The sequence below is a fragment of the Mesorhizobium sp. P2_F8 genome, assembly GCF_056403655.1.
This window is the reverse complement of record NZ_JBFUFB010000003.1, coordinates 335,260-389,041: the sequence shown is the minus strand read 5'-3', so window position 1 is coordinate 389,041 and position 53,782 is coordinate 335,260. Positions and strand designations below refer to the sequence as shown.

At 63.6% G+C, this 53,782-nt stretch carries 58 protein-coding genes and 1 pseudogene (1 of these 59 cut by a window edge); 28 read left to right on the top strand and 31 right to left on the bottom strand.

Annotated features, from left to right (window positions below; translation table 11 throughout):
• Nucleotides 1-158: 158 nt before the first annotated feature.
• The 4 genes from AC1DZP_RS09200 to AC1DZP_RS09185 form a co-directional block, all read right to left on the bottom strand.
• On the bottom strand, nt 159-395 hold the full coding sequence (locus tag AC1DZP_RS09200; RefSeq protein WP_477301725.1) for a hypothetical protein: 237 nt from the start codon (nt 393-395) through the stop codon (nt 159-161).
• A gap of 485 nt (nt 396-880) precedes the next feature.
• Nucleotides 881-1,138, bottom strand: a complete 258-nt coding sequence (locus AC1DZP_RS09195) for a PilZ domain-containing protein (RefSeq protein ID WP_477301723.1) — start codon at nt 1,136-1,138, stop codon at nt 881-883.
• A 65-nt stretch (nt 1,139-1,203) separates the two neighbouring features.
• Complete coding sequence (locus tag AC1DZP_RS09190) at nt 1,204-1,545, bottom strand: low affinity iron permease family protein (protein ID WP_477226854.1); 342 nt, start codon at nt 1,543-1,545, stop codon at nt 1,204-1,206.
• Nucleotides 1,546-1,812: 267 nt separating this feature from the next.
• The gene (locus AC1DZP_RS09185; RefSeq protein WP_457155502.1) at nt 1,813-2,121 is read right to left on the bottom strand and encodes a DUF1236 domain-containing protein; all 309 of its coding nucleotides are present in this window, start codon (nt 2,119-2,121) and stop codon (nt 1,813-1,815) included.
• A gap of 389 nt (nt 2,122-2,510) precedes the next feature.
• Between AC1DZP_RS09185 and AC1DZP_RS09180 the strand changes: the two genes are divergently transcribed.
• The 5 genes from AC1DZP_RS09180 (at nt 2,511) to AC1DZP_RS09160 (ending at nt 9,072) form a co-directional block, all read left to right on the top strand.
• Complete coding sequence (locus AC1DZP_RS09180) at nt 2,511-2,663, top strand: hypothetical protein (protein ID WP_477301720.1); 153 nt, start codon at nt 2,511-2,513, stop codon at nt 2,661-2,663.
• 320 nt (nt 2,664-2,983) lie between these two features.
• Nucleotides 2,984-3,307: a hypothetical protein gene (locus AC1DZP_RS09175; RefSeq protein ID WP_477301718.1), complete on the top strand. Its 324-nt coding sequence runs from the start codon at nt 2,984-2,986 to the stop codon at nt 3,305-3,307.
• An 81-nt stretch (nt 3,308-3,388) separates the two neighbouring features.
• The gene (locus AC1DZP_RS09170) at nt 3,389-4,393 is read left to right on the top strand and encodes an aldo/keto reductase (protein WP_477301716.1); all 1,005 of its coding nucleotides are present in this window, start codon (nt 3,389-3,391) and stop codon (nt 4,391-4,393) included.
• A 372-nt stretch (nt 4,394-4,765) separates the two neighbouring features.
• On the top strand, nt 4,766-5,872 hold the full coding sequence (locus tag AC1DZP_RS09165) for an efflux RND transporter periplasmic adaptor subunit (protein ID WP_477302207.1): 1,107 nt from the start codon (nt 4,766-4,768) through the stop codon (nt 5,870-5,872).
• On the top strand, nt 5,869-9,072 hold the full coding sequence (locus tag AC1DZP_RS09160) for an efflux RND transporter permease subunit (RefSeq protein WP_477301714.1): 3,204 nt from the start codon (nt 5,869-5,871) through the stop codon (nt 9,070-9,072). Before AC1DZP_RS09165 ends, AC1DZP_RS09160 begins: the two co-directional genes overlap by 4 nt.
• Before the next feature lie 79 nt (nt 9,073-9,151).
• On the opposite strand, the gene AC1DZP_RS09155 is transcribed toward AC1DZP_RS09160, so the two are convergent.
• Nucleotides 9,152-9,484 carry a hypothetical protein gene (locus AC1DZP_RS09155; protein ID WP_457153404.1) on the bottom strand — a complete coding sequence of 111 codons (333 nt, stop codon included), beginning with the start codon at nt 9,482-9,484 and terminating at the stop codon, nt 9,152-9,154.
• A 243-nt stretch (nt 9,485-9,727) separates the two neighbouring features.
• Nucleotides 9,728-11,398, bottom strand: coding sequence for a winged helix-turn-helix domain-containing tetratricopeptide repeat protein (locus tag AC1DZP_RS09150; protein ID WP_477301712.1), 1,671 nt, complete (start codon nt 11,396-11,398; stop codon nt 9,728-9,730).
• Between the two features lie 89 nt (nt 11,399-11,487).
• On the opposite strand from AC1DZP_RS09150, the gene AC1DZP_RS09145 reads away from it, so the two are divergent.
• Complete coding sequence (locus tag AC1DZP_RS09145; RefSeq protein WP_477301710.1) at nt 11,488-11,865, top strand: hypothetical protein; 378 nt, start codon at nt 11,488-11,490, stop codon at nt 11,863-11,865.
• 151 nt (nt 11,866-12,016) lie between these two features.
• Here the strand turns inward: AC1DZP_RS09145 and AC1DZP_RS09140 are convergent, their stop codons facing one another.
• Nucleotides 12,017-14,005 carry an AI-2E family transporter gene (locus AC1DZP_RS09140; protein WP_477301708.1) on the bottom strand — a complete coding sequence of 663 codons (1,989 nt, stop codon included), beginning with the start codon at nt 14,003-14,005 and terminating at the stop codon, nt 12,017-12,019.
• A 339-nt stretch (nt 14,006-14,344) separates the two neighbouring features.
• Here AC1DZP_RS09140 and AC1DZP_RS09135 point away from each other — a divergent pair, with 339 nt between their 5' ends.
• The 3 genes from AC1DZP_RS09135 (at nt 14,345) to AC1DZP_RS09125 (ending at nt 15,408) form a co-directional block, all read left to right on the top strand.
• Nucleotides 14,345-14,698 (top strand): hypothetical protein, encoded by a 354-nt coding sequence (locus tag AC1DZP_RS09135; protein WP_095091345.1) that lies wholly within the window; start codon nt 14,345-14,347, stop codon nt 14,696-14,698.
• Between the two features lie 98 nt (nt 14,699-14,796).
• Nucleotides 14,797-15,042: a DUF982 domain-containing protein gene (locus AC1DZP_RS09130; RefSeq protein WP_095091344.1), complete on the top strand. Its 246-nt coding sequence runs from the start codon at nt 14,797-14,799 to the stop codon at nt 15,040-15,042.
• A 132-nt stretch (nt 15,043-15,174) separates the two neighbouring features.
• Nucleotides 15,175-15,408, top strand: a complete 234-nt coding sequence (locus tag AC1DZP_RS09125; protein WP_095091343.1) for a DUF378 domain-containing protein — start codon at nt 15,175-15,177, stop codon at nt 15,406-15,408.
• A 91-nt stretch (nt 15,409-15,499) separates the two neighbouring features.
• Here the strand turns inward: AC1DZP_RS09125 and AC1DZP_RS09120 are convergent, their stop codons facing one another.
• From AC1DZP_RS09120 to AC1DZP_RS09110, 3 genes are all read right to left on the bottom strand, one after another.
• Nucleotides 15,500-16,573 (bottom strand): D-alanine--D-alanine ligase family protein, encoded by a 1,074-nt coding sequence (locus AC1DZP_RS09120; protein WP_477226843.1) that lies wholly within the window; start codon nt 16,571-16,573, stop codon nt 15,500-15,502.
• Between the two features lie 24 nt (nt 16,574-16,597).
• Entirely contained in the window at nt 16,598-17,215 is a 618-nt protein-coding gene (locus tag AC1DZP_RS09115; RefSeq protein ID WP_477301706.1) for a C39 family peptidase, read from the bottom strand.
• Between the two features lie 198 nt (nt 17,216-17,413).
• Nucleotides 17,414-17,833: a VOC family protein gene (locus AC1DZP_RS09110; protein ID WP_477226842.1), complete on the bottom strand. Its 420-nt coding sequence runs from the start codon at nt 17,831-17,833 to the stop codon at nt 17,414-17,416.
• A gap of 379 nt (nt 17,834-18,212) precedes the next feature.
• On the opposite strand from AC1DZP_RS09110, the gene AC1DZP_RS09105 reads away from it, so the two are divergent.
• Nucleotides 18,213-18,467: a hypothetical protein gene (locus AC1DZP_RS09105; protein WP_245331368.1), complete on the top strand. Its 255-nt coding sequence runs from the start codon at nt 18,213-18,215 to the stop codon at nt 18,465-18,467.
• An 18-nt stretch (nt 18,468-18,485) separates the two neighbouring features.
• On the opposite strand, the gene AC1DZP_RS09100 is transcribed toward AC1DZP_RS09105, so the two are convergent.
• The 4 genes from AC1DZP_RS09100 to AC1DZP_RS09085 all read right to left on the bottom strand — a co-directional run bounded on the left by AC1DZP_RS09100 (nt 18,486) and on the right by AC1DZP_RS09085 (nt 21,473).
• Complete coding sequence (locus AC1DZP_RS09100; RefSeq protein WP_477302205.1) at nt 18,486-19,685, bottom strand: aminotransferase-like domain-containing protein; 1,200 nt, start codon at nt 19,683-19,685, stop codon at nt 18,486-18,488.
• A 142-nt stretch (nt 19,686-19,827) separates the two neighbouring features.
• A complete protein-coding gene (locus AC1DZP_RS09095; protein ID WP_477302203.1) occupies nt 19,828-20,280 on the bottom strand; it encodes an N-acetyltransferase family protein in 453 nt (150 codons plus the stop codon).
• Nucleotides 20,281-20,507: 227 nt separating this feature from the next.
• The gene (locus AC1DZP_RS09090; protein ID WP_477301704.1) at nt 20,508-20,795 is read right to left on the bottom strand and encodes a GIY-YIG nuclease family protein; all 288 of its coding nucleotides are present in this window, start codon (nt 20,793-20,795) and stop codon (nt 20,508-20,510) included.
• Between the two features lie 189 nt (nt 20,796-20,984).
• Nucleotides 20,985-21,473, bottom strand: coding sequence for a hypothetical protein (locus tag AC1DZP_RS09085; protein ID WP_477301702.1), 489 nt, complete (start codon nt 21,471-21,473; stop codon nt 20,985-20,987).
• Nucleotides 21,474-21,583: 110 nt separating this feature from the next.
• On the opposite strand from AC1DZP_RS09085, the gene AC1DZP_RS09080 reads away from it, so the two are divergent.
• Nucleotides 21,584-22,180 carry a DUF922 domain-containing Zn-dependent protease gene (locus AC1DZP_RS09080; protein WP_245331366.1) on the top strand — a complete coding sequence of 199 codons (597 nt, stop codon included), beginning with the start codon at nt 21,584-21,586 and terminating at the stop codon, nt 22,178-22,180.
• 2 nt (nt 22,181-22,182) lie between these two features.
• Here AC1DZP_RS09080 and AC1DZP_RS09075 read toward each other — a convergent pair whose 3' ends face one another.
• Nucleotides 22,183-22,722, bottom strand: a complete 540-nt coding sequence (locus AC1DZP_RS09075; RefSeq protein ID WP_477301701.1) for an RBBP9/YdeN family alpha/beta hydrolase — start codon at nt 22,720-22,722, stop codon at nt 22,183-22,185.
• Between the two features lie 108 nt (nt 22,723-22,830).
• On the opposite strand from AC1DZP_RS09075, the gene AC1DZP_RS09070 reads away from it, so the two are divergent.
• Nucleotides 22,831-23,310, top strand: a complete 480-nt coding sequence (locus AC1DZP_RS09070) for an Lrp/AsnC family transcriptional regulator (protein WP_095091783.1) — start codon at nt 22,831-22,833, stop codon at nt 23,308-23,310.
• A 38-nt stretch (nt 23,311-23,348) separates the two neighbouring features.
• Here AC1DZP_RS09070 and AC1DZP_RS09065 read toward each other — a convergent pair whose 3' ends face one another.
• Complete coding sequence (locus tag AC1DZP_RS09065) at nt 23,349-24,884, bottom strand: acid phosphatase (RefSeq protein ID WP_477301698.1); 1,536 nt, start codon at nt 24,882-24,884, stop codon at nt 23,349-23,351.
• 253 nt (nt 24,885-25,137) lie between these two features.
• On the opposite strand from AC1DZP_RS09065, the gene AC1DZP_RS09060 reads away from it, so the two are divergent.
• Both AC1DZP_RS09060 and AC1DZP_RS09055 read left to right on the top strand, forming a co-directional pair.
• Entirely contained in the window at nt 25,138-26,370 is a 1,233-nt protein-coding gene (locus AC1DZP_RS09060) for a cytochrome-c peroxidase (RefSeq protein ID WP_477302201.1), read from the top strand.
• Nucleotides 26,371-26,556: 186 nt separating this feature from the next.
• Complete coding sequence (locus tag AC1DZP_RS09055; protein WP_477301696.1) at nt 26,557-28,998, top strand: putative bifunctional diguanylate cyclase/phosphodiesterase; 2,442 nt, start codon at nt 26,557-26,559, stop codon at nt 28,996-28,998.
• Between the two features lie 86 nt (nt 28,999-29,084).
• Here AC1DZP_RS09055 and AC1DZP_RS09050 read toward each other — a convergent pair whose 3' ends face one another.
• From AC1DZP_RS09050 to AC1DZP_RS09035, 4 genes are all read right to left on the bottom strand, one after another.
• A complete protein-coding gene (locus tag AC1DZP_RS09050) occupies nt 29,085-30,143 on the bottom strand; it encodes a Gfo/Idh/MocA family protein (protein WP_457150688.1) in 1,059 nt (352 codons plus the stop codon).
• 34 nt (nt 30,144-30,177) lie between these two features.
• A complete protein-coding gene (locus AC1DZP_RS09045) occupies nt 30,178-30,627 on the bottom strand; it encodes a hypothetical protein (protein WP_477301694.1) in 450 nt (149 codons plus the stop codon).
• A 22-nt stretch (nt 30,628-30,649) separates the two neighbouring features.
• Entirely contained in the window at nt 30,650-31,354 is a 705-nt protein-coding gene (locus AC1DZP_RS09040; RefSeq protein ID WP_457150686.1) for an SDR family oxidoreductase, read from the bottom strand.
• A 130-nt stretch (nt 31,355-31,484) separates the two neighbouring features.
• A complete protein-coding gene (locus tag AC1DZP_RS09035) occupies nt 31,485-31,946 on the bottom strand; it encodes an Lrp/AsnC ligand binding domain-containing protein (protein ID WP_457150685.1) in 462 nt (153 codons plus the stop codon).
• 132 nt (nt 31,947-32,078) lie between these two features.
• Between AC1DZP_RS09035 and AC1DZP_RS09030 the strand changes: the two genes are divergently transcribed.
• On the top strand, nt 32,079-33,074 hold the full coding sequence (locus AC1DZP_RS09030; RefSeq protein WP_457150684.1) for an ornithine cyclodeaminase family protein: 996 nt from the start codon (nt 32,079-32,081) through the stop codon (nt 33,072-33,074).
• A gap of 73 nt (nt 33,075-33,147) precedes the next feature.
• On the opposite strand, the gene AC1DZP_RS09025 is transcribed toward AC1DZP_RS09030, so the two are convergent.
• Nucleotides 33,148-33,702 (bottom strand): cytochrome b, encoded by a 555-nt coding sequence (locus AC1DZP_RS09025; protein WP_457150683.1) that lies wholly within the window; start codon nt 33,700-33,702, stop codon nt 33,148-33,150.
• A 198-nt stretch (nt 33,703-33,900) separates the two neighbouring features.
• Between AC1DZP_RS09025 and AC1DZP_RS09020 the strand changes: the two genes are divergently transcribed.
• Nucleotides 33,901-34,584, top strand: a complete 684-nt coding sequence (locus AC1DZP_RS09020; protein WP_457150682.1) for a YoaK family protein — start codon at nt 33,901-33,903, stop codon at nt 34,582-34,584.
• Here AC1DZP_RS09020 and AC1DZP_RS09015 read toward each other — a convergent pair.
• Complete coding sequence (locus AC1DZP_RS09015; RefSeq protein ID WP_477301690.1) at nt 34,581-35,075, bottom strand: MarR family winged helix-turn-helix transcriptional regulator; 495 nt, start codon at nt 35,073-35,075, stop codon at nt 34,581-34,583. The two genes, AC1DZP_RS09020 and AC1DZP_RS09015, sit on opposite strands and share 4 nt — an antisense overlap.
• Nucleotides 35,076-35,176: 101 nt before the next feature.
• Between AC1DZP_RS09015 and AC1DZP_RS09010 the strand changes: the two genes are divergently transcribed.
• On the top strand, nt 35,177-35,992 hold the full coding sequence (locus AC1DZP_RS09010) for a p-hydroxycinnamoyl CoA hydratase/lyase (protein ID WP_457150680.1): 816 nt from the start codon (nt 35,177-35,179) through the stop codon (nt 35,990-35,992).
• A gap of 37 nt (nt 35,993-36,029) precedes the next feature.
• A complete protein-coding gene (locus tag AC1DZP_RS09005; RefSeq protein WP_477301688.1) occupies nt 36,030-37,544 on the top strand; it encodes an AMP-binding protein in 1,515 nt (504 codons plus the stop codon).
• 11 nt (nt 37,545-37,555) lie between these two features.
• Here the strand turns inward: AC1DZP_RS09005 and AC1DZP_RS09000 are convergent, their stop codons facing one another.
• Complete coding sequence (locus tag AC1DZP_RS09000) at nt 37,556-38,278, bottom strand: 3-keto-5-aminohexanoate cleavage protein (protein WP_457150678.1); 723 nt, start codon at nt 38,276-38,278, stop codon at nt 37,556-37,558.
• Between the two features lie 187 nt (nt 38,279-38,465).
• Here AC1DZP_RS09000 and AC1DZP_RS08995 point away from each other — a divergent pair, with 187 nt between their 5' ends.
• On the top strand, nt 38,466-38,660 hold the full coding sequence (locus AC1DZP_RS08995) for a hypothetical protein (protein ID WP_167392369.1): 195 nt from the start codon (nt 38,466-38,468) through the stop codon (nt 38,658-38,660).
• An 85-nt stretch (nt 38,661-38,745) separates the two neighbouring features.
• Here the strand turns inward: AC1DZP_RS08995 and AC1DZP_RS08990 are convergent, their stop codons facing one another.
• Nucleotides 38,746-40,842 (bottom strand): EAL domain-containing protein, encoded by a 2,097-nt coding sequence (locus AC1DZP_RS08990; protein ID WP_477301686.1) that lies wholly within the window; start codon nt 40,840-40,842, stop codon nt 38,746-38,748.
• 251 nt (nt 40,843-41,093) lie between these two features.
• On the opposite strand from AC1DZP_RS08990, the pseudogene AC1DZP_RS08985 reads away from it, so the two are divergent.
• Both AC1DZP_RS08985 and AC1DZP_RS08980 read left to right on the top strand, forming a co-directional pair.
• A pseudogene (locus AC1DZP_RS08985) lies at nt 41,094-41,542 on the top strand (ester cyclase).
• Nucleotides 41,543-41,821: 279 nt separating this feature from the next.
• Entirely contained in the window at nt 41,822-42,892 is a 1,071-nt protein-coding gene (locus AC1DZP_RS08980) for a phosphatase PAP2 family protein (RefSeq protein WP_477301684.1), read from the top strand.
• Between the two features lie 86 nt (nt 42,893-42,978).
• On the opposite strand, the gene AC1DZP_RS08975 is transcribed toward AC1DZP_RS08980, so the two are convergent.
• Nucleotides 42,979-43,509 carry a hypothetical protein gene (locus AC1DZP_RS08975; protein WP_477301682.1) on the bottom strand — a complete coding sequence of 177 codons (531 nt, stop codon included), beginning with the start codon at nt 43,507-43,509 and terminating at the stop codon, nt 42,979-42,981.
• A 121-nt stretch (nt 43,510-43,630) separates the two neighbouring features.
• Entirely contained in the window at nt 43,631-43,957 is a 327-nt protein-coding gene (locus AC1DZP_RS08970) for a DUF1330 domain-containing protein (protein ID WP_095091320.1), read from the bottom strand.
• 174 nt (nt 43,958-44,131) lie between these two features.
• Between AC1DZP_RS08970 and AC1DZP_RS08965 the strand changes: the two genes are divergently transcribed.
• From AC1DZP_RS08965 to AC1DZP_RS08945, 5 genes are all read left to right on the top strand, one after another.
• Nucleotides 44,132-44,824 (top strand): winged helix-turn-helix transcriptional regulator, encoded by a 693-nt coding sequence (locus AC1DZP_RS08965; protein WP_477301680.1) that lies wholly within the window; start codon nt 44,132-44,134, stop codon nt 44,822-44,824.
• Between the two features lie 83 nt (nt 44,825-44,907).
• The gene (ada, locus tag AC1DZP_RS08960) at nt 44,908-46,041 is read left to right on the top strand and encodes a bifunctional DNA-binding transcriptional regulator/O6-methylguanine-DNA methyltransferase Ada (RefSeq protein ID WP_477302199.1); all 1,134 of its coding nucleotides are present in this window, start codon (nt 44,908-44,910) and stop codon (nt 46,039-46,041) included.
• Between the two features lie 21 nt (nt 46,042-46,062).
• Nucleotides 46,063-46,290 carry a hypothetical protein gene (locus AC1DZP_RS08955; RefSeq protein WP_477301678.1) on the top strand — a complete coding sequence of 76 codons (228 nt, stop codon included), beginning with the start codon at nt 46,063-46,065 and terminating at the stop codon, nt 46,288-46,290.
• 305 nt (nt 46,291-46,595) lie between these two features.
• Complete coding sequence (locus AC1DZP_RS08950; RefSeq protein ID WP_477301676.1) at nt 46,596-47,162, top strand: methylated-DNA--[protein]-cysteine S-methyltransferase; 567 nt, start codon at nt 46,596-46,598, stop codon at nt 47,160-47,162.
• Nucleotides 47,159-47,902 (top strand): 2OG-Fe(II) oxygenase, encoded by a 744-nt coding sequence (locus AC1DZP_RS08945; protein WP_477301674.1) that lies wholly within the window; start codon nt 47,159-47,161, stop codon nt 47,900-47,902. The genes AC1DZP_RS08950 and AC1DZP_RS08945 overlap by 4 nt, the downstream gene beginning before the upstream one ends.
• A gap of 8 nt (nt 47,903-47,910) precedes the next feature.
• Here the strand turns inward: AC1DZP_RS08945 and AC1DZP_RS08940 are convergent, their stop codons facing one another.
• From AC1DZP_RS08940 to AC1DZP_RS08925, 4 genes are all read right to left on the bottom strand, one after another.
• Nucleotides 47,911-48,846 (bottom strand): sigma-70 family RNA polymerase sigma factor, encoded by a 936-nt coding sequence (locus tag AC1DZP_RS08940; protein WP_477301672.1) that lies wholly within the window; start codon nt 48,844-48,846, stop codon nt 47,911-47,913.
• Between the two features lie 88 nt (nt 48,847-48,934).
• Nucleotides 48,935-49,885 carry an alpha/beta hydrolase gene (locus tag AC1DZP_RS08935; protein ID WP_477301670.1) on the bottom strand — a complete coding sequence of 317 codons (951 nt, stop codon included), beginning with the start codon at nt 49,883-49,885 and terminating at the stop codon, nt 48,935-48,937.
• A 105-nt stretch (nt 49,886-49,990) separates the two neighbouring features.
• A complete protein-coding gene (locus AC1DZP_RS08930) occupies nt 49,991-50,872 on the bottom strand; it encodes an SDR family oxidoreductase (protein ID WP_457152602.1) in 882 nt (293 codons plus the stop codon).
• Nucleotides 50,873-51,001: 129 nt separating this feature from the next.
• Nucleotides 51,002-51,589 (bottom strand): dihydrofolate reductase family protein, encoded by a 588-nt coding sequence (locus AC1DZP_RS08925; protein ID WP_457152601.1) that lies wholly within the window; start codon nt 51,587-51,589, stop codon nt 51,002-51,004.
• A gap of 111 nt (nt 51,590-51,700) precedes the next feature.
• Between AC1DZP_RS08925 and AC1DZP_RS08920 the strand changes: the two genes are divergently transcribed.
• Nucleotides 51,701-52,123: a winged helix-turn-helix transcriptional regulator gene (locus AC1DZP_RS08920; protein WP_457152600.1), complete on the top strand. Its 423-nt coding sequence runs from the start codon at nt 51,701-51,703 to the stop codon at nt 52,121-52,123.
• Between the two features lie 77 nt (nt 52,124-52,200).
• Here AC1DZP_RS08920 and AC1DZP_RS08915 read toward each other — a convergent pair whose 3' ends face one another.
• Nucleotides 52,201-52,914: a DUF899 domain-containing protein gene (locus AC1DZP_RS08915; protein WP_477301667.1), complete on the bottom strand. Its 714-nt coding sequence runs from the start codon at nt 52,912-52,914 to the stop codon at nt 52,201-52,203.
• Nucleotides 52,915-53,122: 208 nt separating this feature from the next.
• Here AC1DZP_RS08915 and dinB point away from each other — a divergent pair, with 208 nt between their 5' ends.
• Nucleotides 53,123-53,782, top strand: the 5' portion of a protein-coding gene (dinB, locus tag AC1DZP_RS08910) for a DNA polymerase IV (RefSeq protein ID WP_457151759.1). 588 nt of this gene lie beyond the right edge of the window; 660 of the gene's 1,248 nt are visible here — the first part of the coding sequence; it begins with the start codon at nt 53,123-53,125; the stop codon falls past the right edge of the window.

Sequence of the window (53,782 nt, the reverse complement as noted above, 5' to 3'; positions counted from 1 at the left end):
TGTAACTATGCTAACCAACTGATTTAATTGAATATTTTATAGATTTAACTTGCCAGAAGCTCATGCCCGGCGCATGATGGAATCTTACAGAAAACCGGTCCCTCTGGGAGGTTTCGATGCGGTATGATTACTCGGCGCGCCTACGCGATGACGTCAATTCAGCGGTCCTGACGACATTCAGAAAGGCGGGCATCGTCAACATCTCGATGGTTGCGGAGCAGGTCAGGGTCAGGAATCTGGCCGAGAATGTCGCCCTCGAGGACATTGAACACCTGGTCCTGCAGGCGGCACAACTCATTGGCGCGGCGATCGAATTCGACGGCCTTGCCGGTTTGCTCGTGGATGGCCTTGCCGATGAAGATGGCGAGCGCATTTCCCCGATTGACCTGCCTCATCTGGCCTCGATCCAATAGGCAGCCAAAACGGCGGGCTGCCTGTAAGCGCTGCGCCATTCGACCAGACGCAGAACGCTGCCGGCCTGCACCATGCCTTGCGACGCTGTGCACCTGAGTCGGCTTTCAGTCGAAACGGCTGCGACATTAACCACGTTGCCATCAGCATGGACCCCAAAGCGGGTGTTGAACGTTTCCCATTATGGAAAATCAACAACACCGATTCTATTGCCACATCGAGACAGACGGAACCTGGGCGGTTTGGGATCGTATTGCCAATGCGCCGGCGAGCTTGGGAGGGCGGGACCTGATTGGTTGCACATCCCAGCGTGCCAACGCCGCGGAAGGCGTGCTGACGCGGATCTATGACAACGGATTGGATGCGGTTGCCGCTCGCATATCAGGGATAACGCATTCTCGTCAGGGATAGCGCAGTCTCGACCCAACCAGCCTAGCCACCCGCGGGCCGCACGCCCAGGGATCCTGGTTCAATAAATCTGCACGCCAAGCCGCTCGTTGCGTCTCCACCGCACCACGGCGCGATAGTTGGCGTCGTCCGCAGGCACGTGCAGGACGAACCGGTCGGGGATTGTTACGCCTGGGTCCACCCGCAACTCCGCGCCGTGAACGTGCTGATTCCTGACCGAGCAACTGATCTTGGCATCGTCCGTGATAATGATCGCATCCTTCAGAACAATCCCCCGTGCATCAGCGCGTCGTTCTACTGGCGGATCCGTGGGGCTCATCGTTCATTCCTCCTGGAACCCTGCAAGGCGGCGTGCCGCAGATCTTCCTTGTCACGCAATGGGGATTATGCCGGCCCAATTGTTCGGGCCGCTTCTTCTTCGAGCTTCACAAGCTTTGCCCGGATCTCTTCCGGTTCGGCATGCTCCAACCCGACAACGTCGTTTCGGGTTTCGTCAAGGGCAATGATGATCTCATTGAGTTTGGCGTGGATGGCGGCGGTGTCGCGATAGCCCTGTATGAGGACAACACCGGTGATCACGATGGCCGCAACCGACAGCGCATAGGTAACCGCATTTGTCAGCCCGAAAGGCACCAGCGCAGTGCAAAGTACCATGGCTATGAGCATCACATAGAAACCCGGGGGCCGGGAAAGAAAGTCGGCCGCGACGAACAGGAAGCGGTTCATGTTAACCGTCCCCGTTCCCGACTAGCCAAGCCTCGAGATCGCGCCGGCAGCCTGCCATATTGTCCATCATAGCCTGGCCAAGGCGAAGACAGCGATCAGCGCGGTGACCGCCACGCAGACAGGCACTGCCAGGAGCATGCCCGCCTCCAAAAACCGGGTCTCTTTGTCAGTGAACATTAGTGATTCCTCATATGACTGCAACGGAGAAATGCATGGAGCCCGCTTCCCGAAATAGATCGCGAAGCGGGCTCGCCTGCTGCGGCAGACCTACTCGATGATCTGCACGACCTTGCGGGTATCAGGATCCACGAGAACGGCGTGGTCGCCGACGACCGTGTACTTGTATTTGACGTCGGGCACCTCGATGGCGTGAAGCTCCACCGTATCCGGAAGGGCCGTGCCGACGTTGAGTTCGACACCCAGCAGGCTGACGGATGCGAGCTTCTGCTTGTGGATGTATTCGCGAACCACCGTCTGCTGTTCCGGCTTGAGAATTACGACGTTTTCCGCGAAGGCAGTACCAATTCCAGCGACCAGCGCGAGGCCTGCGACTGCACTGACAAGATATTTCTTCATGGCAAAATCTTTCCTTCTTGCGCCAATTTGGCAGCCAGGTTTGACTGCCAATCACGAGTCAGCAACGAGCCCCACAGCATTGCGTTCCGCCGCTCAGGCTAAGGTCCGGGGGTGGTACGACTGAAGTCTTAGCGGGCAACCTATGCCTGGCCGATACGTTAGAACCGCGCGAGAATCGGGGCCCCGAGCACGAGCCCTTTTCCTCGGCATCAACCGAGAGTCCACCATTTCCCCACACAGCGGGGTACCACCTCTAGCGTCCCCGCAGCGGCGGCGTGGCGTTTCCCACAGCGAGGCGAACAGTGACCAGTATCCAGAGACCGAGCACACATGATGACGATACCCGACCAGCAAATGACAACCATGCTCGTGTCCCGGAGGTGCTTTCGGTGCTTGATCTCATCCCCTCTCCCGACGACCACGAGATTGCTGATGTTGTCAGGCGTACAGAACGCCTTGCGATGGCGTTGGTCATCGGAATGGCGATTTGCTTGATCTCCGCACCGGCAGTCTATCTTACCCTCGCCTACTACTCTCACTGACACATAAGGGCTGAGACTTGAGGGTTTGCTCGCCGCACAGGTGCGGCGAGCAAACCCTATCAGCGCAGGAAGGGACGTGGCTGCGCCGATCGGAAAAGTTCGAGGTCGATCCTTGGAGGTCGGTCAGCCGAAGGTAATTCCAATCACCATAAAAGTGATGGCAACCGCGAAGATCGGTGCGAGCAACCAGCGTGCCTGGCCAACACTCCTATCCATAGCTTCCTCCAGCAAATCTGCAGCGGACAACGCCCGTGAGAGCCGACTGTTCCCGGCGGCGCCACCGGCAAGACCATTGCGGTTTGCGATCGGACTTAGGTCGCATGCGCCGCTCGACCCAAGCCCAACCCGGGAAACATCCGTGGGTGGAAGTGGGTGGAACAAGTCGCGCCATCGGAAATTATCCCGTCGCCCAACAGGAGGAGGACGTTGTGAAAGGTCTGCGCAGTCTCCTTGCCGAACTGTCTTTGAGCTGGCTCGGGCGCCGCAAGGCGCAAGCGCCGCAAACCGCCAACCTTAAGACCGCGACCCCCAAGACCTTGAACACGGTCAAAGCCGCGCCCCGCAAAGCTGAACACAAGACAAGGCAGCGTCCGGCCCACAAGCCCAAGCCACTGTCTTCCCGCGACGTGGCCTCGAACATGTGAAGACAGCGCGGCCGAAAGGCTGTGGGAAATAAGCGAGCGGCCGCTATAGTCTGGTGATCCCCCCACCGGAGAACGCCAGCCATGACCCTGAAAACCCACAAGCTCGGCAGCCAAGGGCTGCAGGTCTCGGCCATCGGCCTTGGCTGCATGGGCATGAGCCAGTCCTATGGTCCGGCCGACGAGGGCGAATCCATTGCCACCCTGCACCGCGCCATCGAACTCGGCTGCACCTTCCTCGACACCGCCGAGGTCTATGGCCCTCATACCAACGAGGCCCTGCTCGGCCGGGCGCTGAAGGGCAAGCGCGACCAGGTGACCATCGCCACCAAATTCGGCTTCCGCATCGAAAACGGCAAGCAGCTCGATGGAACCGACAGCCGGCCCGAGCATATCCGCGCGGCTGTGGAAGGCTCGCTCGGCCGGCTCGCCACCGACCATATCGACCTGCTCTACCAGCACCGCGTCGACCCGGCGGTGCCGATCGAGGATGTCGCCGGCGCGGTCGGCGAATTGGTCGCCCAAGGCAAGGTGCGGTTCTTCGGCCTGTCCGAGGCGGGTGCGGCCAACATCCGCCGCGCGCATGCCRTCTATCCGGTGTCGGCGGTGCAGAGCGAATATTCGCTGTGGGAGCGCAATCTGGAGCCGCAGATCATCCCGCTGCTCGGCGAACTCGGCATCGGCCTGGTGCCGTTCTCGCCGCTCGGCCGCGGTTTCCTCACCGGCGAGGTTAGCCGTGCGGAAAACTATCCCGAGGGCGATTACCGCCGCAACGACCCGCGCTACCAGGGCGAGAACTACGACGCCAATGTCGAGGCAGCGGCCAAGGTGCGCGACATCGCGGCGGCCAAAGGCGTCAAGCCCGGCCAGGTCGCGCTGGCCTGGCTGCTGCACAAGGGCACCGGTTTTGGCATCGACATCGTGCCGATCCCCGGCACCAAGCGGAGGAAATACCTGGAGGAGAATATCGCCGCCGTCGCAATCAAGCTCGATGCCGCCGAGATGGCCGCCCTCGACGAAGCGCTGGCGCCGGGCAAAATCTCGGGCCCGCGCTACGGCCAGCGCGGGTTGGCGATGGTCGACCGGTAGAGTCTGGGCATAGCCGGCGGAAATCTGAGCCATTCCAATAACCCAGAAATACCAACCGGGAGCGCGAGGATTTAAGCGCAGCGCCTCTGCGCACGCTTTCGACTTGCTTTAGCCGGTGCGGGGCAGCCACAGGGTGGACATTTCAGCCGACATGGAAAATGATCATGTTGCCCTGCACAACACTGCAGTGCTCTGATCTCGACGAACAAGCCTGAGCGTAGAAGCGGATCAACCGACCTCCGGGTCCAGCCAGCGAGGACGCAAATGGACACCCTTGAGGATGCGCAATGGCATCGCGACGCGGGCGGGCAACCCCGTCGATCGGCCGGCTGGCTTGCCCGCGCCGCCGTGTCGGCGGCATTCCTGCTCGGCATGGCTTTCAGCAGCACTGCGTTTGCGCAGGACCAGCCGCTACCCGTGGTGACGGCGGCCAAGCCGGTGGTCCGTGAAATCGTCGAAGACGACGAGTTCGTCGGGCGATTCGAAGCCGTCGACCAGGTCGCCATCCGCTCGCGCGTCAGCGGCTATCTGGACAAGGTCAGCTTCCAGGACGGCGCACTGGTCAACAAGGGCGACCTGCTCTTCACCATCGACCAGCGTCCGTACCAGGCGGCTTATGATGCCGCCAAATCACAAGTGGACGTCGCCAAGAGTCTGCTCGAATTCTCCAAGATGCAGCTGGATCGCGCCGACGAACTCGCCAAGACCGGCAATATCTCAACCTCGACCGTCGACGACCGCCGACGGGAATACCTTTCGGCGCAGGCGCAGATGCAGGGCGCGGCGGCTGCGCTGAGGACGGCCAGCCTGAACATGGAATTCACCGAGATCAAGGCGCCCTTGTCCGGCCGCATCGACCGCCGGCTGGTGTCGGTCGGCAACCTCGTGCAGCCGGATTCCACCTTGCTGACGACCATCGTTACGCGCGATCCGATCGACTTCTATTTCGACGTCGATGAGCGCCTGTATTTCAGCTACGCCCGCGACGCGAAGGAGCGCGGCGGCAGCATGCAGGAAGGCGACGGCGGGCTCGAGGTGGTGGTTCGCGTCGCCGACCGCGCGGAGGCGGTATTCAAAGGCAAGCTCGATTTTGCCGAGAACCGGATCGACAACGCGACCGGCACCATGCGGGTGCGTGCAACGTTTCCCAACGCCGACGGCATTCTCCAGCCAGGCATGTTCGGGCGCATCAACGTGCCGGGGTCGCTGCCGCATAGCGGCGTGCTGGTGCCCGACGAGGCGATCGGCGCCGATCAGGATCGCCGCATCGTGTTCCTGGTGGATGAGGCCGGGATGGTGACGGCGAAGCCCGTGCGCACCGGCCCGCTTCTCGACGGCTACCGGGTGATCCGCCAGGGCCTGACCGGCGACGAGACGATCATCGTCAACGGGCTGATGCACGCCAGGCCCGGCACCAAGGTGAAGGTCGAGATGGTGACGTTGCCGCCCAAGGCCGAGACCGCCGGGTTGCAGCAATGAGGTTCGCACATTTCTTCGTCGACCGTCCGATCTTCGCATCGGTCGTTTCGATCGTCCTGCTGATCCTCGGCGGGATTGCTTATACCCAGCTGCCGGTCGCCCAATATCCCGAGATCGCGCCGCCGACCATCGTCGTTCGCGCGCAGTATCCGGGCGCCGACGCCGAGACGATCGCAGCGACGGTGGCAACGCCGATCGAGCAGGAGATCAACGGCGTCGAGGGCATGCTCTACATGTCGTCCTATTCGTCGGGCGACGGGGCAATGGCGCTGACCATCACCTTCAAGCTGGGCACCGATCTCGACCAGGCGCAGGTGCTGGTGCAGAACCGCGTGTCGATCGCCCAGCCGCGCCTGCCCGAAGAAGTCCGCCGCCTCGGCATCACCACCACCAAGAGCTCGCCCGACCTGATGATGGTCGTGCACATGCTGTCGCCCGACAATACCTACGACCAGCTCTACGTCTCGAACTACGCCCGCTCGCAGGTGCGCGACATACTGCTCAGACTCGACGGCGTCGGCGACCTCACCATCTTCGGCGAACGCGAATATTCGCTGCGCATCTGGCTCGATCCGGAAAAACTGTCCGCCCTGGGGATGACCTCGGGCGATGTGGTGCAGGCGCTGCGCGACCAGAACGTCCAGGTGTCGGGCGGCTCGATCGGTGCGCCGCCGACCAATACCGGCACGGCGTTCCAATACACGGTCACCACGCAAGGCCGCTTCAACGACGCACGCGACTTCCGATACGTGATCGTCAAATCGGCCGACGACGGCCGCCTGATCTCGCTGCAGGACGTGGCGCGCATCGAGCTCGGCGCCAAGGATTACGTCACCAACTCCTATCTCAACGGCAAACCGGCGGTGGCGCTCGCCATCTTCCAGCGGCCGGGCACCAATGCGCTCGCCGCAGCCGCGCAGATCCAGGACAAGATGAAGGAGCTTTCCCGCGACTTCCCGAAGGGGTTGAGCTACGACATCGTCTACAATCCGACCGAGTTCGTCGCGGAGTCGATCCAGGAGGTCTACAAGACGATCCTCGAGGCGATGGTGCTTGTCATCATCGTCATCATCGTCTTCCTGCAATCGTGGCGCATGGCGATCGTGCCGATCGTGGCGATCCCCGTGTCGCTGATCGGCACGCTGGCGGTGCTCTACGCCGCCGGCTTCTCGCTCAACATGCTGACGCTGTTCGGCCTCGTTCTGGCGATCGGCATCGTCGTCGACGATGCGATCGTCGTGGTCGAGAACGTCGAGCGCAATATCGCCAGAGGGCTGGCGCCCAATCCAGCGTCGCACCTGACCATGGACGAAGTCGGAACGGCGGTCATCGCGATCTCGCTGGTGCTGATAGCCGTGTTCGTACCGACAGCCTTCATCCCCGGCATTTCTGGGCAGTTCTACCTGCAGTTTGCGATCACCATCGCGGTGTCGACGGCGATCTCGGCATTCAATTCGCTGACGCTTTCGCCGGCGCTGGCCGCACTGCTGTTCAAGCCGCACCACGCCGCGGCGGCGCCGCCGCGCTTTTTCCTGGCACGGTTCGCACGCGCGCTCGCCGACGGCTTCAATCGCGGCTTCGACAGGGTCGCCCATTGGTATTCGAGCATCATCCGCGTTCTGGTCGGCTCGTGGATAACGATCGGCGCCATGCTGGCCGTTTTCGCTGCCCTCATCTGCGCCACGGTCTACATGGTGCAGGCGGTGCCGCGCGGTTTCATTCCGACGCTCGACCAGGGCTATGCGATCGTCGTCGTCCAACTGCCGGACGGCGCCTCGCTGTCGAGGACCGATGCGGTCATTAAGCAGGCGTCGCAGATCATCCAGAAAACGCCAGGCGTCGACTACGCAGTCGCCTTCGCCGGCTTCTCCGGCGCGACCTTCACCAACGCCAGCAATGCGGGCGTGATCTTCGCCAGGTTCAAGCCGTTTGACGAGCGATTGAAAGCCGGCCAGTCGGCGACCAAGGTCATCGGCAATCTGTTCGGCAGCCTGCAAACCATCAAGGAAGCCTTCATCATCGCACTGCCGCCGCCGCCGATCCGCGGCGTCGGCAATGCCGGCGGCTTCAAGCTGCTGATCCAGGAGCGCAACAGCGCCGACATGCGGCAGGTCCTGGCGCTTGCCAACGACATCGCCGGCCAGGCCAACAAGACGCCGGGGCTGACGGGCGTGTTCACGACGTTCTCCGCGTCGAGCCCGCAATTCTTCCTGGCGATCGATCGCGACAAGGCGCGCATCCTGAACGTGCCGATCCCCAACATCTTCGAGACGCTGTCGATCAATTTGGGCACCGCCTACGTCAACGACTTCAACGCTTTCGGGCGCGTCTACCAGGTGCGGGCGCAGGCCGACCAGGCGTTCCGCCTCGATCGCGCCGACATCTTGAAACTGAAGGTGCGCTCGGCGACCGGCGCGCTGGTTCCGCTCGGCACGTTGATCGAGATCCGCGACGTCACCGGCCCGGCGCTGGTCCAGCGCTACAACATGTACGTCTCGGTGCCGCTGCAGGGCAACGCCGCGCCCGGCGTTTCCACGGGCGACGCGCTGGCATTGATGGAAGGGATCTCGGCAAAGACGCTGCCGGCCGGTACCTCCTATGAATGGACCGAGCTCGCCTATCAGGAGCGCAACACCGGCAATGCCGCTGTCTATATCTTCGGACTGTCGGTGCTGTTCGTGTTCCTGGCGCTGGCGGCGCAATATGAAAGCTGGGTGCTGCCGTTCGCCATTGTGCTGGTGGTGCCGCTCGGCGTGCTCGCGGCGTTGATCGGCGTGTCTTTCCGAGGCCTGGACAACAACATCCTCGTGCAGATCGGCCTCATCGTGCTGATCGGGCTTGCCGCCAAGAACGCGATCCTGATCGTCGAATTCGCGCGGCAGGCGGAGGAACGCGGCCTGTCGGCCGCCGAGGCTGCCGTCGAAGCCTGCCGGCTCAGGCTGCGGCCGATCCTGATGACCGCCTTCTCGTTCATCCTCGGCGTCGTGCCGCTGATGATCGCAACGGGCCCGGGCGCGGAAATGCGCCAGTCGCTCGGCACCGCGGTGTTCTCCGGCATGCTCGGCGTCACCTTCGTTGGCCTGTTCCTGACGCCGGTGTTCTACGTCACGCTCAGGTCGCTGTTTTCACGGCGCAAGCCCCGTGCCGAGGCCGCGCCTTCGGGGCCGGCAGAGGCGCCATCGGAGACGGCCGCCAAGTAGGTTACGAATTCGTCGCGCCGGGCGCGGCTTTATCGGCGCGGCGCAGCAACGATCCCGGTAGCGACGCGCAGTATTGACCTTAACCTGGGAGGAGTAGGGAGATCTTCACGCGCGGCGCGAAAAAACAACGCAAATACAGCTGATTGGTTACGACGTAGGTATTCTCGCAGATATGGTATTGGTCGTCCGGGGATTCCTGCACGCGGTCCCGTGGGATGATGAAGTTATGCGGCAGGTAAATGTAACCGCCGTCGCCCCTCATCCGCACCGAAGAACGAGGTATGGCGCGGCAATCAGAACCACCGCAACACTTGAATTTCGTCTGCGGATCGAACTTGTTTTCGTACCAATCATGGGCGCTGGCGACTGTTGCGGCGGCGATACACACCGCCGTGACGATGAACCTTCGCATGGCCTTCCTCAACTATCTGGCAGGCGCTGCTCCTTTGAGCGTCCATGTATATTAGCGTTCCTTTAGAAATGCCATGACCCTCGGCTGACTGGCGCAAGTCGGCCCCATGGCCGACTTTCCCGCACCCAATATTCCTGCAAAGGATGATCTTGGTTTTGAGGGCAACCACCGCCCGCAACACAAAGGCTTCAACGGTTTTTATGCGGCCAATCGGACGTCTGCCGGGCCGCATACGGTCGGCCGTCACTCCGGCAACCCAGCGAACCGCATGTGTTCGATCCAGCGGTCGAGGCTTCCGGGTGCGGTCCAAATCTTGCCCCACTCCCTGCGTTCTTTACTGATGGATTCACTGGGAGTGTTCTGGAGGAAAACCGCAAGTGCTTCCTTTGCCTCGCGCTTGTTTCCCAGACATGCTTGGATTCCCGCAAGCATTCGGTGCGCGCCGATCGGGATTGTGGACATTTTCCGCATAGCGGCCAGCGCGGCCCCGCAATCGTTCTTTTCCCAGAGCGCCCAGCCCATCTGCCAGTTGAAGTCGTCCGGGTAGAAAGGATCGATACCCATGGCCTGCCTGATGCGATCGATCGCTTCGTCTGTACGACCAACATAGAGTAGCAGATCCGTGCTGCGGACCAGGATATCCGAGTTGCTCGGGTTCAGGGCGATTGCCTGATCGAACTGCGCAAGGGCCTGCTCCACCTCGCCGGCTTCGGTGTGGATGCTGGCGCGGATATTATGCGCTTCAGCGTCATCAGGAGCGAGCACGATGGCCTCGTCGGCGTATTCGGCCGCGCGGTTCAACGCCTCGTCACGGTCCTGCTCGTTCCAGCCGAACATCGCATCGTTGCGATAGGACCAAGCCAGCCCGATATAGCCGAACTGCGAGTTCGGATCCTCTTCGATCGCCTTGAGGTTCAACTGCCGAAACAGCTCGTTCCTCGCAGCCGAGAAATTCTCTCGAATCTCGGCGATCCCCATCAGGTGATAGTGGAGCGCACTGACCCTGGCAGAACCGCTCTGTGGCAGAGGGCGCTCGATCCTGCGTCCGACCCGTTCCGCAAGCGTGCGGATGATTTCCTCCTGGACGACGAAAAGATCGCCGATCTCGCGGTTGTAGGTGTTGGCCCAGACATGCGATCCGTCATGCGCATTCAGCAACTGGGCGGTCACTTTCAGCCGGTCTCCGATCTTCTGCTGGCTGCCTTCGAGCAGGTAGTCGACGCCGAGTTCATCTCCGATCTGCCTGGTGTCGATGGGCTTGTCGCGGTACCTGAAGCTCGAGTTCCGGGCGATGACGGCATAAGTCTTGCTCCGCGCAAGCTCGGTAATGATCCCCTCGGCGACGGCATCACTGAGATATCCCTTGTCCCCGCCAGCACTGAAGTCGTCGAAGGCAAGGATTGCAATCCTCGGCATGTCGCTCGAACGAACTGGAGCGCCTCGCCATGTTTCCGCGCCGTAGTATGCGCCGATCGCTGCCGCGACGAGAACGACTGCAACCAGAATGAAGCCGCGCTGCGATAATCGTGTCTTCGCACGTTCCGTGCCGGCAGCGGCGTTTGGGTCCGCCGCGTCGGATGGATCGGCATTCAGCCGGTAGCCTCTCCTTGGCAAGGTTTCCACGATCGCATGCGCGTCGTCCCCCAATGCGCGGCGAATATCGGCAATGCATTGGGTCAGGCTGTCGTCGGTCACGAAGGTATCGGGCCAGACCGCGCGCATCAGCGCGTCCTTGGACACGATCTCGCCCGGTCGCGCCGCGAGCACGCAGAGCACCTCGGTGGACTGGCTGCGAAGATCGACCGCTTTACCTTCGACGGTTCGGAGTTGTTTGCTTTTCGTCAGCGAGAAAAGACCGCCGAATGTGATCGTTTCAGCAGGTTTCGGGTCAATTTCAGGAGCCTTTCGGGACATTTCACCCTCTTGGCGCGCTCCCTAGCTTATCCCTTTCGGCCTTCGCCTCCAAGTGATCCCACCAGTGCCGGATTGGATGGGAGGACGACATGAAACGCGCCAAGCTCATCATCGCTCTCGCTCTTCTCGTGACAGCGCCAACGGCTGCGAAAGCGGATTCCCGCATCGCGAAACTCTGCGGCTCTGACCATGTCATCGAGGCGGCCTCAGACGACGTCCGTCCCAACCCCGGCGGTTACTATGCCGCCAGCCTTAGGTCGATGGACGACTGCATGTTCACCGCCATCGCTGTCACAATCCTTCTGACCGACCAGGGGGAGCTAATCAGGATCCCCCAAGTGAAACCCATGACTTCCATGGCCGAGTGCAGAGCTTGGACCCATCAACAGGAGTTCATGCGCGTACTCCCCGGCTATCTCGCCAGCTTCCATTACTGCGACTACGCACTGGAGGCATCAAAACCGTGACCTTGCAGGTTCCTGGTTGTTCACGCTTGGACCGAAGGATGGCACCAGCGGGACCAAGGTCGTCGAGATCGGACCCCGCGTCCCGCCGGTCAGGGCGAGCGAGTATTTGCTGCGCGTAAATCGCGCCGGTGCGCCCGGTGCCAAGACGCCCCTAGCTCGCGGTTGCTGCCTGAACCTTTTTGGGCGCGGCCCGCTGCCGGCGCATGCGGCGTTTGGTGACGAGCTTGAGGGCAACCGGCGGCTCGTTTGACAGCGCGCCGACCACGGCGTCGACCATGCCATGGGCGACGAAATCCGCGTTCATGTCCTGGGCCAGCCTGGCGGTGGCCTCCTTGTCGTCATTGCCGGTTTCCGACCAGAACACGATGCCCACCCGCAGCGCCGCCTTCGCACGCTTCAGCCGGCGAACCAGGAAACGCGCGTGCTTGACGGAATCCCGGTTCAGGAAGCTGATCACGACGGTGTCGATGGCATCGAGCTCAAGGCGGCGGATGCTCGCCGGTTCCATCTCGGCGAAGCCCGCTTTCGATGCTGTCGCACCCTGCACTTGCAGCACCTGCGCCAGCATCGCGGCCGCGGCATCGTCGAGCTCGCCACGCCCACCGGCACAAAGCACCGACATGTCAGCGCCATCGGGCAGGTCGGCCTCGTCCACGCCGGCGCCATCGCCATTATCGCCGGGCTCCCCGGCCTCGGCCGGGTCATCCTCCTCGGCCGCTTCCTGTTGCGCCTCATCGTCGAGGTTGGCCACCAGCGTCAGGGCACTGTCCGCCACCTGCCGTCTTTGCAGGTCGCCCATGACGCCGCGCACACGGTCGCGCTCGCCCAGCAGAAGTGCCGGAATGGCCACCTTGTCGTAGAATTCGAACAGATACTTCTCTTCCAGCATCTCCTCGGCGTGGTCGGTGGCTTCCTCCGGATCGCCAGCCAGCAGCCGCTGGTAGAGGCGCGCATGGGGCTCGAGCACGGGCTCGTTGCCGAACAACACGTCGAGGAATTCGAACTGCGGCACGTGTCTGCCCAGCACCACCAGGCAGACAGTGAGCGGCGTCGACAGGACCAGTCCGAGCGGCCCCCAGAGCCAGGTCCAGAAGATGGCGGCCACGATGATCGCCAGCGATGACAGCCCCGTTCGCGAGCCGTAAAGCCAGGGTTCGACGACGTTGCCGGTGACCAATTCCATCACCACGAACAGGGCGGCCGTCCACAGGACGAGCGACCAGCCGGGTGCCACGGCCAGCGCCAGGAACAGCGGCAGCAGCATGCCGATGGCCGGACCGATATAGGGAACGAAACGCAGCGCCAGCGCCAGCAGCCCCCACAGCAGTGCATTGGGAATGCCGAGGATCCACAGTCCGAGCGCAATCGGTATGGCGTAGACGATGTTGACGACCAACTGCATGAGCAGATAGCGGCCCACCCGTTTGGCTGCATCCTGCAGCGCCTCGGTGGTGCGGTGAAGGTCGCCATAGCCGACAAGCCGGATGAAGCGGTCGCGCAGATCCTCCCGTTCGAGCAGCATGAAAATAACCACGACGATGATCAGTCCGGCCGATCCGAGCGGGCTGATCAGCGGACCGACGATGCTCTGCAGGACTTCGAGCGGCTTTTGGCGCGCGACGATCACGACGGGCACCGGCTCGCGCGCCGGCTTGTCCGGAGTGGCCGCGGGCGGCGAAGCGTCCTGCCTGTCTATCTCCTGTCCGACACGCTCGACCACGTCGCTCAACCTGGCAATGATGCCTCCCCCGACGCCGGTTTCCTTGAGTGAACGGATCTTGGTCAGGATGTTGATCTGGTAGGTCGGGATGTTCTGTGCCAGTTCGCTGACCTGCGAGGCGACAATGAAGCTGAACAGGGCGAGTGCCGCGAAAGCGCTGAGAACGCTGACGATGACAGCCGCGATCCTGGGGATGCCGACGCGTTTCAGCGCCGCGACCAGCGGCGCGAGCGCGAAGGTCAGCAACAGCGCGATGGCGATCGGCAGGAAAACCTCGCGTCCGAAATACAGCGCCGCCACCGTCGTGACGGTGGTTGCCACATTGGGCAATGAGGTTCGCGGGTGGGGCGCGGCGGCCGAAAGAATGTCCTCCAACCCATGCGCCGGAGACGCCATGCCGTTTCGACGATTGGTCGCCACTTGGTCTCTCCCCTGCCAACGGTCATGATCGGGCATATTGAGCCGGCGTGCAACTTTCGCCGGTGACGAACTGCTCGTCACCGGCTGCAGGTCGATGATCGGGATGGCGCGAGATGGCCGCGCGACGAAGCAATGGCGCCGGGAAATCTCCGGCCAGTGCTATCCCGGCCGCGCCCTGGCGATGGGGTAGAACGAGCACGTTGGGCCAGAAAAGAAAATTCATGTCCCTCGGTAGATCAACTGCACCGAGAACTGTATTCCCCCAGTCTGACCATAGCTGTCCCCTTGTCGCAGGGACGGTTCTGTGTACTTTCGAAAATCCTCTGGAGAAGACCCGGCATGAGACTTGCAGTGTTAGTCGCGTTGGCCACGGCAGCAACTGGATGTGTGAGCTCTCCTGTCGAATATGGAGCGTCGCTTTCGACGCAAGACCCGAAATGGGTATCGCCGGAATGTCAACAGGCCCGTGTCGACGCTTCGAACTATGATGCTCGCGAAAAAGAGCATCCCGGTTGGGGGACTGGTGTGTTCCTTGGGCCCTACGGACTGGGGCTGGCCGCAGCCATCAAAGAGCACGAGCAAAAGGAGCGAAAGATCTTCGCCCGCGAAATCCATTTGCGGTGCTCAAGTTTGCCGCTGCCGAAGGAACTCGAGGGCGAGCCGAGCCCCCCCGCCACGACAAAGTATCCATAAGCCAAAGTTGGGCGACGATCCTCACGCTACAGTGATTGGCGGCGATGCAACCTCGCGCCGCCAGAAGCGTTTACGACTGCAACGCAGTCGAGGTTCCAATGCAAACCGCATGGTTCTCCAAACCCGTGGTGGTTTCGGTCGGCGTCACCGGGTCCACCCGCAACCTGTCCAACACCGAGCAGGCCATCGAATTGCTCACGACACATTGGCGCGATGCCGGCAGCCTGAAACATCAGTCCGCGCTACGCGCCTGCCGCCGGGCAACGAGCGGCGAGGTGTCCCCCGATATCGCCAGGGAGGCGTTTGTCGAGGCCGCGCGCGAGGCGCATATCCTGGTCGAGTAAGCCGGGTCGGGTAGGCTGGTTGCATTCACGGACAATAGCGGTCGTTCACAATTTCGTGATCGAAGGAACCGTTTGAAACGGAAGGCGTTTTTTTTCAGACGTCTTTTTGTCAGGCAACCTTAGGAGGCGTTTATGCGTAACATGAACCTCGTCACACTCGCCCTGATCATCCTTGGCGGTCTCAACTTCCTGTCCATGGGTGTAACGGGCTATGACGTAATCGGGACTGTCCTCGGCGGCGCCATGCTGGCCCGCCTGGCCTATCTGATCATCGGCCTTGCGGCCATATGGCAGCTCATGCCAGGCTTCCAGAGCTTTACGGTTGGCGAAGTCGATGCCGAAAGGCATCTCCATCATCATCCGTGACCGGTAAGATGGGGGCGGCGGAAAACCCGCCGCCTCACATCCCGTAAAGGCCCGATCAGGCGGCCGCCATCAGCGTTCCCCGGCGAAGATTTTAGACCGTTCTCGCGCCATGCCTGGCCAGCGCGTGCTCGATTAGCACGTCGATGGTGTGGCTGTAGCCTGTGCCTGATGCCGCCAGCGCCTTGGCATACATCGAGATGTCGGTGAAGCCGGGAATGGTGTTGACCTCGTTGACGAGCAGCGAACCGTCGGCGCGCAGGAAGAAATCAACGCGCGCCATGGCTTCGCAGCCGAGCGCCTGGAAGGCGCGCCGTGCCATGTCGCGTGCCATGTCGGCAACCGCGGCCGGGACATCGGCGGGCACCTTGACCACCGCGCCGTCGGCATCGAGATATTTGGCCTCATAGGTGTAGAAGCCGTGCTTGCCGGCCGGAATGATCTCGCCGGGCAGCGACACCGTCAACGTGCCGTCGGCCCGCTGCAGGACCGAGCACTCGATCTCACGTCCCTCGACAAATTCTTCCACCAAAACCTTGTTATCATGATGGAAAGCCGCCTCGACGGCGTCGGCGAAACTGGCGCCGTCGACAGCCCTGCTCACCCCGAAGGACGAGCCCTGGCGCGCCGGCTTGACGAAGACCGGCAGACCCAGCCTTGCCCTGACGTCGTCGAAGGACACAGGCTCGCCACCCAGCAAGGTGGCGGAGCGCGCGACGGCAAGGCCGGCTTCGCGCATCAGCCGCTTGGCGACATCCTTGTCCATTGCGGCGGCCGAGGCGAGGATGCCGCAACCGACATAGGCGACATCGGCGACTTCCGCATAGCCCTGCACCGAACCGTCCTCGCCGAACGGCCCGTGCAGCACGGGAAAGACGACATCGACGGGGTCGGGCTGCGTTCCATCCCGCGACACGGCGACCAGCGTTCCCTTGCCGCCGGGCAACAGCGCGACCTCCACGCCGTCCTCGGACACCGGAGCCCCTGCCGCATCGCCGAGGGACGAAGCTTGCAGCAGCCATCTGCCGTCCCTGGAAATGGCGATCGGCACGATCTCGTAGCGCGTCCGGTCGATTGCCTTCAGCACATTGGCGGCCGAAAGGCGCGACACGTCATGTTCGGCCGAACGCCCGCCATAGAGGATGGCCACCCTTGTCTTGCCCGTCATCGAAATCCCTCAACTGTCAAAAAATCAAATGGCAACCGCAATGCCGCGATTGGCGAAGAAGCGGTCGAAATCGACCGGTGCCAACACTGCGTTCTCCTGTGTGGCGCTGGTATGGCCGGACGGATTGTGAAAGCGGAAACCCTGGTCCGACGCCGCGGTGACCAGCACCAGATGGCCTCCCTTCGCCGGCGGCTCGCGCTCGGGCCAGCGGATCCAGCTGCTGACCGAGGCGATGAAGAACCGCGACCGCGCCAGGATCGCCGGAATGTCCGATGTCGCGACATTGGTTATCACTTCGGCCCGCAGGCCGAAGGTCTCCCGCACGAAGCTGACGAAGGGTGCATAGATCAGCCCCTTGATCGATCCCTCGTTGACGACATAGCCGCCATAGGAGGTGCAGCGCCTGGCGAGCTCGATCGTCGGCACGATCTCGCCGCGCGTCGCCAGGATCATCTTCAGGCACGCCATGCCGCAGATATTGGCGGCCCAGACTGCGTATTCGTCCGGTGTCTCAGCCCCCGAATTTTGCCACAGCGGATCGCGCCGCAGCGCGACTTCAGCACCTTCGGCGAGCACCTCCATGGTCATGTCCGGCGTTTCCCACTGGCTGAAAAACGGCACGGTTTCAGACAGTGGGCTCATGCGCTTCCTCGATCAGATTCGGATTCTCGTAAACGAGGATACACGGCGATTGGAAACCCGCTCAGAGACCGTTTCGACATTCGCTCTGGCGGTTGAGGCTTCGAGGCCCGGAGCGCCGCGGACATTTGGGTCTGTGAGCACCGGAAGCGCAGAAGACGCCGTTAGATGGCCGCCGGAGTAGAATTTCCCAATAGTCTCTCAGAAGGTGATCGTCACGGACGCGGCGCTGCGCTTTGCCGGGCCGTGATGCACCGCCTCGATGTTGTTGCCGTCCGGATCGAGCAGGAAGGCGGCGTAGTAGCCGGGATGATAGGGCCGCTCGCCCGGCGCGCCATTGTCCGTGCCGCCGGCTGCGAGCCCGGCCTTGTAGAACGCATCGACCATGGCGTGGTCCCTTGCCTGGAAAGCGAGATGATGACGGCCGGTGAGCTTTCCCTGCGCCGCCCGGCTGTCGGCGCTGGAAACGAACAGTTCGTCGGCCCAGAAATAGTCGTCGTCGACACCGCCGATCGGCACATCGAGTACCTGCAGGACCGCCTCGTAGAAACGCCGGCTGGCGGCGAGGTCCCTCACCACGAGTTGGATATGATCGATAAGCCGGCCGCGATGCAGTTCCATGAAAATTCCTCCTTGTGAGCTTGCGAACTTAGGTCCGCGCAGGGCGGCGTCAACACAGGTGCCTGCCGACCGCCAGGTCCCACCACACGTCCGGCCATGGAGCCCGCGGTCGATCCTTCAAACGGAAAAGCCCGCCGGGAGGGGGATCCGACGGGCCTTTGGAAAGCTGGTACCGAGCTTTCAGATGTCTGACGGGGGGTCAGACACGGTGACAACTTTTATGTGCCGCAGAGGTTCCACTCGAACAAAAAAGATTGCCAACGGGGTCGTCGAATTCACGCAAATTCAAGCGTGCAGGCGATTTCTTTTCGCAAAACCCCTCTCCGCCGGAACTTTCCCCGCCAAGGCAAGTTTTGAGGCGCGGCTGGGAGGAATCAAATTGGACAGTTTTCAGAGGCTTGAGGCGCTGGTCGACAGCGCCGGCGTCGACGATGTCGAAGAAGCAAACGCCTTGCTGCATCGCTTCAAGGGCAGATCGCAGAAGATCGCGACGGCTATCGACGAATTCATGCTGGATTTCATGACACTGGTCTTCGTCGTCGAAACCGGCGAGGAAGAGTTCGAAAAGCCAATCCGCAAGCTGGCTCGCAGCCGGCTTTCGAAGCTCAATCACATGGTGAACGTGGCGGCATAGGTGCGCCCGGCGCGGGCTTCACCCCTTCAGGATGGCCGCCAGCCGCGGTATGCCCTCGCTCACCGCGCGCCGGTCGGCGAGCGTGAAGGAGAGCCGCAGCGTATTGCGCCCGGTTGCGTCGGCAAAGAACGCGCTGCCAGGCACGAAGGCGACGCGCGCCTCCTTCACCGCTCGCGCCAGAAGTGCCGTGGCGTCGGCGCCCTCTGGCAGCGTAGCCCAGACGAACATGCCGCCTTCCGGGCGGCTCCAGCTCACGCCTTCAGGCATGTTGGCTTCAAGTGCTGCGAGCAGGCCGTCGCGGCGCTCGCGGTAGGCGCCGATGAGCTTTTCCACCTGGCCGTCGAATACGGCTTCGGCGACGCGGTGCATCACCACCTGGTTGATCGACGGGCTGTGCAAGTCGGAGGCCTGTTTCATCAGCACCAGCTTCTCGACGATATGGCGCGGCGCGCAGACCCAGCCGACACGCATGCCTGGCGAGAGGATCTTCGAGAACGAGCCGCAATAGAGCGTGCGCGCCTTGTCGATAGAGCCGGAGCGAGCACAGTCGAGCGCCAGGATCGGCGGCACGCCCTCGCCGTCATAGCGCAGCGCGCGATAGGCGGCGTCCTCGATGACGGCGCTGTCGAGTTCGCCGGCGAGGTCGAGCACCGCCTCGCGCTGCTGGCGGTTCAAGGTTTGGCCGGTCGGGTTGGCGAAATCCGGCACCAGATAGGCGAACTTGACCTTGCCGCCATTCGCGGCGGCGGCCGCGTGATAGGCCGCCGGCGTCATGTTGCCGCCTTCGACCGTCAGCCGGTCGTAGCGCGGCTCGTAGGCGTTGAACGCCTGCAGCGCGCCGAGATAGGTCGGCCATGTCACCAGTGCGGTATCGCCCGGCGACAGGAACAGTTTGCCGAGATAATCGAGCGCCTGCTGCGAGCCGGAGGTGATGAAGATGTTGGCCTCGTCGCAGGCGACGCCGAGTTTGCCCATCTGCCCGGCCAGCCAGCGCCGCAACGGCAGATAGCCTTCCGAAACCTGGTACTGCAGCGCCGCGCCCGCCTCGCCGCCGCCGAGCACCGAGGCATAGGCGTCGCGGATCGCCTCGGCCGGAAACAGCGCCGGATCGGGAATGCCGCCGGCAAACGAGATGATGTCGGGCTGGTCGAGCAGCTTCAGGAGTTCGCGGATTTCGGACGCCTTCATGCGCGACGAGCGCGAAGCCAGCAGATTCATCAAGGTCAAGGCGCGCCTCCCGCGACAATTTTGATATAGGTCAACCTAGCTGACCTATATCAGCTCTTCCCGGCAATTTGAATAGAGCCTGACAGCCTTCCGCTATACGCCAGTTGGCGCCGGCCCGGAACCACGCCGAACTTCACAAGGTCTTCTTGTAGCCGAGATGGCTGCCGGTGAAGCCGAGATCCTCATAGAAGCGGTGCGCGTCCGCGCGCGACCTGTCGGTGGTGAGCTGGACCAGGCTGCAGCCGCGCGCCCGGCATTCTCCGATCGCCCATTCGATCATCTGCCTGCCGATCCCGCCTGAGCGCCGGTGGCTGGCGATGCGGACCGCCTCGATCTGCCCGCGCCAGGCGCCCTTGTGCGAGAGGCCGGCAAGAAAGGTGATCTGCAAGGTGCCGATCACTTCGGCGCCGTCCACGGCCACCGCCAGCAGCTGATTGGGATCTGCGTCGATGGCATTGAAGGCATCGACATAGCCGCGCGCCAGCGGCAGCGAGACGTCCTCACGGCCGGCGCCCAGCGGATCGTCGGCCAGCATGGCGACGATATCAGGCAGGTCGGACGCTTGCGCTCGGCGGAATTCGATCATGGTGCATGACTTACGGCGCAGTGCCGGTGGCGGCAAGCGGACTCTCCTTCTCCCCCTGAGGGACAAGGCATGGCGCCCCCGAAGCACGTCCGAAAACGAAAGGGGGAGGCGGTAGCACCCTCCCTTCGTCATCCTAGGGCGGAGCAGGAGCGAAGCGACGTCGCGCAGACCCTAGGATCCATGCCGTGACGCCTGCGACGGACCAAAGCGGTCCAGGATCGAGCGCCCTACCACCCCGTGCTACGAAACAGCTCGAACCACTCCGGATTGGCCTTTTCGATCAGTTCGATCTTCCATTGACGAGACCAACGCTTCAGCGATTTCTCGCGCTGGATGGCATCGGTGATATCGAAATATTCTTCGTACCAGACCAGCCGCTGCACGCCGTAGCGGCTGGTGAAACGCGAACCCTCGCCGGATTTGTGTTCTGGCATGCGGCGGCCGAGATCGTTGGTAACACCGATATAGATGGTGCCGCCCTTCTGGCTTGCAGTCATGTAAACATAGCCGGTCATAGGCCAAGGCTACCGGGCAATTCTTCAGCCGAACATCCCGATCCGTTGCATTCTTCGGCCGGCGTCACGGCATGGATCCTAGGGTCTCCGCGACGTCGCTTCGCTCCTGCTCCGCCCTAGGATGACGAAGGTTTGGGGTCTGAAGGCCAATCGCAGATGTCGGAGCCAATGCGCCTCCAGCCCCCACCATCAATCCGCATCGCCAGCCTTAGCCTTGCCGCACTGCGCCAGCACCTTGCCGATTGCCGCGCTCGAGCCCTTCAGCGGGAAACTGGTCTGGCCATATTTTGCGGCGCTGACCAGCACATCGCCTTTCCCACGCAGCAGATCCAGCAGCGGATCGGCTTTGGCCAGGTTCACCACGAAGTAGTTGTACATGGCTTCGAGCTGCAGCGTCTTCGTCACCGTCTTGCCGTCGGCCTTGAAGTCGAACGCGCCGCTGATGCCCGGCTCCAGTTGCTGGCCGGTGGCGCCGAGGTCGTAGCTCAGCACCGGCGTGTCGAAACATGCCAGCATCAGATGCGCATCGCCTTTCGGCCCGCCGCAGACCGAGGCGGTCAGCACGCTGCCGCCCTCGTCCTCCTCCATCTCAGCGCTCCAGCCGCCGCAGGACGCGGCCGACGCCGGCTGTACGGCCTGCAAGGCCGCCACCATACCCGCGACGATCAGATATCTCATGACTTCCCCCCTCAGGCATTTGCGGCCGCGCCCATCGGCATTCTATAGGAAAAGCGGTTCCGTGGCATAGCCCGTCGCGGCGTGCGGTCCTGATTGTGCGGAGAGCGGTGTTGAGAGCCTGTGTTCGTCTGTGCCTGTCGCTGGCCGCCCTGTTGGGCTTGCCGCTCGCCGCCCATGCCGACTGGAAGCCGGTCGAGAAGGTCGAGACCTACGCCATATCAGGCCAGTCCGGGCCGGAGCTCTACCGCTCGATCGGCGACAACGGACCGAAGGTCGGCATTGCCCGCGCCATCGCCCACACCAATTTCAAGCTGACCTGGACCAGGGACTATCAGGCGCGAGCGGGAGCCTGCGTGCTGGTCTCGGCACGGCCGAAGCTCATCATCACCTACACCTTGCCCAGCCCCTCCTCGCCACTGCCGCCAGCAATCCAGAAGAATTGGGAGGTTTTCATTGCCGGCGTCAGCGCCCATGAGAAGGTCCACGGCGCAACCATTGTCGACATGGTGCGCAAGATCGAAGCGGCGACCGTCGGCCTCAGCGTCGCCGACGACCCCAAATGCAGCAAGATCCGCGCCGAGATGACGAAGCGCCTGTCCGGACTGTCTCAGGCACAGCGACAGGCGAGCCGCGATTTCGACCGCATCGAACTCGGCCAGGGCGGCAATCTGCAAAAACTCATCCTTGCCCTGGTCAACGGCGGCTGAAGCTAGCCTCGAGCCTCCGAAACCAGACCGTCGAGAAGCGCAGCACCTTCCGGCCAGTCGCCCAGACCACTCTGCGCATTGATGTGGCCGAACGCGCCGATGACGGCAAGGCCGCTGCCCCACTGCTTCGCCCTCGCCTCGGCATAGTCCGCAGCGCCATAGGGATCGTTGGTGCTGGTCACCACCAGCGAGGCAAACCGCAGCCGGCCCTCGGGAATTTTGGCAAAGGCCATCCCGTAAGCCGGGAACACGACCGCCGTCGGATCGGGAACACCGACCAGCAAGGCCGCCTGGACCGGGCGCCGCGAGATCTTCTGCCAATGCGCGATCAGCAGGCAGGACAGGCTGTGCGCGACCAGGACCGGCGGCTCCGGCGCCTCGATCACGGCAGCCTCGAGCGCTGCCAGCCAGTCGGTGAAATCCGGCAGGTCCCAGCTGGAGGGCTGGAACCGCCGCATCGCCGGATTGGCGCTTTCCCAGCGCGATTGCCAGTGGGCTGGACCCGAACCGCCGCTGCCGGGCAGGATGATGAAATGCGTCATGTCGCCTTGCTCCTATCTATTGAAGGAGCATGGTGGTGTCTTGCCAGGGCCCCGGAAATGGGAAATCATCGGAAAAGTCACGGCTTGTCCGATGGATTCAAGGTGATCATGAAAAACAACGATGAGCGCGCGCCGCTCGACCCGACCGACATCGCCATTGTCGAAGCCATGCAGGAAAACGGCCGCATCGGCATGTCCGAGCTTGGCCGCCGGGTCGGCCTGTCGCAGCCGGCGACCTCCGAGCGGGTGAAACGGCTGGAGGAGCGCGGCGTCATTGCCGGCTACACCGCGGTGATCGATCCCGCCGCACTTGGCCTCGGCATGATGGCGATCATCCGGGTGCGCACCACGCATGAGCACATCCGGCCCTGCCTGAAGCAGTTCGCCGAGATGCCGCAGATCACCGAGGTGCACCGGCTGACCGGCGAAGACTGCTTCATCCTGAAAGTGGTCGTCCCCTCGCCGGCGCAGCTTGAAACCATCGTCGACGCGGTGGCCCGCCACGGCGCGGTCACCACGGCGCTGGTGCTGCGCAGCGAGGCGCCGAAGCCGATCGGCCGCGACCTGATCCGGAGATCAGGCGGCTAGAGCAAAGGGGGCTCGCCGCACCGAGGTCTTGAGTTGCCCTAGCGGCTGAGATCGAGCGCCGCGCTCAAATCGCCCATCGGCGGCTGGTCGTTGTTGCGCAGCGCCTTGTCGCGGGCGACGATGCCGGGCAGCACCGGCAAATCGTAACGCGCGGTGATGAAGCGCAGGATCGACGTCGTGTCGTATTGGGTGTGGTCGACAGTACCCATCTTCGCATAGGGCGAGATGATGAAGGCGGGGATGCGGTTGCCCGGCCCCCAACGGTCGGCCTTCGGCGGCGCGACATGGTCCCAGAAACCGCCATTCTCGTCATAGGTGACGACCAGCATATGGCTCCATTGCGGGCTCTTCTCCAGATGCGAGACGACGTCGGCGAGATGCTGGTCGCCGCTCGCCACATCGGCGTAGCCGCCATGCTCGTTGAGATTGCCTTGCGGCTTGTAAAAACTCACCGCCGGCAGCTTGCCGTCGTCGATCGCCTTGATGAATTCGGTCCCGTCGAGGCCGCCATCCCTGAGATGTTCGGCCCGCGCGGCCGTGCCGGGCGCGTAAGCGGCGAAATAGTTGAATGGCTGGTGATGGTACTGGAAGTTCGGCACCGGCGTCGCATTCTTGCCGTCGAGCGTTGCCTGCCAGGCGCCGGAATACCAGGCCCAGCTGACGCCCTTCAGCGACAACAGATCGCCTATGGTGATCTCGTGCTGCGGCGGCAGCGTGGTCGGCTGCGCCGGATCGGCCAGTGCCTTGTCGCCGCCTTCGGCCGGCTTGTTGGCGCTCGGCTGATAGGGCGGCTGCATGGTGTTGACGGCGTGGAAGTCTGGCGTGATGGCGCCGTCATTGACGAATTTCGGCGCCCCGCCGAGGGCCGAGGCCGGCGAATTGTCGGCGACCTTCAGCGTCGTGCCATCGGCCTCGACCACGGCGATCTGCCCCTTGACCGGGCTGGTGTCGGCATTTGGATAGACCGGAACGCAGGCGCAGGCGAGCATGATATGGTTGAGGAAGGAGCCGCCGAAGGCGCCCTGGAAGAAATTGTCGGCCAAAACGTATTTCTTCGCCACCGCCCACATCGGCAGCACCGAGCCGTCATAGTGACCCATCACCAGGCCGCCGGAATCGGCCCATGCGACGAACTTGTCGTTCTTCCCGCCGTCGATCTGCATCTGCTCCTGATAGAAGCGGTGCCAGAGGTCGCGCGTGATGACGGAGGTCTTCTCGTTGAAGCCGCTGGCGTCGTCGATGGCGAAGCTGGCATTGCTGAGATGGGCCGTCTGCGCCTCGGTCACCGGCGGCGTCACGCCCTTGGCGGTCAGGCCGCCCCAGGCCGGCGGCAGTTCGCTCAGCGGCTTGCCGTCGCGGTCGAGCTGGCGCACCTGGCCGGCCGAAAGGTTGGCCAGTCCGTTGGCGCCGGGGAAGCCGCCATAGAGATTATCGAAGCTGCGGTTTTCGGCATAGATGACGACGACGGTGTCTATCTTGTCGAAGCCGGGAGGGGCTGCGTTGGCTGTAGCCGGAATCGAGGCCAGCGCCGTGCCGGCCAGGCAAAGCGAGGTGAAAAGCGTGAACCGCGTCATGGGAGGTCCTCATGGCTAGGGTGATGACTAGAGGGCAGTGCATGGCTTGGGGGCGACGAGCCATGGCTTCGGACGCTAGGTCGATGCTTTGTCACCTTTGTGACATTTATCGCCCATCCGAACACGGTTGCGTGAGCGGGTGGACCGGTCATCAATCCGTTGCAGTGCGGACCTAATTGCGGAACAAATCGGACTGAACCTTATGACCGCAAGACGATGGAAAGGCTTGATGATCGCGACCGCCGCGGCATCGATGTTTGGCCTCGCCACCATCCTGCCCGGCAACGCCGTCAGCGCCGGTAGCGGCAGTGTCCATCCCGGACCGATGTCGCGCGCGGATGCCTTCGCGCGGGCGCAGGCGCTGACAGCGCTTGGCCGAAAGATGTTCTTCGACCCGTCGCTGTCGGCTTCAGGCAAACAATCCTGCTCGTCCTGCCATGATCCGCACCATGCCTTCGGTCCGGCCTCGGCGGCACCGGTCGAGATGGGCGGTCCGAAGCTGGACCAGCCCGGACTGCGCGCCGTGCCGTCACTTCGCTACCTTCAGGCGGTGCCAGCCTTCACGGAGCATTTCTACGATTCCGAGGATGAAGGCGACGAAAGCGTCGACAACGGCCCAACCGGCGGCCTGACCTGGGACGGCCGCGCCGACCGCGGCCGCGACCAGGCCAAGATCCCGCTGCTGTCGCCATTCGAGATGGCCAACAAGGATGCCGCTGCCGTCACCGCCGGATTGCGCAAGACCGCCTATGCCGATGAATTCAAGGCCGCCTTCGGCGACACCGTTTTCGACCACCCGGACGACGCCTTCGACGCCGCCGCCGAGGCGCTCGGCACTTTCGAGCAGAGCGCCGCCGATTTCTATCCCTATTCCAGCCGCTACGACGCCTTCCTCGCCGGCAAGGCGACGCTGTCGGCGCAGGAATTGCGCGGGCGCGCGCTGTTCGAGGACGAAACCAAGGGCAATTGCGCCAGTTGCCACCTGAGCGAACCCGCCAATGACGGCGAGCCGCCGCAATTCACCGATTTCGGCCTGATCGCCGTCGCCGTGCCGCGCAACCCGGCCATCCCGGCCGATGCCGACCCCGCCTATTTCGATCTCGGCCTGTGCGGGCCGCTCAGGACCGACTTCCATGGCCGGGCTGAGTATTGCGGCCTGTTTCGCACGCCGACGCTGCGCAACGTCGCGCTGCGCAAAAGCTTCTTCCACAACGGCTACTTCCACACGCTGCGCGACGCGGTTGCCTTCTATGCCAGCCGCGACAGCGATCCCGGCCATTGGTATCCCAAGAACGCCGACGGCACGATCCGGCAAAATGACGATTTGCCAAAGGCTTACTGGGCCAACCTCAACCATGACCCGCCCTTCGGCAAGAAGCCCGGCGACAAACCGGCACTGACCGACCCCGAAATCGACGACATCGTCGCCTTCCTGCAAACGCTGACCGATGCCGATCAGCAGGCCGGGGCGGTACCGGCGAACTGATTGCCTGGACCTTGCGCATGCCCAATCCCGCTTTCTCGCACCCGCAAAACAGGTTTATGGATCTTGCCGGATTTGGTGTGTGGCGGCGCTGGGGCCGCAAGGAAGGGCATTGGTTATTGGCGCTTACTCATTAGCGCTTCCTAAACTGCTCTGGGGTATCCCTTACCAATTGATGGTGGGACGCCGATGAACGCATTCTGGCGAGCAGTCGGATTTGTTGTGATCCTTGTGACCGGCGCAGCGATGCTGGCGGCCTTGCATATCGACGCCCAGCGGAACTTCGCGCTTGCCAAGGAACGCTACATCGAGAACTCCCAGGCGGCAGCCAGGACAACCGCCAAGACGGTCGAAGACGCCTTGCGGGCCGTCTACGAGAATGTGCGAACGCTGAGCTACCTGCCAAGCGTCCGAAACCTCGACCGGCATGGCACCAACCTCGGCGACGAGGGCCGCGCGACAATCCAGCAGATCTACAACAATCTCGCCAACAACGTCTCCATTTCCGAGGTCTACTTCCTGCCGCTGGATTTCGACCCCGACCGCTTCGATGCCGTGACCGGAAAGCTCGAGGAGCCGATCCCCCAGTTCGACCAGCTGATCGTGAATGCCAGGGCGCGGTCCGACGCTGCAGCCGCAAAGTCCGCAAAGCTTGACGAGAACGCGCTGACCCGGCCCGCCGAAGAAGTCGAGACCTATGAGTACCAGGAACTGGCCAAACAGCTCGCCTGGCTGAAGGCGAACTATCCGAATTCGAGCGCCATTGACGGGCTGAATGTGCCGATCATCGGCACCAAGGAGCTCATCACCTGCGACAACACAGATTTCATCCACACCGGCAATGACGCGGATCGCTCCGGTTTCATCCTTTCGGTCCCGGTCTTCGGCCAGGATGGCAGCCTGCGCGGCTCCGTCTCGGCAATCATGCTCACCTCGGCGCTTAGGAAACTGTTGCCGAGCAGCGACTATGTCATCGTCAATTCAGGCTACGGATTTGAATCCGACCAGCACAAGATGTCGACGGCCCTGGCGGCGGATTCCCGTGCCTTCACGGCGGCCGACCCCAATCTGATCTATTCCGAAGTCATCCCGCTCTCGCTCAACGATCCCAGAAGCGCCTGGCGTCTCTGGGCCGGTTTCCCCAACAGCAGATACGACAGCAACATGGACGCCCTGTCGGTGCGGCAATTCGAACTGGCTGGTTATGCGGCGGTCGCGGTGGTCACGCTGCTGGCGCTGGCCTGCTGGTATGCGATCGGACGCACGATGATGATGCAGACCAATGCCGCCGAGACTTTGGAGCGGCGGGTCGAGGAACGCACCGCCGAGATCCAGCACCTTGCCACGCATGACATTCTCACCGGCCTGCCCAACCGGGGCCTCCTGGCCGACACGATGGACGAGGCACTGAGAAGCCTCAGGGACGGCGAGAAGCTGGCCGTCCATTGCGTCGATCTCGACCGTTTCAAACCGGTCAATGACACCCTCGGCCATCCGATCGGCGATGAGGTTCTCGGTGCGGTGGCGAGGCGCCTGAAGCAGCAGGCGGGTGAAACCGCCATGGTCGCGCGAACCGGGGGAGACGAGTTCGTCATCCTCCAGCTCCTGATCGATGGCGACGACGAGGCGGGTGTGCTGGCGAGCCGGGTCATTCATGCCCTGGCCGGCGAATTCTTGATACAGGGCCACAAGATCAACATCGGCAGCAGCATCGGCATCGCTGTCTTCCCGGACGACGGACAAAGTTCGGAAATCCTCATCCGCAATGCCGACCTGGCCTTGTACAAAGCCAAGATGGAAGGCCGTGGGACCTGCAGGTCGTTCGAGCCGGGAATGGACGCAAGACTGCAGGAGCGGCGCCAACTCGAATCCGAACTGGCTCTCGGCGTCACAAACGAGCAGTTCGTCGTGTACTATCAACCGCTGCACGACGCCAAGACCTCGAAACTCACCGGCTTCGAAGCCCTGGTGCGATGGAACCATCCGCGCCTCGGCCTGCTGCCGCCGGCGGAATTCATCCCGATGGCCGAGGAGACGGGCGTCATCGACACGCTTGGCGAGTGGATCATGCAGCGGGCTTGCGCCGACGCCGCCAAATGGCCCCTGCCCGTCAAGGTCGCGGTCAATCTCTCGCCCGCCCAGTTCAAACAGCAGGGGCTGCCGCTTCAGGTTGCCGCGGCGCTCGCGGCTTCGAACCTGCTGCCGTCACGGCTCGAGCTGGAGATCACCGAATCGGTGCTGCTGGCGCACAATGAAAACACCATAAACACGCTGTACAGCCTGCGCGACCTCGGCATCAGCATCGCCATGGACGATTTCGGCACCGGCTATTCCTCGCTGAGCTATCTCAGGTCGTTCCCGTTCAACCGCATCAAGATCGATCGCAGCTTCGTCAGCCTGATGTGCGAGAGCGGCGAAAGCCGGGCAATCGTCAAGGCCGTAGCCGAACTCGGCGCAACGCTTGGCATGACCACGACCGCGGAAGGCGTCGAGACCGAGGACCAGTTCAGGCTGGTCAGGGAGAATGGCTGCACGGATGTCCAGGGCTGGCTCTTTGGCCGTCCAATGCCGGCAGCCGAGCTTCATACGCTTTTCGAACAGCCCGAACTGCAAGATGCCTTGACCGCATAACCAGCACCAACGGGGCAAGTACGTGAGCACGGGAAGCGCAGAAAACCAGCGTTTGCAGGCCGGCATCACTTGGATATTAACAAACCCTATTGCGTGTCGGCATTCGCCTTCAGCTCCGACCGCTTCTCGTCCGACACCACGGCGAGGTCGAGCACCTTTTGCAGGCCGGCGGCGTGGCGGAAGCTGGGCTCGCCCTGCACCCCGCTGGTGACGGCGTCGACAAAACGCTGGTAGTTGGTTGGCACCGAGCCGGCGTCGAGCTCTTCCCATTTGGCGTTCTCGACATTGTCGCCGACGCAGGCCTTGAGCAGCGAGCCGTCGAGATTGTGCACCACCTCGATGCCGCCCTTGTCGCCATAGATGCGCAGGCGCAGTTCGTTGAGATGGCCGGTCGCCCAGCGGCTGGCATGCACCACGCCGAAGGCGCCGTTGGAAAAATCCAGCGTCATGGCGAAGCTGTCATTGGCGTCGAGTTCGTAGTCGCCGATGCGATTGCCGGGCGCCTTGTCGAAGGCGCGCAGCCGGCAGAAGACATGGTCGATGTCGAGAGCGGCACCATAGCTGGCGAAATCGAGGATGTGGATGCCGACATCACCGAGCACGCCATTCGAGCCATGGCCTCGCGACAGTCGCCAGAGCCATTTCGGATCGGTGTGCCAGTCGCCCCAGAATTTCGACACCAGCCAGCTTTGCAGATAGGACGCTTCGACATGTCTGACCGTGCCGATTTCGCCCGCTTGCACCATCTGGCGGGCCTTCTGCAGCGCCGCGACATTGCGATAGGTGAGGTTCACCATGTTGACGATGCCGGCAGCCTCGGCGGCATCGGCCATCTCGGTGGCCTTGCCGAAGTTCTCGGCCAGCGGTTTCTCGCACAGCACCGGCTTGCCGGCGGCGATCAGCGCCATGGTGGTGGGATGATGGATGCGGTCCGGCGTGACATTGGCCACCGCATCGAAGCCGCCCCATTTCAGCGCCTCCTCCAGTGAGGTGAAGCGGTTGGGGATGTTGAAGCCGTCGGCGAATTCGCCGACGCGCGCCGCATCGACATCGACGGCACCAACGATGTCGACGCCCTCGATGGCGCCGAACCGCCTTGCATGTTCCTGCGCCATCCAGCCGGTGCCGAGTATCAAAAGCCGCATTTCTTGCTCCTTGGAATATTCAGAATCCGTCGTCTCAGAGGCGCTGCCAGATCGCCTTCAGCGGCGAACGCATGGCTTGCTCGATCGCCCGCAACTGCTCGCTGGCCAAGGAGGTCACTCCCGGATTGACGACCGTCAACGCGCAGACACCGAACGCCGCCGGCCAGACGTAGCGCAGATCGTTCAGCGACGCAGGCTTCTGGCAGCACGGCGTGGTGACGGACAGGTCGGCGAAGCCTGCCGCCAAGGCCTGGTCCATGGCACCGCCCCACCATTCCTCGATGTCGCCGCCGCAGAACGGGCAATGGACGCTTTCCGTATTTGCTCCGGCGTCGAAAAACGTCACCCCCTCTTCGGATTCGACGGCGACATGCTCAGCCTGCGGGAACAGTCCGCGCGCAACATTCACGGCCGCGGTGGCAGCCGGCTCGTCGGGGTGCCAGTGCGGATCATGAGGCACAAGGCGCAGATAGGTGTCGGACATTGTGCTCCTCCCGGTCGGCGCCTCAGATAGCGCGGATGATGCCGCCGTCGACGCGGATGTTCTGGCCGGTGATGTAGCCGGCGCCGTCGGACGCGAGGAAGGCGATCGTCGCGGCGACCTCTTCCGAGGTGCCGTAGCGCTGCATCGGCACGCTGTCGCGGCGCTCCTCGGTGGCCGGCAGGCTGTCGATCCAGCCGGGCAGCACGTTGTTCATGCGCACATTGTCTGGTGCATAGGTGTTGGCGAAGATCTTGGTGTAGGCGGCAAGCCCTGCGCGGAACACCGCCGAGGTCGGGAACATCGGGCTCGGCTCGACCACCCAGGCGGTCGAGATGTTGATGATGGCGCCGCCCTTCTGCTTGACCATCTGCGGTGCCACGATGCGCACCGGCCGGATGACGTTGAGCAGATACACATCCATGCCGGTGTGCCACTGCTCGTCCGTGATCTCGAGGATCGGCGCGCGCGGCCCGTGACCGCCGCTGTTGACCAGCACGTCGATGCGGCCATAGCGCTCCAGCGTCAGGTCGACGAGGCGTTGCAGATCGTCATTCGATTGGTTGGAGCCGGTGACGCCGAGCCCGCCAAGCTCCTTGGCCAGCGCTTCGCCCTTGCCGGACGAGGACAGGATCGCGACGTTGAAGCCATCCGCCGCCAGGCGCTTCGCCGCCGCCGCACCCATGCCGCTGCCGCCAGCCACAACGACAGCTGTTTTTTCTGAACTCATCTGATTTTCCTTCTTGGGTTGGCGGGCGCGAGGCCTTCGCAGTTGGCGGTGTATAGCCGGTTTCGTCAGCCAGTTCGAACCAGAAAGCCTGAACCAGCATGCAGAAAAACTCTCCCATGCCGCTGCGAGTTCAGACAGGCAGCAGGGCGTCGGGCTTCACATTGGCGATCGAGGCATAAGTGTGCGTTTCCCGGACGCCGGGCAGCGGCAGGATGACCCGCTGCAGGAAATCCTGGAACACCGTCATGTCGGCGATGCGCGCCTTGACCAGATAGTCGAAACCGCCGACCACCATGTGGCATTCGATGATCTCGGGCGCCTGCAACACCGCCTCGGCGAAGCGGTCGAAGACTTGCGGCGCTGTGTGGTCGAGCCGCACCTCGATGAACACGAGTTGTGCCTGCCCGATCCTGGCGGGATCGAGAATGGCACGCACCGCGCGGATGAACCCTTCGGCGAACAGCCGCTTGACGCGCTGCGCCGCCCCTGTCGGCGACAGGCCGACCCGCCGCGCCAGATCGAGCGTCGTGCGGCGGCCATCCTCCTGCAACAAGCGCAGCAGCGAGCGGTCGATACGGTCGAGATCGTCCATTTCAGGATTCACACATTTGAGCCAGGACTAGCGTGATAACCACGCCAAAATCGCAAAAACAGCATATTTCATCACGCCGCCAGATCGCAATACCGTTGCCGTGCACTCCAACCGACAACGAAAGCGTATCCCATGACAACTGCCCTATCGATCTCCCGCAGCGCCCAGGCCAAGGGCGATACACCAGTGCTCTTCTTGAGCGAAGCCGAGGTGAAAACCTGCATCGACCTTCGCCAGCTTCTCGAGGCGCTGGCCGGCGGCTTCAAGGCGCTGTCCGATGGCAAGGTCGTCAATCCGGCGCGGCCGCAGCTCGATATTCCCGATGCAGGTTATTCGCTGGCGATGCCGGCCTGGACGGCGGGCATGCATCTGACGGTGAAGATCGTCAACGTCTTCGAAGGCAACATTGCCAAAGGCATCCCCAGCCACCTCGCCACCATCCATCTGTTCGACCCGCAGACCGGCATGCCGGTCTGCGTCATGGACGGCACCTACATCACCGCGGTGCGTACCTCCGGCTCGGCTGTGCTGTCGGTTCGTGAACTCGCCCGGCGCGACGCCAAGGTGGCGACGGTGGTGGGCGCCGGCGTGCAGGCCGGCCAGCACTTGCACCTTCTGCCGCTGGTGCGCGACTTCGCCGAGATCCGCGTCGTCTCGAAGGAATTCGCGGATGCGCAGGCGCTTGCCGCGCAGCATCCGGGCGTCGTCGCCGTCAGCGATCTTGAAGCTGCGGTATGCTCGTCGGATGTCGTCTGCCTGGCGACGCATTCCTACGCACCGGTGATCTCGGCCGACTGGGTGCGGCCGGGCACCCATGTCTCGTCGGTGGGCGTCGCACCGCCCGGTGGCGAACTACCGGTCGACCTCATCAGGCGGGCAAGCCTGTTCGTCGAGACAAGCGAAGCCTTCGCCCCGACCCCGGTCGGCTCCTGCGAACTCGCCGGTCTCGATCCGCAAACCGGAACCGAACTCGGCGAAATGCTGCTCGGTCTACGGCCGGGACGCGTCAGCGCCGAGCAGGTCACCGTCTACAAGGCGATGGGCGTTGCCATGGAAGACATGGTGGCGGCCGACCTTGCCTATCGCGAAGCGGTTCGGCGGGGATTGGGGCGGGCTGTTACGTTGTAGCGGGCTGGCCGGGCTCACCGTTAAAGTCGGCGCTGCCCCTCATAGCCCGTACGATGGGCAGGCCGGTTGAATATCAACGCGCCTTGGGCAAGCCGGGCAGCATCTGGCTCAGCACGCGATCGCCAAGGAAGACGTGATGGAAGATGGCCGCGGCGGCGTGCAGGCCGGCGAGCCAGAGGATGATATCGCCAAGCGTGCCGTGGATGTCCGCCAGCGATCCGCCCGCACCCCACGGGCCGAAAAACGGACCGATGGCGCCGAGGCCGTAGACCGTCACCGGGTGGCCGCCGAACCATGCTCCGAGCATGGCGGTCGCTGGAACCGCGAACAGAAGCGCATAGAGCGCCCAGTGCGTCACCTTGGAGGCGACGTCCATCCATGCCGGCATCGGCGGTGCGTCCGGAACGCTGTCGAACAGGCGCCAGACCAGACGAGCGACCAGCAGCCAGAAAACGGCGAAACCGAGCGTCTCGTGAAGCAACAGGGTCGAGGCGCGGGCCTCGGAATAGACCCGTGCCGGCGGGCCGCCTTCGGAGACCAGGAAGGCGATGAGCACAAGCAGTGCCGTCAGCCAGTGAAATGCCTGGGCAAGGCTTCCGTAGCGGGTTGTCGTACCGGACAGCGACATGCAAAAGCTCCGTTGGACACAATTGTCGTCAAGTGAACATCCGAGTTTGCCGTTCATGTGGCGGCGACCTCGCGATGGCAAGGGCCACGCGGGCGACGGCAAGGGGCCGCGCTCGCGACGGCAAGGTGCCGCGCCGAGGTGGAACGCTCCGCCGGGATATGAGACGCTGACCGCCAAGCCTGACCAGGAGATGCAACGATGAAACCCACACTGCCGCTGCTGTTGAGCCTCAATGGCGGCTATGTCGACACAGCCGGGTTCCTGGCCCTGCAGGGCCTGTTCACCGCGCATGTGACGGGAAATTTCGTCACCCTGGGCGCCTCCCTGGTGCTCGGCATCTCGGGCGTGCTGGCAAAGCTTTTGGCGTTGCCGGTGTTCTGCATCGTCGTCATCCTGACCCGGCTGGCCGGCGAGCGCTTGCGCAGGCGGGGACGGCCGGCGCTCGGTGTGCTGCTGGCGGCCAAGCTGGCGCTGCTGATCGCGGGTGCTGCGCTGGCGATCCGCTTTGGCCCCTTCGCCAGCGGTGACGGTGCGGCTGCCATCGTCACCGGCATGGTGCTGGTCGCCGCCATGGCGATCCAGAACGCGGTGCACCGCGTCCATCTCGCGGCCGCACCGCCATCGACGCTGATGACCGGCACCACCACCCAGATCATGATCGACGTCAGCGATCTTCTGGGCGGCGTGAAGCCAGAGGCCCGCCCTGCCCTCATCGCCCGCCTGCGGCGCATGTCAGTGGCGGTCGCCGTGTTTGCCGCGGGCTGCGCTGCCGCGGCACTCGGCTTTGCCTTCGCCAATGTCTGGTGCTTCGTCGTGCCGCCAGTGATTGCGCTCTTTGCCCTGCTGCCGCAGCTTGCGGCGCCGGACGAGGAAACCAGCTAGCCCCCTTCATCCGTCCAGATCAGGCGCAGCAGGCGCAGCAGCGTAGCCCGCTCCTTCTTCGTCAGCCGATGCAGGAACCGGTCCTCGTGCCGGCGAACCCGCCGCCGCCATCCGGGCATGGCCTCCCTGGCGGCCGGCGTCAGGGCGAGCATCTGCACGCGCTTGTCGCCGGCATGGTCGTCACGCTCGACCAGCCCACGCTCTTCCAGTTCGGCAAGCAGCGGTGCCATGTTGGCGCTCTTCATGCCGAGCAGGCGGCAGAGCTCGGCGGCGCGGATGCCGGGCTTCTCGTCGATCAGCGCCAGCATGCCATAGGTGACCGGGCGCAGAGCCGCATCGGCCAGTTCCACCGCGAAATCGTTGAGCGCAACGGCCGAGGCGCGTTTGAGATTGTAGCCGATCTGCGCATCGAGCGCGTCTTTAGGTGTCGCGCTTGGCGCGCCGCGACTGGTGCGAGCCTCGTCCATGCTGCAACCGATCGCCGCGATCAAGGTCCTTGTCAAGCGAAAAATACTATGCGACATAGCAAATATAATCGCTATGCTGCATAGCAATTGTCACCAATGCAGCAGTGAAACGGGAGGACCCGACCATGACCGAAGAGACCGTTGCCTTCGACGTCGAGAACGGCATCGCCTGGGTGCGCTTCAACCGTCCGGACAAACGCAATTGCATGAACCCGGCGCTCAACCGGCGAATGATGGAGGTTCTCGACGAGTTGGAATTCCGCGACGATGTCGGCGTGCTGGTGCTGTCGGGCGAAGGCAGCGCCTGGTCGGCGGGCATGGACCTCAAGGAGTATTTCCGCGAGACCGAAGCCAAGGGCCTTGGTGCCATCCGCAAGGCGCAGTCCGAAGCCTATGGTTGGTGGCGGCGGCTGCGCTGGTACGGCAAGCCGACCATCGCCATGGTCAATGGCTGGTGCTTCGGCGGCGGCTATGGCCCGCTCTTCGCTTGCGATCTCGCGTTCGCAGCCGACGAAGCGCAGTTCGCCCTGTCCGAGATCAACTGGGGCATCCTGCCCGGCGGCGGCGCCACCAAGGTGGTGGTCGACCTCCTGTCGATGCGCGACGCCATGTACCACGCGCTGACCGGCGAACTCATCGACGGCAGGAAGGCCGCCGCCTGGAAGCTGGTCAATGAAAGCCTGCCGCTGGCGGATCTGAAGGCGCGTGTCACCGAGGTCGCCACCCTCTTGCTGAAGAAGAACCCGATTGCCCTGAAGGCGACCAAGGACGCCATCCGCCGCGTCGCCGAGATGACCTACGACAATGCCGAGGACTATCTCGTGCGGGCGCAAGAGGCGGCCAATTCCCACGACAATGAGGGCCGCAAGGAAGGCATCCGCCAGTTCATCGACGAAAAGAGCTACAAGCCGGGTCTCGGCGCCTACGACAAGGCAAGGTGATCCGCAAAGCACAGGCAATCCTGGGGAGGAGACGCAGATGCCGGCCTGGACGACATCAGACCCCGTGGCTCTGCACGCCAGGGCGCAGCCGGATCGTCTCGCTTGTGTCGACCTGGCCACCGGCCGGCGCTGGACCTATTTCGCGCTGGACGAAACCGTCCAACGTGCAGTCGGCGTTCTCGAAGGCGGCCATGGCATCGCGGCTGGGCAACGGATCGCGACGATAGCCCGCAACTGCGCCGATCTCTTGATCCTGCAGCAGGCCGCGATGCGGCTCGGCGCCATCTTCGTGCCGCTCAACTGGCGGCTTGCCAGCGCCGAGCAGAAGACGATCCTCCAGGATTGCGAACCGGTGTTTCTGTTGCATGACTCGGCCCTCGACATGGCGCTGCCCAAAGGCTGCAGGCCGGTCGAAGTCGCTGCCTTCGCGGCGGCGGTCGAGGCGCATCCGCCGGCAGCGCGCCGCCCGTTGCCGGCGGACGATACGCCGTCGATCATCCTCTACACATCCGGCACGTCGGGCCGGCCGAAAGGGGTTATTGTCACCGAGCGCAACGCCTTGGCCACCGCGATCAATTTCGGCGTGCTGGGGCGGGTCGGCAACGCCAGCATCTTCCTCTGCGACGCGCCGATGTTCCATGTCATCGGCCTCATCACCAACCTGCGGCCACCTCTGCTTCAGGGTGGCACGGTGCTGATCTCGCCCGGCTTCGATGCCGGCCTCACCAACCGTCGCCTTGCCGATCCCGCGCTTGGCGTCACCCACTATTTCTGTGTGCCGCAGATGGCCAGAATGCTGCGCGACCATCCGGATTTTGCGCCCGCGAACTGGACTTCGCTCACCGCCATCTTCACCGGCGGAGCGCCAAACCCCGCCGCCGATATCAACTGGTGGCTGGCGCAAGGTGTGTGCATGGTAGACGGCTTCGGCATGACGGAAGCCGGCACCGTGCTTGGCATGCCGGTCGAGACCGACCGGATCGCCCGCAAGGCGGGTTCGGCGGGTCTTGCGGCGCCGGCGATCTGCCTGCGCATCGTCGACGACGATGGCCGCGACGTCGCCGCCGGCGAACCTGGCGAGATCTGGCTGTCCGGCCCCGGCATCACATCGGGCTACTGGAACCGGCCGGAAGAGACGGCGCGCGCCTTCTCCGCCGATGGCTGGTTCCGCACCGGCGACATCGCGCGGCAGGACGGCGAAGGCTTCGTCACCCTCGTCGACCGCCGCAAGGACATGTTCATTTCCGGCGGCGAGAACGTCTTTCCGGTCGAAGTCGAGATGGCGCTGCTCGATCATCCCGATATTGCCGAAGCGGCCGTGATCGGCGTCGCCGACCAGCGTTGGGGCGAAGTCGGGCGCGCCTTCGTGGTGGTCAAACCCGGTCGCGTTGTCGACCCGGCCGATCTGGCAAGCCACTGCGGCGCCCGTATCGCCCGCTACAAGGTGCCGAAGGAGTTCTTGCTCACCGATACGCTGCCGCGCACCGCATCCGGCAAGATCCAGAAACACATTTTACGCGGCTGGACATCACCGACCAGCGGGCAAGCCTGAGGCTCGACCGTTTAGCCCGCAGGCGCGGACCGAAAAGTCGCCACGGCCGCCGCAACGATTTCCGCATTGTCCCTGGCCACGCTGCCATCGGCGAGCGTCTTGCCGTCCTCCAGACCGACCCGCGTCGACCAGCGCTTGCGATGCGCAAGCGCGACGAACGGCCAGACCGTGGCGTCGACGCCGTGCAGCAGGATCGGCCGCCGCACCCCGCCCCGCTCGAGCACGGTGGCGATGCCATGGGCCTCGTCCAGTGCAGCCGGCAGGTCCTGGATGTCGATCTCGATCAGGATGCGCAGCACGCGGCCGTGGTCGGCAAGACCGACGAAACGTTCGGCATCGGCTGTTGTGGCAAGCCCCGCTTCGATGCCGACGCCGCGCTGGCGCAGCAGCTCCATCACCCCAGGCGCATCAGCCTCCGACAAATTGACCGACGCATAGTCGGGCAGTTCCTGCCAAGCGCCGATCGCGGCGCGGGTCCGCTCGACATCGTTCTCGATCCAGGCGCCGGTCGACACGCCAATCAGCGTGCCCGGGCAGGCCCGGCGCACCGCCAGCACAGTGGCATTGACCGCCGCCAGGCTTTCGCGTTCGTCAATGCGCGGATGGATGTGCAATTCGGCCGCACCGGCGGCGACACAGGCCACCGCGTCGCTCGCCATCGCCTGTGCATCGAGCGGCAGCCTGGGGTGGAAATCACGTGGGCGCGCGCCGTTGATGCAGGCCTGGACGATCATCGATCTCACCTCGGACAGGGGAGGTCGCAGTCTAGCCGCGCAGCAAGACGCGGCAAAGAGTTGGAGACTTCGCTCCTGACAGCGCGCGCAACATTCGCGGCATTTGAATAAAAGCCGCCTGTGGATATTTACCCCGCATTCCGCCAGGCCCGCCAAGATAGATTGGGGCGGGATCATGGAGAGACCATTGACCAGTGATTTTTCAGCGGCCCGCATCCACCTCGAACGCGCCTATCACTATCTGCAAGGCAGTGACGAGACGAGCCGCATGGCATGTGAGGCCCTCGATCTGTTGATCGAAACGGTGGCAGAGGCACAGCACAGGCCATCCGAGGCTGGAGTGCTGGAATTTCCGCAATCGACGGCGCGGCGAACCGCTTAAGATGTTTTGAGACTCAGGCCGGCTGGCCCGGCCTGAATCTCAACACACCTGAACCTCAATATACCTGGATATCAATATACTTGGATCACGATGCCTTTCGGGCCGCCACCACCCTGGTCGCGCGCGAAACGATCGCCTCCAGCGGTTCGGGCCGGTGCAGCAAGAACCCCTGGCCGAAGGCGACGCCCATATCGCTCAGCATCGTCAACGTGTCCTGCCGTTCGATCTTCTCGCCCACCACAGCGCAGCCCAGGCTGCGGGCAATGCTGGTGATAGCCAGCACGATCTCGCGGTCGAAGCGGCTTTGCGTGATGTGCTCGATGAAGGAACCGTCGATCTTGATCGTGTCGACGGGGAAACGCCTGAGATATTCGAACGAACTCATGCCGGCGCCGAAATCGTCGAGGCTGACCCGGCAGTGCCGCTCACGCGCCTTGCGCACGAATTGTTCTGCGGCGTCGAAATTCGTGACCGCGGCGGTCTCGGTAATCTCGAAGCCGATGCCCGAATGCGGCGCCCCGGTCTCCTCGATGACGCTGTCGACAAACGCCCACAATTGCGGATCGCTCAACGTCTGCGCCGACAGGTTGAAGCCGAGCGTCAGCGCGCCCGAGCGCAACGCCGCGCCGTGCCGCGACAGCGCGGTGCGGATGATCCAGCGGTCGAGCCTGGAAGCGATGCCGAACCGCTCGGCCACCGGAATGAACTCGCCGGGCGACACCAGGCGGCCATTGCGTGCGGTGAGCCTCGCCAGCACTTCGACATGGCGGCTCTCTTCCCAGGGCCTGCCCAGCAGATGGATTTCCTGGCCGAACAGTTTCAGCCGTCCGTCTTCCATGGCATCGACGGTGTCGGCGGCGATGCGCGCCGCATTCAGCCCGCCCGACCCCGATGCCGTCTTGACGGAGAACACAGCGAAACGGTTTCGCCCGGCAGCCTTGGCCGCGTAGCAGGCATCGTCGGCGCAGGCCAGCGCGTCGGCCACCGTGGTGCTAGCATCATCGACAAAGGCGATACCGATCGAGGCCGCCAGCTTGCGCGTCGATGCGGCCGGGCCGAGATCGGCTTCGCGCACCGCGCCAAGCACGGCGGTGGCGATCCGCTCGGCCTGCACGGCATCGCAATGCGGCACCACCAGCGCGAATTCGTCGCCGCCCAGCCGCGCCGCATGCGCCGATGGCGGCAGACAAGCACGGATGCCGGCGGCAACGCTCTTCAGCGCCAGGTCGCCGGCGGCGTGGCCGGCAAAATCGTTGAGCGCCTTGAAGTAGTCGAGATCGACATAGAACACGGCGAGCGGCGCACCTGCCGCGATATGGTCGGCAAGCAGCCGGTCGAAGGCGGAGCGGTTCCACAGGCCGGTCAGAGCGTCATGGCGGGCCGCGTAGGCGAGCTCCTGCTCGCGCAGCTTTTCCTCGGTGATGTCGCGCACCGTGCCGAGGATCTGGCCGGCAGCACCCGCGGCGGCGACGAAGCGGACCAGCGATTCGATGTGGCGGATCTCGCCGTCGCGCCTGATGATACGGTATTGATTGGCGATGACGGCGTCCGTTCCCATGGGTGCCCGGTGCGCGCGCTCGGTGGCTTCCTTGTCCTCGGGATGCAGATAGCTGTGCCAAAGGTCGGCCGTCACCTCGTCGGTGTCGGCGACGAGGCCGAACATGTCTCTGGTGCGGGTGTCCCAATAGCTCTTGTTGGTGGCGATGTCGTAGTGCCAGATGCCGGTGCCGCTGGCGGCGAGCGCCAGGCGGAAGCGCACATTGACCTTTTCGAGCTCGGCTTCGGCCGCCTTCTGCTTGGTGATGTCGGTCTGCACGCCCATCAGCCGCAGTGGCTTTCCGGAAGCGTCGCGCTCGACGATGCCACCGCGATCGAGCACCCATACCCAGTGGCCGTGCTTGTGCTTCAGCCTGAGTTCGGTCTCGATGGCGTCGGTCTGTCCGGCGATGTGGCGGTCGCCGCTGGCCAGCGCCCGCTCGCGATCGTCGGGATGGGTCAGTTGCAGCCACAGGTCACTGGTGTTGGCAAGTTCGCTTTCATCATAGCCCAGCATCCGCGCCCAGGTCGCTGAATAGAAGCACGCGCCGGTCGCAAGATCCCAGTCCCAGACACCAAGATGGGCGCGTTCCAGGGCCTTGGCCCAGAACGTTCCATTACGAGTTTTCTTGTCCTGACGCGCCATCGTCTGTTTCGCTCATCCCCACCAAGGGGGCAATCTGCAGCAAAACCAGAGAAGAAACAGTTACCGAAGGAAGACTGCCCCAGAACGGCGATCCTGCGTTGCCAGCTTGCGTGAGCGTTGCCGGCACGTTCCCGCCTTTCGATTGGCCGGCAAGAACCGGAGTTTTGCCCCCAACGGATCGTCCTAGTGCTTGCCCAGGGTCATCGGCGAAGGCCGGTGATCCCCAAGACAAACAGAAAGAGGACCTCCCAATGACCAAACAGGAAGACAACAAGGCCGTCGTCGTCAGATGGTTCACCGACTTCTGGGGTGAAACCTGCGACCTGTCGGTGGTCGACGACATCGCCGCACCCGACATGCTGCTGAAATACTCGCTGCATGAGCCGCGCCGCGGCCGCGACGACATCAAGGCCTTCATGACCGACTTCCGCGCCGCTTTCCCGGACCTCAATTTCTGGGCCACCGCCGAGCTCATCGCCGAAGGCGACTATGTCGTCGGCCAGTGGGAGGGCGGCGGTACTCATGCCGGCCCGGCGTTCAACGATTTCCTCGTCGGTTCGCTGCCGGCCGCTACCGGCCGCACCATGCGCTTCACCGGCACCACCGTGCTGAAAGTGGTCGACGGCAGGATCGTCGAGGAGATCGGCCTCGACGACGGCGTCGCCGCCCTCACCAGCTCGGCCTGGTCAAGGCCGCCTGATCGCTGGGCCATCGCCGTCCAGGCGATGGCCCCACGTTCAATCGCGGCCGAAGCCTGATGGAAAGGCCGCCTGCAACGGTCGAAAGCCTCGGATGGCGGCGAATGACGCAGGTGCGTTGCGGCGCAACATCGTTGTCAATGAATCCTTGCCAACAAATTGTGAATTATAACTGTGTGACGAATAAAATTTTACTTGGATACAAGTGTAACCAGTTGGTAATACATCGCCTGCGAAATACTCCATAACAATTTTCTGGGCAGCTGGCGGGATGTCCTCCGATGAATGCGCACACCGGGCAGCGCGGCGGCAATAGCCGCTCGTCCGCCCCTCTTGACCTGGACGTCGCGGCAACCAGGAGCGGTTGGCTGCTGACTGCCCTGTGTCTGACCTATGCCCTGACTGCTCTTTACCTGGAGCCGGATCGCTATCTGCATCTGGCGCATTCCTATGCCAGGCCGTTCGTCTTGTTGTTGCCCACGCTTCTGGCGGCTGGGCTCGGCCTGGCGGCGCTGACATTTGCCAGGCGCAACCCGACCAGGTACATGCTCGACACGCTCAGCCAGAGTTGGCTGGCAGCCACACCTGTCATCGTTTTGTTCTATCTCGGCATCACCGCCTTCACCACCCTGAAGGTCGCCATCCCGGACGTCGTGCCGTTCTACGCCGACCGCGCCCTGGTGGAGCTTGATCTTTGGCTGCATGGCACCGATCCGTGGACTTGGGCGCACAGCGTCGTTCCCGAACCGTTCTCGGCCGTGATTTTCGCCGGCTACGCATATGTTTGGCATGTCCAATGGTTCGGCATTTTGCTGTTCGTCGCCTTCTGGCGCGATCCAGTCAGGCGCTTGCGCTATCTATGGGCGTTCGCGCTGACCACGATCCTGTGCGGCACCGTTCTTGCGACCTTGCTGTCGTCCGCCGGCCCGATATTCCACGACCAGTTCTACGGCGGTGACCGGTTTGCCGGACTGCGAACCGCCCTGACTGAGAACGGCTCCGCCGCTCCGGTTTATGTCTATGCCAACTATCTGCTTGCAGCCTACAGGAGCGGACGTCCTGAGCTGGGCAGCGGCATCTCCGCCATGCCAAGCATGCATGTCGCCTTCGTTACGCTCAACGCGCTCTTCCTGACCGGTTTCGGTCGTCGCTGGGCCATCGTCGGCTGGTCCTTTGCGGCCTTCATCCTGTTCGGCTCGGTCTATACCGGCTGGCACTATGCCGTGGATGGCTACCTCTCGATCCTTGTCGTCTCCCTGCTCTGGTATGTGACGGGGCGTTTGCTCCTGCCGCAAACGAGCCGGGACATCGCCGAGCTGGGATCGGCGATCCCCGATCCGATAACACAATGACCGGGCCTGGCTGACGCCGGACTGCCGCGCCCCACAGGCCTCGGGCGAGTGGCCAGGCGGCATTGGCGCCGCCTGGCCATTACCGGCTACTGGCTCGGCGCCATCGCGTGTTCGCATGACACTTTCGGGTTCATGTCGGCGAAGGTGCCGGTCGGGTTGCCTTTCCAGGCCCAGACATGCAGTTCGTAGAACGCGCCCAGGCCATAGCGATTGGGCGCGCTGTTGAAATTGAACAGCTGTCCGTCCAGCGACGCCGGCCCCTTCGAGGTGATGTATTCGACTGCCACCAGCTTCAGCGTGCCGTCGGCCATCGGCTCGTACATCACGGCTTCGGGACGGGCGATGTCGATCTTGTCGTCCTTCAGATACTGGCCGTTGACGTAGTGGACGCCCATGGCGCCGCCGGTGATGCCGCTGGCGCAGGGAATGGGCGCATAGCCCTCGGCCGTCGCGGCCTTGACGTCGACAAACCGGCTGTTGGCAGCCCGTACCTTGTCGGCCAGCGGATTGGGGCCGGACGCAGGCGCTTCCTGATGCGCCTGCGCGAATGCGGTGCAGACGGCCAGCATGGCCCCCGCCATGAGAAGCCTGTTTCGGACGTTCGATATCATGTTCATTCCATTCTTCTTGAAAAAGCACAGCTGGCCGGCCGCCGAAAATAAGGAGGCCCGACACACAAGCGCTGTGACTGTTGTTGCTTGGAGATCCCGCAATCGATGCGACGAATGCCGGGAACGGTCATCCCTTCGGCAGATACGGGATCGTTCCGGCCAGATCGGTGTTGTCGATCATCTGGAAACGGCTGTCGCTGCCATCCTGTCGGGCCGAAACGAATGGCGCATACGCCGGATCGTTGGTGAAGGCACGCGCCGCCGCTTCCGACGGGAACGCCATCAGGGCGATCAGCGTGGTGTCGAGCGGCTTGCCTTCGAGCGTTTTCACATTGCCGCTGCGCGACAGGTATCTGCCGCCATGCTTGTGGACGAGATCGTGCACCGAGGCGGCATAGGACGGCATCCACTGCGGGTCCTTCACCTTGATGTCTGCGATGATGTAAGCGGTCATGGTCGTCTCCTGGTTGTGGCGCAAGGGGTATCCCGTGCACCGGCCAAGAGGTCGCATGGCAGGACGCCGGCCAACCAGTCCGCGATCTGTACTGGGGTGGTACAGTTTCCGTACTGGCCGCTTCCTTCATGAAGGCCTAATATTCAGCTCAGGTTCGAGGGAGAGGCACCAATCATGACCCAGCACGGATACAAGCAGTTCTGTCCGCTATCGATGGCAGCCGAGGTGCTCTGCACCCGCTGGACCATGGTTCTGCTGCGCGAACTTGTGGCGGGCTCGACCCGTTTCAACGACCTGCGCCGCGGCGTGCCGAAAATGTCACCGACCCTTCTGTCGCAACGGCTCAAGGAGCTCGAACTGGCCGGGATCATCGAGCGCAAGGAAGTGCCGGGCGAGAAAGGCATCTTCGAATATCGGCTGACGGAAGCCGGCAGGGATTTGCGCCCAGTCGTCGAGGCGATGGGCTTCTGGGGACAGAAATGGGTCGAGTCCCGGCTGTCGCTGAAAAACCTCGATCCGTCGTTGCTGATGTGGGACATGCGGCGCAACCTGAACCCCTCGCCGCTGCCGGAGGGGCGCACGGTGATACAATTTCTGTATCAGGAGCTACCGGCGTCCAAACGGTCGTGGTGGCTGATCGTCGAGAAGCACGGCGAGGTCGATCTGTGCTGGTACGATCCGGGCTTTGAGGTCGATCTCTACGTCTCGACGGACTTGCACACGATGACGGCGATCTGGATGGGGTTGATCACCGTCGAGAAGGCCGGGGGAAAGGTCGCGTTGACCGGCGACCAGCACATCGCGAGGAAAATGCAGACCTGGTTGGGTCTCAGCCCATTTGCGATCGAACCCAAGCGGGCGGCGTAGCAACGAGGGCTCGGGCGACGGCGATCAGGCACTTGGCAGGAAACGGGTGGCGAGGCCGGCTTTTGGCGGCTTCAATGCCGGGCATGTTCATCACCCTGGCCAAGAATCTGAAATCCACGCCGCTGCCGGTTGCCGACGATCCGCGCTGGGCGCGCATCGTTTCGCGTGACAAATCGGCCGACGGAGAATTCTGGTATTCGGTGGCGACGACCGGCGTCTATTGCCGGCCCTCCTGCCCGTCACGGCGCGCCAACCCGAAGAACGTGCAATTGTACGACACGCTGGATCAGGCGAAGGCGACCGGCTTTCGTCCGTGCCGGCGCTGCAATCCGGACGGCCCGTCGCTGGAGGCCGGCAACGCCGCGATGGTCGCCGATGCCTGCCGCAGGATCGAACGGAGCGAGGAAGAACCGTCGCTCGCCGAACTGGCGGCCGCCGCCGGGCGCAGTGCCGGCTATTTCCACCGCGTCTTCAGGGCCGTCACCGGGCTGACGCCGAAGGACTATGCCGCCGCGCAGCGCGCCGCCCGCATCCGCCAGGGTCTGGAGGACGGCGCCAGCGTGACAGCGGCGATCTATGATGCCGGCTTCAATTCGAGCGGACGTTTCTACGAGAAATCCACCGGCATGCTCGGCATGACACCAACGCGCTACCGCGCCGGCGGCACGCATGAAGAGATCCACTTTGCCGTCGGCGAATCCTCGCTCGGCGCCATCCTGGTCGCATCGAGCAAAAAGGGCGTCGCCTCGATCCTGCTCGGCGACGATCCGGACATGCTGGTGCGCGACCTTCAGGACCGTTTCCCCAAGGCGCGGCTGATCGGCGGCGACCGCGGCTACGAGGCTCTGGTCGCCCGCGTCGTCGGTTTCGTCGAAGCGCCAGCACTCGGCCTCGACCTGCCGCTCGATGTGCGCGGCACCGCGTTCCAGCAGCGCGTCTGGCAGGCCTTGCAGGACATCCCGGTCGGCCACACGGTTTCCTATGCCGTGATCGCGGAGCGCATCGCGGCGCCAAGGGCGGCCCGCGCCATCGCCGCCGCCTGTGCGGCCAACAGTCTTGCCGTCGCCATTCCCTGCCACCGCGTGATCAGGAAAGACGGCGCGCTGTCCGGCTACGCCTGGGGTGCGGAGCGCAAGCGCGCGCTGCTCGACCGGGAGGCGGCGTCCGGCGCATCGGGCGGGGCGAGACCAGCAGATCATCGGTCTTCGCGGGCCTGACGGCGGGAGGACCTGGCAACAATGCGCGCGATGGCAAGGTCTCCCACCACCGATACGAAGACCCGCAAAGTCGCTGCCGCCAGCCTACGCACCCAAGACGCGAAATCACTGGTGATGACCGCCGTTGGTCAGATGGTCGATAACGGCAAAGCCGAGTGGAACCTGACTGCGACCGGCGATATCGAGCTGCGGCTCCTGACCGGCGAAGTGTTCCTGCTCGGTGAAATGTCCGTCACCCGCGTCGCATGACAAAATGGGAATGGTTTCAATATCAGCGCTCTACGGCGCCCCCCTCTGTCCTGCCGGACATCTCCCCCACGAGGGGGGAGATCGGCTGTCACCACGACCTTCGCCAATCTCCAGCGTTGCAGGAAGGGAGCCGGCGCCAGAGCTGCCGATCTCCCCACCTGTGGGGGAGATGTCCGGCAGGACAGAGGGGGGCGCCGTAGAGCACATACTTTTGCGCTCGCGATTTGAATTTGAAAGCAAGCATCGGAGTGAGACACGGCCGGCACGCGACTAGGGTTCATGCACAAGACAAAGGAGTGAAGGCAATGAACCTCATGCAAACCCGAACGGCAGTACAGACAGCGATAGCACGCAACACTGCCGCTACCCTCGACACCATCACCTATACCATCGGCCAGTCCGCGCTCGGCAAGATCCTGGCGGCGCGCAGCGATCTCGGCGTCTGCGCCATCCTGATCGGCTCGAACACCGACGCGCTGGAGCAGGACCTTGGCAATCGCTTCCCCGGTAAGATGCTGGTCGAAGACGAGACCGCCTTGCGCGACGATCTCGCGGCGATAGCGCGCTTCGTCGAAACACCCGGGGCCGGTCTCGACCTGCCGCTCGACATGCGCCAAGGCACACCGTTCCAGCAGCGGGTGTGGGACGTGCTGCGCACCATCCCGTGCGGCGCCACCGTCACCTACACCGCCCTTGCCCGCCGCCTTGGCCAGCCGAACGGTGCCCGCGCCGTGGCCACGGCCTGCGCAGCCAACGCGATCGCGATCGGCATTCCCTGCCACCGCGTCGTCCGCACCGACGGCACGCTGTCCGGATACCGCTGGGGCATCGAGCGCAAGCGCGTTTTGCTCGACAAGGAGGCAACGCTATGAACGCCCATGCCAAGGTTGCCGCTTCCGTGGTCGAAGCCGCTGAGACGCGCGTCGCCGCGTACGACTGGCCAGCCTTTGCCGCCGAGCTCGACGGCTTCGGCTGCGCGGTGATCGAAAAGCTGCTCTCGCCCGAAGAGTGCCGGCGGATCGCCGGCCTCTATTCCCATGAACAGCACTTCCGCAGCCACATCCACATGGCCAGGCACGGCTTCGGCAAGGGCGAGTACCGCTATTTCCGCTATCCCTTGCCCGACCTCCTGGGCGGCTTGCGCAGTGCGCTCTATCCCAGGCTGGCCGGCGTCGCCAATCAATGGAACGAGCGCATGGGGCAAGCCATGCGCTATCCAGCGACGCATGCCGAGTTTCTCGAACAGTGCCATGCCGCCGGCCAGACCCGGCCGACGCCGTTGTTGCTGCAGTATGTACCCGGCGACTTCAACTGCCTGCACCAGGACCTCTATGGCGACCTCGCCTTCCCGCTGCAGGTGGCGATCCTGCTTTCCGAACCGGGCGAAGATTTCACCGGCGGCGAGTTCGCGCTGACCGAACAGCGGCCGCGCATGCAGAGCCGTGTCGAAGTGGTGCCCTTGCGCCAGGGCGACGCGGTGGCATTCGCCGTCCACAACCGGCCGGTGCAGGGAACCAAGGGCAACTACCGCGTCAACTTGCGCCACGGCGTCAGCCGCCTGCGCTCAGGCATGCGCCACACGGTCGGCATTATTTTTCACGACGCCAAGTGAGGCCGACTTCATCCGGCGTCGGCGGATGCCATATCCAGGATCCAGGGACACGCATAGTAGTCGCTGATATGATCGATCACGCCGCCGTCGGCATGGATCCGTACCAGATACGCCAGCCGCCAGACCACGCCATGCAGCCTGTCGACGACCAGCACGTTTTCCCCTTCGAAGGCGCCTGGCCGTATGCGCCAGGGCAGCTCGCTGCGCTCAAATTCGGCGAAGTAGGGCGAGCTGGAGAGCAAGCCATTGTAGCAGTCCGAAACGCGCAGCCGGGCATCGGCGCTGGTCAGCGCCCGCACCCCGTCCCAGTCTCGTTTGTTGAACAATTCGACATAGTAGTCGAGCAGCCGCGCCAGTTCGGCATCGTGTAGCGGTGCCGCGATCGGCTGCGCCGGCAAGACGGCGAGCTTGGCGCGGCCGCGGTTGAGCGCCGACTTGACACCGCCCGATGTCGAGCCGACCAGATCGGCGATCTCCTCCAGCGAATGGTCGAAGACATCCTTGAGCAGCACGCAGGCGCGTTCCTTCGGCGGCAGATGCACGACCAGCCGCTCGATGGCACGGCCGGCGCCGGGACCGGCCGGCTCGACAGGCAGCACGATCTCGTCGCCCGCATAGCCGGCCTCGGCTCGCTGCCGGGCGCGGCGGCTCCTGATGAAGTCGATGCAGCGGTTGTGGGCGATACGGAACAGCCAGGGCCGCAGCGCCTGCGCATCATCGAGCCGTTCGATCTTGCGATAGGCCTCGAACAGCGCCTCCTGCATGATGTCCTCGCCATCGAGGGCCGAACCGGTCATGCGCGCGCAGTACCGGTGCAGCTTGACCCGCAGATGCGAAACCGTCTCAAGGAACTCTTTGTAGCGCTGGTCGAACAGGCCTTCGGAATCAAGCCGCGGCTGCATCCCTTGTGCCGGTTCGACGGGTTTGCGGATCTGCTGGTTCATTGCGGCATATCGGTCAGCGTCACCACACCATTGCGCAAGTGCTGCACGTCCACAAGCACGAAGCTCGATACGACCAGCCGGCGCATGCTCAAGCCGCTCTGTCGCCGGCAGCTTTGTCGCTGGTAGCTGGCAAGCCCAGTCTCGGCCGCACCCAGGTGGCGAGGCGGCCGATGGCGTCGTCGGCTTCCGGCGCCTTGCCGGCCATCATCTGGAAGGAATGCAGCATGCCGTCAAAGACGTCGAGCCGCGTCTCGAGGCCGGCCATCCTGGCGCGCTCGGCGAACATGCGGCTTTCGTCGACCAGCGTCTCATCCGCGCCGGCTTGCAGGAAGACAGGCGGAAAACCGCTGAGGTCGGCATAGAGCGCACTGACCAGCGGATCGAGCCGGTCGCCATCGTCGATGAAGTTCGTCACCAGCCAGTCGACTGCAGCCTTGGCGAAAGCCGGGTCCTTGTCGCGGTTGGTCTCATAGCTGGCACCGGTCAGCGCCATGTCGAACCAGCCGGAGATGATCAGCGTCGCGGCAGGCAGCGGCCGGCCTTCCGCACGAAGGCACTGCAGCACGCCATAGGTCAGCACCGCGCCGCAGGAATCGCCGGCAAGCGCGATGTGCCTGGTATCGAAGCCTTGCCGGGTGCGGTCGGTGAGCCAGTTCCAGGCGGTCATCGCCGTATTGAGCTGGGCCGGATGCTTCGCCTGATGCGCCAGCGGATAGCCGTAGAGCAACGCCCGGCAGCCGACGACCTTGGCCAGATGCCCGACCAGCTTGCGGTGCGTGTAGATCGAGCCGCCGATGAAGCCGCCGCCATGCGCGTAGAACAGCACCCGCTGCTCGTCCGCGCCCTTCGGCACGATCCACATCGCCGGCACGCCACCGGCATCGACCTCGATATAGTCGACGCCGCCGGGTTCGCCGGTCAGCGCCGTCCAATGCGTGTCGTTGTAGTCGATGATCGCTTGCGGGCTCGTCAGTTTGCCGGCATTGGCAGCCAGCGCCGCGTAGTGGTTTCTGTTTGCCTCGCTCTGTATGCTCGCCATTATGGTCTCCCGGGGTTGCGGATCGCGGGCCGCGCGACCTTCGAAGCCTAGGACGAACGGGCGGTCGGAAAGGATACGTGGCCGCGTAATTTTTTTCGCGCGCGGCTAGTGCTCGCCGCCAAACATTGCGGCATGACGCCGGGCGAATTCGACGAACGGCGTTGCCCGCACGCCGAACATCTCGTGCGTCGCCAGATGCACCCGCGATTTCGGCCGCCGCAGCCGCTCGGCCAGTTGCTCGTCCAGCGCATCCGCGAAGTCGGTTGGAATGCCGCCGGCCACCAGATTGCGGCGCCGCACTTCAGGGCTCACATTGACATAGCGAACCGACTTGCCAATCGCTTGCGATATCCGCGCCGCGACATCGCACATCGTCAGCGCCTCGGGCCCGGTCATGTCGAGGCTCTCGCCCGCATGGCCGCCATCGCGCAGCAGCCGAAAGGCAACCTTGGCGATGTCTTCGACATCGACCGGCGACAACTCGGTGTCGCCGAGTGCGAGGCGGAAAACGCCCTCGGCGGCAATGGTTGGCGCGTCGCGCAGATAGACCTGCATGAACTGGCTGGGGCGCAGATGCGTCCACGCCAAGCCTGCCCCTTCCAGATAGCGCTCGATCTCCTCATGCATCCGCGTGAAGCGGAATTTCGTCGCGTCATAGCCGATGTTGGATTCCGCGCCAGAAAACTTCACCACATGGGCGATACCGGCCTGCTTGCAGGTGTCGATGAAGCGGCACTGCGTTTCCGTCATGTCCTCGGCGGCGGTCGAAATCATCAGCACGCGGTCGATGCCGTCGAGTGCAGCGCCCAGCGTTTCAGGCCGGCGCATATCGCCCTCGACCAGTTGTATCCCGGCAAGGTCGTCGAGCCCCGCCGCCGAGGCACGGGCCGGGTCCCGCACCAGCGCCCTCACCTCATGCTTCTGCCGTGCGAACTCGCGCACGATCGCCTTGCCGTTCAGGCCCGTGGCGCCTGTCACCAGGATCATGGTCTTGTCTCTCCGTTCAGGATTGATGCGCCCGCCCTGCTGGCGACCGCACGTTGAAGACGAAGAGACGCAGGCAAAGGATTCCGCCCAAACATTTTTATCGGCGAGATGCCTCCGCCATGCCTCGGATCATGCCACTGGCGCGTAGCGGTTGACCACCATCCCGCAGGCATAGGCTTTCGAGCCGAGCAGCCGCAGGGTCTCGAAACCGCCCTGGTCGAAGATCCGCCGTCCCGCGCCCAGCACCGCCGGGTTGACGAACAACTGGAACTCGTCGACCAGCCCTGCCGCGATGAGTGAGGAGGCGAAACCGGCGCCGCCGAAGACGGCCATATCGCCGCCCTCGCCCGCCTTCAGCGCCTTGACCTCGCGCGGCAGGTCGCCGCTCGCCACCGTTGTGCGCTCCCACCGCGAGGCTTTGAGCCTGTCGCTCAGCACCACCTTTCGTGCTTCGACGACGCGTTGCGCAAAGGCATAGAACGGATCGTGCGGAAATTTCTTCGCCGCATTGCCCCAATGGGTCAGGTAACCCTCCTCGGCCATCTTGCGGCTGAGCAGGATGGTGTCGACGCCGGCGAAGACGGCGTTGAAGTCCCGCTTCAGCTCGCCGTCCCAGGCGCTGTCGTCGCCCCATTCCCAGAGCTGCCAGTGATGATCCTCGTCGGCGCCGACAAAGCCGTCGACCGACATCTGCATCTGCAGGATCAGTTTTTTCATGGTCATTCTCCGGTTTGTCCCACACTGACGAATGCTTTACTTCTGGAACCATTTGACGCACGGCGGAGAATGATGTCAATAGTAAATTGATTTAAAAATGGAACCATAGACATGTCGACCAAGGGAAAGTCCGGCTGCCCGATCAACCTGTCGCTCGAACTGCTCGGCGACCGCTGGACGCTGCTCATCATCCGCGACCTGATCTTCGCCGGGAAAAAGCATTTTCGGGAATTCCTGCAGTCCGACGAAGGCATCTCCTCGCGCACGCTGGCCGAGCGGCTGCAGACGCTCCAGGAAGAAGGCATCCTCAACCGCAGCGACGACCCGACCCACGGCCTGAAAACGGTCTACAGGCTGACAGAGGCCGGCATCGACCTGCTGCCGGTGCTGGCGACGCTCGGCGCCTGGGGCAGCAAGCACCGCAAGGCCGACGACAAGCTCGCCCGGAACGCCGATAATCTGGCGGCCGGCGGCAAAGCCGCTCTGGACCAGATGACGGTGGCGTTGTGGGCCGAGCATCTGGCGAGCACTTGATCGCCGAAGCTGTGGAGACGCCCGGAGGCCCACGCCAAGGCAGGGCGTTGCTCAGCCGCGCGGCGACAAATGGATAATCATCGGCCCTCATACTCATCGTGAAGACGGACCCAGTCGCCCAAAGTATGTGACGGCCCATTTTCATTGCGACCGACGGGAGTGAGGTCGAGATAGCTATATGTCCCGATCAGGTTCTCACCGCCACGGCCCCGCACCTGGAAAGTGCAATAGATCTTCCCATCCTCATCTTTGTAGAAAACGGTCGAGCCACCGCGATCTCTGCCTGTAATCGCGACCTCCTCAAAATTGAATAGCACCTTGCCCGAGTTGATCTGGTCCTCGGTGAACGATACCTGGAAGTCGAAATTGAAATCACTTCCGAATGACGACACCCAATCAAACTGCCAATTCATCCGCGCCTTGAAGTCCTGTAGCTCGGCGAGAGGAGCACGCGAGCAGACGGCCAGGGAGACGTCGTGATGCATCAGATGCTGGTTGGCGGCGTCGATGTGGTCGCAAAGGAATGAACAGCCGGTGCACCGATAGTCTGCATTGGGCGGAAACATGAAGTGATAAATGATCAGCTGGCTGCGGTTCTTGAAGAGATCGGCCAGCGATTTCCTTCCCTGGGTCGTGTCGAACTCGTAGGGCTTGTCGATCCGAAGCCATGGCAGTGCCCGTCGGTCCGCCGCGAGTTGTTGACGCTGGCGCGTAAACGCCTTTTCTTTCCCGAGATGCGCTTTGTGCGCTTCAAACCAATCCGTGTAAGGCGCGATGATGTGGTCGGTCATGTCGTCCTCCTTCCGCCTCTGGCGTATGCTGACGGTCTCGTTGCCTGTCTTTAAGACGTTGTTGAAAACCGCGATCCGACGTCACCTGTGCAATTTGTGCTGAAGAACGCGGCTGATGGCACCGGACGTCGACATTCAGCTTGACAGTCGTGCGCGCTTTGTTCTCTATATGTTCCAATCTATCAGCAACTGCGGATGTGCGGTCGGGATGGAAACGACAGCCACCATCCTGCATGCCGATCTCGACGCCTTCTATGCTTCGGTCGAGCAGCTGCTCGATCCGTCGCTGCGCGGCAAGCCGATCGCGGTCGGCGGCGGCGTGGTGCTCGCAGCCTCCTATGAAGCCCGCGCCTTTGGCGTGCGCGGCGGCATGCCGGGACGCAAGGCGCGCGAGCTCTGCCCGCATCTGATCTTCGTCGGCGGCAATTTCAGCGACTACCAGCGCCTGGGCGACGCCGCGATCAAGGTGCTCGACGACTTCACGCCCGTGGTCGAGCGCATCTCCATCGACGAGGCCTTTGCCGATGTCGCCGGCTGCACACACCTGTTCGGGTCCCCGCTAGAGATCGCCACGACCATCCGCCGCCGCGTCCGGGCCGAGCTCGGCCTACCGATCTCGATCGGCGTGGCGCGCACCAAGCATCTGGCCAAGATCGCCTCGCAGGTCGCCAAGCCCGACGGGCTGGTGGTGGTCGAACCCGGCACCGAGATCGCCTTCCTGCACGACCTGCCGGTCGGGCTGATGTGGGGCGTCGGCCCGGCGACGAAGGCGCGGCTGGCCGAAATCGGCATCGAGACCATCGGCCAGTTGGCCAGGACACACAGCGGCGCGCTGGCGCGGCTGCTCGGTCCCGCCGCCGGCGAAAAG

What these genes read in the sequence shown, in the direction of transcription:
- AC1DZP_RS09200 (WP_477301725.1), bottom strand. Translation starts at nt 395, where the DNA reads ATGAGGCAGGTCAATCGGGGAAATGCGCTCGCCATCTTCATCGGCAAG.
- AC1DZP_RS09195 (WP_477301723.1), bottom strand. Translation starts at nt 1,138, where the DNA reads ATGAGCCCCACGGATCCGCCAGTAGAACGACGCGCTGATGCACGGGGG.
- AC1DZP_RS09190 (WP_477226854.1), bottom strand. Translation starts at nt 1,545, where the DNA reads ATGAACCGCTTCCTGTTCGTCGCGGCCGACTTTCTTTCCCGGCCCCCG.
- AC1DZP_RS09185 (WP_457155502.1), bottom strand. Translation starts at nt 2,121, where the DNA reads ATGAAGAAATATCTTGTCAGTGCAGTCGCAGGCCTCGCGCTGGTCGCT.
- AC1DZP_RS09175 (WP_477301718.1), top strand. Translation starts at nt 2,984, where the DNA reads ATGCGCCGCTCGACCCAAGCCCAACCCGGGAAACATCCGTGGGTGGAA.
- AC1DZP_RS09165 (WP_477302207.1), top strand. Translation starts at nt 4,766, where the DNA reads ATGGCTTTCAGCAGCACTGCGTTTGCGCAGGACCAGCCGCTACCCGTG.
- AC1DZP_RS09160 (WP_477301714.1), top strand. Translation starts at nt 5,869, where the DNA reads ATGAGGTTCGCACATTTCTTCGTCGACCGTCCGATCTTCGCATCGGTC.
- AC1DZP_RS09155 (WP_457153404.1), bottom strand. Translation starts at nt 9,484, where the DNA reads ATGCGAAGGTTCATCGTCACGGCGGTGTGTATCGCCGCCGCAACAGTC.
- AC1DZP_RS09150 (WP_477301712.1), bottom strand. Translation starts at nt 11,398, where the DNA reads ATGTCCCGAAAGGCTCCTGAAATTGACCCGAAACCTGCTGAAACGATC.
- AC1DZP_RS09145 (WP_477301710.1), top strand. Translation starts at nt 11,488, where the DNA reads ATGAAACGCGCCAAGCTCATCATCGCTCTCGCTCTTCTCGTGACAGCG.
- AC1DZP_RS09135 (WP_095091345.1), top strand. Translation starts at nt 14,345, where the DNA reads ATGAGACTTGCAGTGTTAGTCGCGTTGGCCACGGCAGCAACTGGATGT.
- AC1DZP_RS09130 (WP_095091344.1), top strand. Translation starts at nt 14,797, where the DNA reads ATGCAAACCGCATGGTTCTCCAAACCCGTGGTGGTTTCGGTCGGCGTC.
- AC1DZP_RS09125 (WP_095091343.1), top strand. Translation starts at nt 15,175, where the DNA reads ATGCGTAACATGAACCTCGTCACACTCGCCCTGATCATCCTTGGCGGT.
- AC1DZP_RS09120 (WP_477226843.1), bottom strand. Translation starts at nt 16,573, where the DNA reads ATGACGGGCAAGACAAGGGTGGCCATCCTCTATGGCGGGCGTTCGGCC.
- AC1DZP_RS09115 (WP_477301706.1), bottom strand. Translation starts at nt 17,215, where the DNA reads ATGAGCCCACTGTCTGAAACCGTGCCGTTTTTCAGCCAGTGGGAAACG.
- AC1DZP_RS09110 (WP_477226842.1), bottom strand. Translation starts at nt 17,833, where the DNA reads ATGGAACTGCATCGCGGCCGGCTTATCGATCATATCCAACTCGTGGTG.
- AC1DZP_RS09100 (WP_477302205.1), bottom strand. Translation starts at nt 19,685, where the DNA reads ATGAATCTGCTGGCTTCGCGCTCGTCGCGCATGAAGGCGTCCGAAATC.
- AC1DZP_RS09095 (WP_477302203.1), bottom strand. Translation starts at nt 20,280, where the DNA reads ATGATCGAATTCCGCCGAGCGCAAGCGTCCGACCTGCCTGATATCGTC.
- AC1DZP_RS09090 (WP_477301704.1), bottom strand. Translation starts at nt 20,795, where the DNA reads ATGACCGGCTATGTTTACATGACTGCAAGCCAGAAGGGCGGCACCATC.
- AC1DZP_RS09085 (WP_477301702.1), bottom strand. Translation starts at nt 21,473, where the DNA reads ATGAGATATCTGATCGTCGCGGGTATGGTGGCGGCCTTGCAGGCCGTA.
- AC1DZP_RS09075 (WP_477301701.1), bottom strand. Translation starts at nt 22,722, where the DNA reads ATGACGCATTTCATCATCCTGCCCGGCAGCGGCGGTTCGGGTCCAGCC.
- AC1DZP_RS09070 (WP_095091783.1), top strand. Translation starts at nt 22,831, where the DNA reads ATGAAAAACAACGATGAGCGCGCGCCGCTCGACCCGACCGACATCGCC.
- AC1DZP_RS09065 (WP_477301698.1), bottom strand. Translation starts at nt 24,884, where the DNA reads ATGACGCGGTTCACGCTTTTCACCTCGCTTTGCCTGGCCGGCACGGCG.
- AC1DZP_RS09060 (WP_477302201.1), top strand. Translation starts at nt 25,138, where the DNA reads ATGTTTGGCCTCGCCACCATCCTGCCCGGCAACGCCGTCAGCGCCGGT.
- AC1DZP_RS09055 (WP_477301696.1), top strand. Translation starts at nt 26,557, where the DNA reads ATGAACGCATTCTGGCGAGCAGTCGGATTTGTTGTGATCCTTGTGACC.
- AC1DZP_RS09050 (WP_457150688.1), bottom strand. Translation starts at nt 30,143, where the DNA reads ATGCGGCTTTTGATACTCGGCACCGGCTGGATGGCGCAGGAACATGCA.
- AC1DZP_RS09045 (WP_477301694.1), bottom strand. Translation starts at nt 30,627, where the DNA reads ATGTCCGACACCTATCTGCGCCTTGTGCCTCATGATCCGCACTGGCAC.
- AC1DZP_RS09040 (WP_457150686.1), bottom strand. Translation starts at nt 31,354, where the DNA reads ATGAGTTCAGAAAAAACAGCTGTCGTTGTGGCTGGCGGCAGCGGCATG.
- AC1DZP_RS09035 (WP_457150685.1), bottom strand. Translation starts at nt 31,946, where the DNA reads ATGGACGATCTCGACCGTATCGACCGCTCGCTGCTGCGCTTGTTGCAG.
- AC1DZP_RS09030 (WP_457150684.1), top strand. Translation starts at nt 32,079, where the DNA reads ATGACAACTGCCCTATCGATCTCCCGCAGCGCCCAGGCCAAGGGCGAT.
- AC1DZP_RS09025 (WP_457150683.1), bottom strand. Translation starts at nt 33,702, where the DNA reads ATGTCGCTGTCCGGTACGACAACCCGCTACGGAAGCCTTGCCCAGGCA.
- AC1DZP_RS09020 (WP_457150682.1), top strand. Translation starts at nt 33,901, where the DNA reads ATGAAACCCACACTGCCGCTGCTGTTGAGCCTCAATGGCGGCTATGTC.
- AC1DZP_RS09010 (WP_457150680.1), top strand. Translation starts at nt 35,177, where the DNA reads ATGACCGAAGAGACCGTTGCCTTCGACGTCGAGAACGGCATCGCCTGG.
- AC1DZP_RS09005 (WP_477301688.1), top strand. Translation starts at nt 36,030, where the DNA reads ATGCCGGCCTGGACGACATCAGACCCCGTGGCTCTGCACGCCAGGGCG.
- AC1DZP_RS09000 (WP_457150678.1), bottom strand. Translation starts at nt 38,278, where the DNA reads ATGATCGTCCAGGCCTGCATCAACGGCGCGCGCCCACGTGATTTCCAC.
- AC1DZP_RS08990 (WP_477301686.1), bottom strand. Translation starts at nt 40,842, where the DNA reads ATGGCGCGTCAGGACAAGAAAACTCGTAATGGAACGTTCTGGGCCAAG.
- AC1DZP_RS08980 (WP_477301684.1), top strand. Translation starts at nt 41,822, where the DNA reads ATGAATGCGCACACCGGGCAGCGCGGCGGCAATAGCCGCTCGTCCGCC.
- AC1DZP_RS08975 (WP_477301682.1), bottom strand. Translation starts at nt 43,509, where the DNA reads ATGAACATGATATCGAACGTCCGAAACAGGCTTCTCATGGCGGGGGCC.
- AC1DZP_RS08970 (WP_095091320.1), bottom strand. Translation starts at nt 43,957, where the DNA reads ATGACCGCTTACATCATCGCAGACATCAAGGTGAAGGACCCGCAGTGG.
- AC1DZP_RS08965 (WP_477301680.1), top strand. Translation starts at nt 44,132, where the DNA reads ATGACCCAGCACGGATACAAGCAGTTCTGTCCGCTATCGATGGCAGCC.
- ada (WP_477302199.1), top strand. Translation starts at nt 44,908, where the DNA reads ATGTTCATCACCCTGGCCAAGAATCTGAAATCCACGCCGCTGCCGGTT.
- AC1DZP_RS08955 (WP_477301678.1), top strand. Translation starts at nt 46,063, where the DNA reads ATGCGCGCGATGGCAAGGTCTCCCACCACCGATACGAAGACCCGCAAA.
- AC1DZP_RS08950 (WP_477301676.1), top strand. Translation starts at nt 46,596, where the DNA reads ATGAACCTCATGCAAACCCGAACGGCAGTACAGACAGCGATAGCACGC.
- AC1DZP_RS08945 (WP_477301674.1), top strand. Translation starts at nt 47,159, where the DNA reads ATGAACGCCCATGCCAAGGTTGCCGCTTCCGTGGTCGAAGCCGCTGAG.
- AC1DZP_RS08940 (WP_477301672.1), bottom strand. Translation starts at nt 48,846, where the DNA reads ATGAACCAGCAGATCCGCAAACCCGTCGAACCGGCACAAGGGATGCAG.
- AC1DZP_RS08935 (WP_477301670.1), bottom strand. Translation starts at nt 49,885, where the DNA reads ATGGCGAGCATACAGAGCGAGGCAAACAGAAACCACTACGCGGCGCTG.
- AC1DZP_RS08930 (WP_457152602.1), bottom strand. Translation starts at nt 50,872, where the DNA reads ATGATCCTGGTGACAGGCGCCACGGGCCTGAACGGCAAGGCGATCGTG.
- AC1DZP_RS08925 (WP_457152601.1), bottom strand. Translation starts at nt 51,589, where the DNA reads ATGAAAAAACTGATCCTGCAGATGCAGATGTCGGTCGACGGCTTTGTC.
- AC1DZP_RS08920 (WP_457152600.1), top strand. Translation starts at nt 51,701, where the DNA reads ATGTCGACCAAGGGAAAGTCCGGCTGCCCGATCAACCTGTCGCTCGAA.
- AC1DZP_RS08915 (WP_477301667.1), bottom strand. Translation starts at nt 52,914, where the DNA reads ATGACCGACCACATCATCGCGCCTTACACGGATTGGTTTGAAGCGCAC.